At 69.1% G+C, this 57,671-nt stretch carries 37 protein-coding genes and 1 pseudogene (1 of these 38 running past the window's edge); 20 read left to right on the forward strand and 18 right to left on the reverse strand.

All coding sequences use genetic code 11. From position 1 onward, the window contains the following. The 5 genes from ACH4K4_RS36180 to ACH4K4_RS36200 all read right to left on the reverse strand — a co-directional run. A partial coding sequence (locus ACH4K4_RS36180) for a condensation domain-containing protein (RefSeq protein WP_398173702.1) occupies positions 1-1,402 on the reverse strand: 1,402 nt, incomplete at its 3' end. 98 nt (positions 1,403-1,500) lie between these two features. Next, on the reverse strand, positions 1,501-1,788 hold the full coding sequence (locus tag ACH4K4_RS36185; RefSeq protein ID WP_398173704.1) for an acyl carrier protein: 288 nt from the start codon (positions 1,786-1,788) through the stop codon (positions 1,501-1,503). Next, complete coding sequence (locus ACH4K4_RS36190; RefSeq protein WP_398173706.1) at positions 1,785-3,512, reverse strand: acyl-CoA dehydrogenase; 1,728 nt, start codon at positions 3,510-3,512, stop codon at positions 1,785-1,787. The genes ACH4K4_RS36185 and ACH4K4_RS36190 overlap by 4 nt, the downstream gene beginning before the upstream one ends. Further along, entirely contained in the window at positions 3,509-5,257 is a 1,749-nt protein-coding gene (locus ACH4K4_RS36195) for an acyl-CoA dehydrogenase family protein (protein ID WP_398173708.1), read from the reverse strand. The genes ACH4K4_RS36190 and ACH4K4_RS36195 overlap by 4 nt, the downstream gene beginning before the upstream one ends. Continuing rightward, on the reverse strand, positions 5,257-7,014 hold the full coding sequence (locus ACH4K4_RS36200; protein WP_398173711.1) for a fatty acyl-AMP ligase: 1,758 nt from the start codon (positions 7,012-7,014) through the stop codon (positions 5,257-5,259). Before ACH4K4_RS36200 ends, ACH4K4_RS36195 begins: the two co-directional genes overlap by 1 nt. Positions 7,015-7,354: 340 nt before the next feature. Here ACH4K4_RS36200 and ACH4K4_RS36205 point away from each other — a divergent pair, with 340 nt between their 5' ends. Continuing rightward, positions 7,355-8,323: a TauD/TfdA family dioxygenase gene (locus ACH4K4_RS36205; RefSeq protein WP_398173714.1), complete on the forward strand. Its 969-nt coding sequence runs from the start codon at positions 7,355-7,357 to the stop codon at positions 8,321-8,323. 64 nt (positions 8,324-8,387) lie between these two features. Here ACH4K4_RS36205 and ACH4K4_RS36210 read toward each other — a convergent pair whose 3' ends face one another. Then, positions 8,388-9,296 (reverse strand): kinase, encoded by a 909-nt coding sequence (locus tag ACH4K4_RS36210; protein ID WP_398173717.1) that lies wholly within the window; start codon positions 9,294-9,296, stop codon positions 8,388-8,390. Between the two features lie 8 nt (positions 9,297-9,304). Further along, positions 9,305-12,445: an amino acid adenylation domain-containing protein gene (locus ACH4K4_RS36215; protein ID WP_398173720.1), complete on the reverse strand. Its 3,141-nt coding sequence runs from the start codon at positions 12,443-12,445 to the stop codon at positions 9,305-9,307. A gap of 508 nt (positions 12,446-12,953) precedes the next feature. Between ACH4K4_RS36215 and ACH4K4_RS36220 the strand changes: the two genes are divergently transcribed. From ACH4K4_RS36220 to ACH4K4_RS36260, 9 genes are all read left to right on the forward strand, one after another. Next, positions 12,954-13,991, forward strand: coding sequence for a cysteine synthase family protein (locus ACH4K4_RS36220; protein ID WP_398173723.1), 1,038 nt, complete (start codon positions 12,954-12,956; stop codon positions 13,989-13,991). Beyond that, the gene (gene argH / locus ACH4K4_RS36225) at positions 13,988-15,448 is read left to right on the forward strand and encodes an argininosuccinate lyase (protein WP_398173726.1); all 1,461 of its coding nucleotides are present in this window, start codon (positions 13,988-13,990) and stop codon (positions 15,446-15,448) included. The genes ACH4K4_RS36220 and argH overlap by 4 nt, the downstream gene beginning before the upstream one ends. Beyond that, a complete protein-coding gene (locus tag ACH4K4_RS36230; RefSeq protein ID WP_398173728.1) occupies positions 15,445-16,671 on the forward strand; it encodes an ATP-grasp domain-containing protein in 1,227 nt (408 codons plus the stop codon). Before argH ends, ACH4K4_RS36230 begins: the two co-directional genes overlap by 4 nt. Positions 16,672-17,103: 432 nt before the next feature. After that, positions 17,104-17,676, forward strand: a complete 573-nt coding sequence (locus ACH4K4_RS36235; protein ID WP_398173731.1) for a LuxR C-terminal-related transcriptional regulator — start codon at positions 17,104-17,106, stop codon at positions 17,674-17,676. Positions 17,677-17,849: 173 nt separating this feature from the next. Beyond that, complete coding sequence (locus tag ACH4K4_RS36240; RefSeq protein WP_360137191.1) at positions 17,850-17,963, forward strand: lasso RiPP family leader peptide-containing protein; 114 nt, start codon at positions 17,850-17,852, stop codon at positions 17,961-17,963. Between the two features lie 86 nt (positions 17,964-18,049). Further along, entirely contained in the window at positions 18,050-19,936 is a 1,887-nt protein-coding gene (locus ACH4K4_RS36245; protein ID WP_398173734.1) for an asparagine synthase-related protein, read from the forward strand. Then, positions 19,917-20,171 carry a lasso peptide biosynthesis PqqD family chaperone gene (locus tag ACH4K4_RS36250; RefSeq protein ID WP_398173737.1) on the forward strand — a complete coding sequence of 85 codons (255 nt, stop codon included), beginning with the start codon at positions 19,917-19,919 and terminating at the stop codon, positions 20,169-20,171. The genes ACH4K4_RS36245 and ACH4K4_RS36250 overlap by 20 nt, the downstream gene beginning before the upstream one ends. Next, positions 20,168-20,602, forward strand: coding sequence for a lasso peptide biosynthesis B2 protein (locus tag ACH4K4_RS36255; RefSeq protein WP_398173740.1), 435 nt, complete (start codon positions 20,168-20,170; stop codon positions 20,600-20,602). The genes ACH4K4_RS36250 and ACH4K4_RS36255 overlap by 4 nt, the downstream gene beginning before the upstream one ends. Continuing rightward, positions 20,589-21,434 carry a TauD/TfdA dioxygenase family protein gene (locus ACH4K4_RS36260; RefSeq protein ID WP_398173743.1) on the forward strand — a complete coding sequence of 282 codons (846 nt, stop codon included), beginning with the start codon at positions 20,589-20,591 and terminating at the stop codon, positions 21,432-21,434. The genes ACH4K4_RS36255 and ACH4K4_RS36260 overlap by 14 nt, the downstream gene beginning before the upstream one ends. Here ACH4K4_RS36260 and ACH4K4_RS36265 read toward each other — a convergent pair. From ACH4K4_RS36265 to ACH4K4_RS36315, 11 genes are all read right to left on the reverse strand, one after another. Then, positions 21,346-21,930: a HEAT repeat domain-containing protein gene (locus tag ACH4K4_RS36265; protein ID WP_398173746.1), complete on the reverse strand. Its 585-nt coding sequence runs from the start codon at positions 21,928-21,930 to the stop codon at positions 21,346-21,348. The two genes, ACH4K4_RS36260 and ACH4K4_RS36265, sit on opposite strands and share 89 nt — an antisense overlap. Before the next feature lie 15 nt (positions 21,931-21,945). Next, positions 21,946-22,086 carry a hypothetical protein gene (locus ACH4K4_RS36270; RefSeq protein ID WP_398173749.1) on the reverse strand — a complete coding sequence of 47 codons (141 nt, stop codon included), beginning with the start codon at positions 22,084-22,086 and terminating at the stop codon, positions 21,946-21,948. A gap of 167 nt (positions 22,087-22,253) precedes the next feature. Further along, positions 22,254-23,585, reverse strand: a complete 1,332-nt coding sequence (locus ACH4K4_RS36275) for a TIGR02679 family protein (protein WP_398173752.1) — start codon at positions 23,583-23,585, stop codon at positions 22,254-22,256. Further along, entirely contained in the window at positions 23,576-27,724 is a 4,149-nt protein-coding gene (locus ACH4K4_RS36280; protein ID WP_398173755.1) for a TIGR02680 family protein, read from the reverse strand. The genes ACH4K4_RS36275 and ACH4K4_RS36280 overlap by 10 nt, the downstream gene beginning before the upstream one ends. A gap of 68 nt (positions 27,725-27,792) precedes the next feature. Next, positions 27,793-29,013, reverse strand: coding sequence for a TIGR02678 family protein (locus ACH4K4_RS36285; RefSeq protein ID WP_398173758.1), 1,221 nt, complete (start codon positions 29,011-29,013; stop codon positions 27,793-27,795). Continuing rightward, positions 29,006-30,637: a TIGR02677 family protein gene (locus tag ACH4K4_RS36290; protein WP_398173761.1), complete on the reverse strand. Its 1,632-nt coding sequence runs from the start codon at positions 30,635-30,637 to the stop codon at positions 29,006-29,008. The genes ACH4K4_RS36285 and ACH4K4_RS36290 overlap by 8 nt, the downstream gene beginning before the upstream one ends. 112 nt (positions 30,638-30,749) lie before the next feature. Next, positions 30,750-32,099, reverse strand: a complete 1,350-nt coding sequence (locus ACH4K4_RS36295; protein ID WP_398173764.1) for an McrC family protein — start codon at positions 32,097-32,099, stop codon at positions 30,750-30,752. Positions 32,100-32,245: 146 nt separating this feature from the next. After that, positions 32,246-34,579 (reverse strand): McrB family protein, encoded by a 2,334-nt coding sequence (locus tag ACH4K4_RS36300; protein WP_398173767.1) that lies wholly within the window; start codon positions 34,577-34,579, stop codon positions 32,246-32,248. Between the two features lie 287 nt (positions 34,580-34,866). Next, positions 34,867-35,145: a hypothetical protein gene (locus ACH4K4_RS36305; RefSeq protein WP_398173770.1), complete on the reverse strand. Its 279-nt coding sequence runs from the start codon at positions 35,143-35,145 to the stop codon at positions 34,867-34,869. A gap of 1,121 nt (positions 35,146-36,266) precedes the next feature. Next, positions 36,267-39,344 carry an AAA domain-containing protein gene (locus ACH4K4_RS36310; protein WP_398173773.1) on the reverse strand — a complete coding sequence of 1,026 codons (3,078 nt, stop codon included), beginning with the start codon at positions 39,342-39,344 and terminating at the stop codon, positions 36,267-36,269. 336 nt (positions 39,345-39,680) lie between these two features. Continuing rightward, positions 39,681-40,403: a hypothetical protein gene (locus ACH4K4_RS36315; protein WP_398173776.1), complete on the reverse strand. Its 723-nt coding sequence runs from the start codon at positions 40,401-40,403 to the stop codon at positions 39,681-39,683. A gap of 83 nt (positions 40,404-40,486) precedes the next feature. Between ACH4K4_RS36315 and ACH4K4_RS36320 the strand changes: the two genes are divergently transcribed. The 10 genes and pseudogenes from ACH4K4_RS36320 to ACH4K4_RS36365 all read left to right on the forward strand — a co-directional run. Next, on the forward strand, positions 40,487-41,440 hold the full coding sequence (locus ACH4K4_RS36320) for a GIY-YIG nuclease family protein (protein WP_398173779.1): 954 nt from the start codon (positions 40,487-40,489) through the stop codon (positions 41,438-41,440). A gap of 76 nt (positions 41,441-41,516) precedes the next feature. Further along, positions 41,517-43,370: a DUF4357 domain-containing protein gene (locus ACH4K4_RS36325; protein ID WP_398173782.1), complete on the forward strand. Its 1,854-nt coding sequence runs from the start codon at positions 41,517-41,519 to the stop codon at positions 43,368-43,370. Positions 43,371-43,381: 11 nt separating this feature from the next. Further along, positions 43,382-44,698, forward strand: coding sequence for an McrC family protein (locus ACH4K4_RS36330; protein ID WP_398173785.1), 1,317 nt, complete (start codon positions 43,382-43,384; stop codon positions 44,696-44,698). Beyond that, positions 44,664-45,107, forward strand: a complete 444-nt coding sequence (locus tag ACH4K4_RS36335) for an SbcC/MukB-like Walker B domain-containing protein (protein ID WP_398173788.1) — start codon at positions 44,664-44,666, stop codon at positions 45,105-45,107. Before ACH4K4_RS36330 ends, ACH4K4_RS36335 begins: the two co-directional genes overlap by 35 nt. Before the next feature lie 99 nt (positions 45,108-45,206). Then, positions 45,207-45,482 (forward strand): hypothetical protein, encoded by a 276-nt coding sequence (locus tag ACH4K4_RS36340; RefSeq protein ID WP_398173791.1) that lies wholly within the window; start codon positions 45,207-45,209, stop codon positions 45,480-45,482. A 241-nt stretch (positions 45,483-45,723) separates the two neighbouring features. Then, positions 45,724-46,760 (forward strand): annotated as a pseudogene (locus ACH4K4_RS36345) (TIGR02679 family protein). A 92-nt stretch (positions 46,761-46,852) separates the two neighbouring features. After that, positions 46,853-47,923, forward strand: coding sequence for a serine/threonine-protein kinase (locus ACH4K4_RS36350; protein ID WP_398173794.1), 1,071 nt, complete (start codon positions 46,853-46,855; stop codon positions 47,921-47,923). Between the two features lie 74 nt (positions 47,924-47,997). Further along, positions 47,998-50,934: a helicase-related protein gene (locus ACH4K4_RS36355; protein WP_398173797.1), complete on the forward strand. Its 2,937-nt coding sequence runs from the start codon at positions 47,998-48,000 to the stop codon at positions 50,932-50,934. Then, positions 50,931-55,835 (forward strand): Eco57I restriction-modification methylase domain-containing protein, encoded by a 4,905-nt coding sequence (locus ACH4K4_RS36360; RefSeq protein WP_398173800.1) that lies wholly within the window; start codon positions 50,931-50,933, stop codon positions 55,833-55,835. Before ACH4K4_RS36355 ends, ACH4K4_RS36360 begins: the two co-directional genes overlap by 4 nt. A gap of 9 nt (positions 55,836-55,844) precedes the next feature. After that, on the forward strand, positions 55,845-57,671 hold the 5' portion of the coding sequence (locus tag ACH4K4_RS36365; RefSeq protein ID WP_398173803.1) for a DEAD/DEAH box helicase. Its footprint extends 4,779 nt past the window's final position; the window shows 1,827 of its 6,606 coding nt (coding positions 1-1,827); its start codon is at positions 55,845-55,847; its stop codon lies beyond the right edge, outside the window.

Genomic DNA, 57,671 nt, shown 5'->3' on the forward strand with positions numbered 1-57,671 from the left:
CCACACGCGCCGTATCATTGCGCGCCACCAACACCTCACGACGCTCGGCCTCACCCAGCAAAACAACCTCACCGACCCGCACCGACGGATCAGCGAGCAGCAAGCCGAGGAAACGTACGAAGCGGTCGTGGTGCGCCGCCATGGTGCTTTCGGAGTACAGGTGGGAATTGGCCTCGAATTCCACGCGGACGTTGTGGCCGTCGGCGGTGCCGTACACGTCGATCATCAGGTCGCGTACGGGGCCGGTGGCGAGCTGGTGGGTTTCGGCGCGCAGGCTGCCGAATTCCAGTTCGGTGTCGAAGGAGAAGACGTTGACCATGGGGCCGGCGAAGAGTTCCGTACCGCTGGCGAAACCGAGTCCGGCGTGCAGGTCTTCGCTGCGGTAGCGCTGGTGCCTGACCATCAGGCCGAGGTCGGCGGAGACCTGCGAGACCACGTCGGCGAAGGTCGCGTCCGGGCGTACGGGGACGCGCAGGGGGAGGTTGTTCACCGTCATCGCGGGGGTGGACAGCGCGACCCGGCTCATGCGGGCGGCCACGCCCATGCCCAGGACGACATCGTCCTGGGAGGTCAGGCGGCGTACGTACACGGCGGAGGCGGCGATCAGAAGGGCCGACCAGCGCACTCCGAGCGTGCGGGCCGCCTCCCGCAGCGTCGTCTCCTGGTCGTCGGTCAGGCGGACGGTACGGCGCAGCAGGCTCAGCGTCGGCTCGGCAGCCTGGCCGGTCAGGCTGCTCTGTCCGGTGACGCCGGCCAGCTTCTTCAGCCAGTACTCCTCGTCGCGGCCGCGGCGCGGCGATGCCGGGTACGCGGCGTCCTCGGTGACCAGCTCGCGCAGTGTGCCGAAGCCGCTCTCCGGCGGTTCGTCCCCGGCGACCAGGGACGAGTAGATCTCGGCGAGCCTGCGGCAGTAGACGACCTGGCCGTAGCCGTCCATGAGGATGTGGTGGAACCGGAGGTAGAAGAAGGACCGGTCACCGGGGAGGGTGTAGAGCACCTGGGCGCTCAGTTCGCGCGCTCCGGAGTCCGTACGGGGGTCCGCGCCGGGGTCGGCGGCCGTGGAGATGTCGGCCCGGATCTCCCGCAGCGCGAACTCCTCGGCGTCCGGGCGGTCGGTGAGGTCGACGACCCGGAGCCGCTCTTCCGTCCCGCCCGCCTCGTCCGCAGGGGAGACGATCTGCCAGGGGCGGCCGTCCTCTTCCACGAACCGTGTCCGCAGCACATCGGTCTCCGCGACCGCGAGGGCGACCGCCCGGCGGAAAGCCGGGACGTCGACGGCACCGTCGAACGCGTAGTAGACGCCGCAGTTGTACCGCGGATCGGCGTCCTTCAGCTGCTGGCCGACCCAGACGCCCCACTGCGCAGCCGACAAGGACAGACGCTCACCCTGGCTCGTAGCCACGGACCACACCACCCAAAAGACTTCGGCCCCGGGGGCCTTGTACGGTCGAAGAGGAAAAGACCGCCGTCGCCGCTGCGGCTCCGGCGGTCGGGCTCACATCAGTGGCCGGCTGCCGCCGACGGCTTGGCGAGCTCGTCGATCAGCGCCGCGCTGAGGGCGTCGATCGTCGGGTTGTCCCACATGACGGTCCCGTCGACGGCGATGCCGAGGTAGTCCTCCAGCTCGGCCGCGACGCTGAGCGCCGACACCGAGTCCAGGCCGTACTCCACCAGCGGGACGGTGGCGGAGATCTCCGTGGCGGGCCGCTTCACGTACAGGGCGATCTGCTGGGAGAGCCAGGCGCTCAGGGACTCGTGGGTGTGCGGATCCGTCGCGTGCTGTGTCATGTTCTTCCTTTCCCGGTGGTGTACGTCCGGTTGGCGATCCCGAACGAGCGGTCGTGGTCGTGGCGGTCGAGCAGTTCGGTCATCAGCCGCACTTGCACGTCCTCGGGCGCTTCGTCCGCCACCGCGCCCGGCTTCGCCCGGAGGCGGTGCAGCACGGCGATCAGCCACGCGGGGTCGGCGAGGAAGGCGTCGGGCCCGTCGCTGTTGTGCAGCCAGGTCTGGACGCAGGCCGCGGCCGTGAGCACCGTCACGTAGCGCACCACCAGGTCGTAGGCCGCCGGGTCCGCCATGAAGGAGAGTCCGGCGGGGGAAAGGGCGGCGCACACGTCGGTGAGGTCGGCGAGTTCGGCGGTGAAGTGGGCGACGAGGTCGTGTACCCGCCGGTCGGTGCCGTCCGGCAGTGCCTCAAGGGCGGTGGGCAGCGAGGCGACGAGGGCGTCGCCGCCCCGTCCGCTGACCGCGAGCCGGTCCATGCGCAGTGCGGGCAGGACCGCGTCCCGCCGGAACAGGGCGGGGTCGGCGGCCGCCGGCGCGGCCCACGACCGCTTGGCGAGCAGCGGGAGCTGGGGCAGTACGGACACCTGGCATACGGCCCGCGCGGCGTGCCCGAAGCCGACGGGCTTCAGGTCGCGGTGCAGCTTCTGGAAGATGGCGTTGGGGCCCTGCCGGAGGTAGGAGTGCGCGCCGAGCACCACGGACAACTGGTGCATGGCGTCCAGCAGGCGTTGCGAGATGCCGAACTTGACCGCCGACGCGTATACGCTCGTCTGCTGGGGCAGCAGGTGGAGGGCGCGGGCGCCGGCCGAGGCGAACGCCTCGCACATCAGCAGGTCGGTGAAAGCGCCGGAGAGCGCGGAGCGGATCCAGGGCAGGTCGGCCGCCGTCCTGCCGTACAGGTGGCGGGTCCGTACGTGCCGGAGGGTGGTGCGCAGTCCGGTGTCCAGTACGGCGGTCATCATGGCGGGTACCGCGGTGCGGGTGACCTGGAAGGACTTCAGGGCGGTCTCCAGGCCTTGGCCGGGCCTGCCGAGGATGTTCCCGGCGGGCAGCCGGCAGTCCGTGAACTCGACGCCGCCGAGCTGCACGCCGCGCATTCCCAGGCTCGGGAAACGCTGGAGGTAGCGGAGCGCGTCGGGGGGCAGGGACGCCTTGTCGACGTAGACCTGTGAGTGGCTGCGGCTGCCGGGTCCGGTGCCGGTGCGGGCGAACAGGACCAGGGCGTCGGCACGTTGGATGTTGGCGACCACTTCCTTGCGGCCGTTCAGCACGAGGTCCTCGCCGTCGGGCAGTGCCGCGAAGTCGGACCGCGCCACGTCGTTGCCGTGCGCCAGTTCGTGGTAGGCGCAGGCGACCTTCCGGTTGGCGAGGAGCTGTGCGGCCACCGTGCGGCACTGCTCCTCGTCGGCCGCGGCCCAGACGTTGACCGAGGAGATGAAGGAGCTGGTGCCGTAGCCGAGGCCGAGGGCCGGGTCGCGGCGGTAGACCGAGCGCATGATCTCGACGAGGTCGTCGACCCGTGCGAAGCGGCCGCCGTAGGCGTGCGGTACGAACTCGGCGTTGAGGCCGTACTCGTCGAGCGCCGCCTCGCCGTCGGCGAACGCCTCTGCCCGCTCGTCGGCGGCGAGGATCGCGTCGAAACCGAGGGGGTTGCCGGGGGCGTAGGGGTCGCCCAGGAGCCGTTCGAGGTCGTGGCCCCTGGCCGGTACGGCTTCGGAACGGGTCATCGGGTGCTCTCCGTGTCCTGGTCGAGCAGCGAGAAGGTGCCGTCCGGCTCGGCGGCGAGCAGCGCGGCGAGTTCGCCGTACGCCTGCTCGGTGTCGGTGCCGGGGTCCTCTCCGAGCTTGCGGAGCACGTGGCCCAGGCAGGCGCGCAGCCACAGGCCGTCGCGCCACAGCCGGTGGGTGCCGCCGGGCCGGAAGCGTTCCTGGTTGTGCACGGCGAGTTGCAGGCAGGCGGCCGCCGCGAACACCGCTTCGTAGCGTTCGGCGAGGCGGAAGGCGGCGGCCGGGACGTCCCGTGGCGCCGGGACGTACGGCGCCATGTCGGCGTGCAACCGGGCGGCGAGGGTTTCGATCCGCCGGGCCGCTTCCAGGACCGGGCCGGGCAGCAGTCCGGCTTCGACGAGTCCGGCGCAGCGCCGTACCGTGGCCGGCAGCGACTGGACGACGCTGCATCCCTTGGCGGCGACGAGCTTCAGCCGGGAGGGGTCGAGGTCCGCCACGGGTTCGGTGAGCGCGGCGGCGAGTGCCGTCCCCTGCTCGTCGGCGCGTGCTGCCGCGTATCCCCTGGCGAGGCTGCCGAACTGCTGGATCAGCGAGCTGCGGTTGACCGGGGTGCTGCCGTCGAAGATGCCGGCCACCCGGTGGTCGCGCTCCAGCTTGCCGAACATTCCGTGGGCGTACTCCTCGGTGAGGAACGCGCGCAGGCCGATCAGTTCGCCGAAGGAGTCGAGGGTTTCCTGTGCGGTGGCGGGGACGAACGCCTTGGCGACGGCGGATGTCACGACGAGTTCGCCGGGGAGCGCACCGGCCGCGCGGGCCGAGACCACGGCGACGGCCTCGTTCAGGAGCAGCGCGCCCAGGCCCTGGCCGAGGATCTGCCGGACTCTGGGCAGGTCGACGAGGGTACGTCCGTACAGCTCGCGCCGGGTGGCGAAGCCGGCGGCGAGGCGCAGCGCGTGGTCTCCGGCGCCGAGGGACAGCGCGGTGCACACGGTGCGGGTGAGCTGGAGGGCCTTGAGCACGGTCTCCAGTCCGGTGCCCTCCGCGCCGACGAGCGCGGACTGCGGGAGGAGGGCCCCGGTGAAGGAGATGCCGCTGATGTCCGCGCCGCGGATGCCGTGGGTGAGGACCTTGGGCAGGTACGTGTACTGGTCGGCGGCCAGGGCGGCCTTGTCCACCAGGAACACGCTGTAGCCCCGGGCGCCGCCGGCGGGGTCGGTGCGGGCCAGGACGCACAGCTGGTCGCCCCTGGTCGCGTTGTTGATGAGCCACTTCTCGCCGTCGAGCCGCCAGCCGTCCGCGGTGCGGGTGGCGGTGAGTTCGCCCGCGAGCAGGTCGCTGCCGTGGTGGCGTTCGGTCAGGGCCCAGGAGACGACGGCGCCGTCGCGGACGGCCGCCGCGGTCCGCGCGGTCTGCTCGGTGCTGCCGGCGACCCAGACGCAGACGGCGCCGAGCAGGGTCTTGGCGTGTGCCACCGCCACGGTGAGGTCGTGGCGTGCGACCGTGCGCAGGAGCGCCACGAGTTCGGCGACGTCGGCGAGCCGGCCGCCGTTGCGGGCGGGAACGTAGTACTGCTGCAAACCGAACGTGTCGAGGAGGGCGCAGCAGTCGTCGGGGAACGCCTCGTCACGGTCCAGCCGTGCGAGGGTGGCCGGGTGGAAAGGTCCGCCCTCGGCCGCGGCGACGGCGAGCAGCCGTTCCAGTTCCGCCTGGACGGACGTCTCCGGGAGCTGGGCGGCGGTCGTCATCACCCGTTGTCCCCGGTCTGCGTGGGCACGGCCAGGCGGGGGTCGCAGTCGGCGTGCTGCGGGGTGAGCCCGCCGGCGCGGAAGAGCTGCCGCATCGCGGTCCGCTGGATCTTGCCGCTGGTGGTGCGGCGTACCGCGCCCGGTCGCAGCAGGACGATGCCCGCGGCGTGCACGCCGAATTCGTGGGCGACGGTCCTGCGCATCGCCGTGGTGAGTTCGGCCAGGTCGCCCGCCTTGCCGGCGCGGACCTCGTGCGTGACGACGAGCGCCTCTTCCCCGTCGTCCAGCGGGACGGTGAACGCCGCGCCGGCCGCGCCGAGCGCGGGGTGCTGGTCGCGGAGTTCGTGTTCGATGTCCTGCGGGTACAGGTTGCGGCCGCGCATGATCAGGGTTTCCTTGATGCGGCCGGTGATGTACAGCTCGCCCTCGTGCAGCGTGCCGAGATCGCCGGTGCGCAGATAGCCGGTGTCGCCGTCGGTGGTCGCACCCGCGAAGGCTGCCTCGGTCGCCACCTCGTGCTGCCAGTAACCGCTGGACACGCTGGGGCCGCGCAGCCAGATCTCGCCCACCTGGCCCGCCGGGAGGGTGCGCCGGGTCTCCGGGTCCACGATGCGCGCCTCGAGTTCCCGTACCGCGCCGCAGCCGACGAGGTCGCGGCCCGCTTCACCGGCCGGCAGCGGCCGGAACGCGTGGCGCTCCAGCAGTTCGGTGTCGACGCGCTGGACCGGTGCGGCACGGCGGCCCGTGCCGGAGACGAAGACCGTCGCCTCGGCGAGGCCGTAGCAGGCGACGACGGCGTCCTCGCGCAGGCCCGCCGGGGCGAAGCGCTCGGCGAAGGAGCGCAGCGTCGCGGCCCGTACCGGCTCCGAGCCGCTGCAGGCGTACTGCCACCGGGAGAGGTCGATGCCCTGGCACTGGGCGTCGGTGATCCGGCTGACGCACAGGTCGTAGGCGAAGTTGGGGGCGGCGGAGAAGGTGACGTCGAAGGTGTCGACGAGCTGGAGCCACAGGTGGGGGCGCCGGATGAAGGTGGTGGGGCTCATCAGCACCGCGGAGTGGCCGAGGAGGACGCCCGGCAGCAGGATGCCCATCAGGCCCATGTCGTGGTACGTCGGTATCCAGCCGCCGTGCCGCCCCTTCGGGCCGACGGGGAACGCCTGGTGCAGCGCGCTGATGTTGTGCAGCAGGTTGCCGTGGCTGATCATCACGCCCTTGGGCTCGCTGGTGGAGCCCGAGGTGTACTGGAGCAGCGCCAAGGTGTCGTGGTCCATGTCCGGCAGCTTCCAGGCACCGGCGTCGCCGAAGTCCTCGTCGTCGCTGGCGGCGATGAGCGCGGCGTCGCCCAGTTGCTCGTCGCTCCACTCGCGTACCGCGGGGAGCGAGGCGGCGTCGGTGAGCACGGCGCGGACGCCGGCGTTCTTCGCGATGCTCGTCAGCCGCTCCCGCTGGTGCCGGTACTGGCCGGGCACCGGTACCGGCACGGCGATCATGCCGGCGTAGAGGCAGCCGAAGAACGCGGCCGCGAAGTCGAGGCCCTGCTCGAAGGGGAGCAGTACGCGCTCGCCGGGCAGGAAGCGGTCGCCCAGCCAGGCGCCGATCCGGCGGGCGTGCGTGTCGAGTTCGGCGTACGACCAGGTCCGGACGGAGTCCTCGGCGCCGGGGTCGCCGACGAAGAGCACCGCGTCGCTGTCGGGCGTCCGGGACACCAGTCCGCGCAGCACTTCTACGACATGGGCCGATGGCCTCAGATCAGTCATGGCTTGTGATGCCTCTCTCTGCTGCGCCGGCATTCAGGGCGCCCATCCCTCAGGAATCTCCGAACGCCAGGGAGCGATGAGCGGATTTCGCTTTGCCGGATCCCGGGCTCGACATGGGAAAGAACATCAGTTGGGAGCGGCGGACCGCCAGCTACCGGGCCGTTCCTAGTGGTTCACCTAAGGCGCGGACTAGCAGTACCCCTAGAGTCGGGCACGCCGCAGGTCCACCGGCCGAATTTCATTATCTCCGGAAGTAGCGTGCGGAAATCCGAGCAGAGAGCCAGAGAGCCGCAGTGCCGAAATCCGTGCTCGGTTACCCGGATACGAGAAGGAGTCCACCATGACGCCGTTCACCGCGCTTTCCGAGCCAGTGGTGGAGCCCCGGCGGCCGCCTCTCGTGCGGGTCGCGGGGGCGGACGGGGAAGCGCCGCTGGATTGGCTGGAGCGGCACGGGGACGCGTTGCGCGGCCAGGCCGCCGAGCACGGGTCCGTATTGGTGCGCGGTCTCCGGCTGCACGGGCAGGCCGACGCGGTGGCTGCCCTGCGGCGGCTGATGCCCGCCCCGTACGTCGAGTACGAGCCCTTCGCCCCCCGTACCGTGCACGCCGAGGGTGTCTACTCCTCGTCGGAGTGGCCGCCGGACCAGCCCATGTGCATGCACCACGAGGTCAGTTACGCGCTGGACGTGCCGTCGCTGCTGGCGTTCTGCTGCGTGACCCCGCCCGCGTCGGGCGGCGTCACCGCGCTCGCCGACTCGCGCCGTGTGCTGGCCGATCTGCCGGCTCCGCTGGTCGAGCGGTTCGAGCGGCTGGGCTGGGAGCTGCTGCGCAATTACCACGCCTTCGTCGGAGTGCCCTGGCAGAGCGCTTTCCCCGGTGGCGGTGACCGTGCCGCGGTGGAGGACTACTGCCGCCGCCAGGGCATCACGTTCGGCTGGGACGACGACGGCCTGCGCACCCGCCAGCTCCGGCCGGCCGTCGCCCGGCACCCGCTGACCGGGGAGCGGTGCTGGTTCAACCAGATCGCCTTCCTGAACGAGGAGACCATGGACCCCGCGGTCCGCGAGTACCTGGCCCTGGAGTTCGGCGAGGACGGGCTGCCGTTCACCACCCGCTACGGCGACGGCACGCCGATCGACCGGGCGACCGTGGACCTGATCAACGAGGTGTACGAGCGGCACACCGTCCGCTTCACGTGGGAGCGGGGCGACCTGCTGCTCGTGGACAACGTCCTGACGGCGCACAGCCGCGAGCCGTACCGGGGCGACCGCGAGATCGTCGTCGCGATGGGCGGCCCGGTCCGCCTGTGACGGCGGCGCGGTCACGCGAAAGCCCCCGGCGGCCGCCGGGGGCTTTCGCGTTCCGGTCCGGCCGTCAGTCGAAGCTGAGCGTGGAGTACATCGTCACGTTCCCGGCGAGCGCCTCGCAGGTCCTCGCGGCGACGGCGATCTTGTCGGGGGCGTCCGGTTCGGTGCTGTCGATCAGTACGCCGATCACGGTTCCGCTGTGCGCCACGACCACGCCCAGGGCCCCCAGGTCCTGGCACAGGGCCGTCATGGCGCCCAGCGTCCGCTTGGGGCGCAGCAGTTGGTTCAGCTCGGCGCTGCGGGTCGCCACCGCGCCGGCCGCGCCGAGATCGCGCGCGGCGACCGCCCCGGTCAGCCGGTCCAGGAGCCTGACGTACTCCCGCTGCTCGGCCGGGCCGAACGGCTTGGGGATCCGGTTGAACGCGACGGTGTCGACGGCACCGCCCTCGTCCAGGCCGACGATCGTCATCGTCGGCAGCGAGCCCAGCACGCGGCGCAGCCGCACGCTGCGGTGGTGGTAGGCCACGATCCCGGGGTGCAGGACCCCGTCGGTGGGCTCGATCCGGCTGAGGAACCCCTCGATGGTCCTGGGCGCCAGCTCGATGTCGAGCACGTTGCCGATCGCGCGGGCGGTGGCCACCAGGTCGGCCGACGAGCTGGCCAGCCCCTTGCCCTCGGGGAGGCCGCCTTCCAGCGTGAGCACCCCGCCGACCGGCTCGGGCGCCTCCTGCATCATCATCTGCGCGAGCCGGAGCGCCTTGCGCTTGGTGCGCGGCCGTACCTCCAGTTCGGTGGTGTGGTGGTTCGCCTGGAAGGTCGCCATGGTCCACCGGGCGATCGGCAGCGTGACCAGGAAGTCCCCGTCCTCCTCCGGCAGGACTCCCTGGAGCAGCTCGCCGAACGTGCCGAACGCGCTGCTCACCCCGACCGCGCCGCGGTAGTGAGGTAGGACCGCTCTGTCTGTCGTGATGGTCATATACGTTCTCAGCCGTCCTTGCCTGTGTCCGCGGCGGACGCCTCGGGAACGGCGGCTGCCACGATGTCCGCCGCTTGTTCGGCACGGGTGCGAATGAAGTAGTGTCCCCCGTCGCCCAGCTCGCGCAGGGTGACCCGGGCGGCCAGCCGCTTCCAGGCCGTGAACCGCTGCTCGTAGCCGGTCGTGGTGGGGTCGTCGGCGGCGATCACCGCTTCGACGGGCGTGGCCAGGGGCTCACCGGGCTGCTCGGCGGCGTCGACGAGGTAGCGGTTGGTGGAGATGACGTCGTGCCGGTAGGCGGCGCCCAGGACCTCGGCGCGCTCGGGCTTGAGGAAGTCGAGTTCGACGTAGGCGCTGTCCCGGCGCAGCAGGGCGGTGATCTCCTGGTCGCTCAGCCGGCCCACCTCCGTGCTCTCCGCCCACAGGGCGTCGGCGTCGTCCAGCAGGAGGGCGGCGGCGAAGACGCGGAGCGGCGCGTGTCCGCTGGCTTCCAGCAGCCGGGCGAGTTCCAGCGCGTGTGCCGTGCCCGCGCAGTGTCCCCAGAGCACGACCGGCCCGCGGATCGTCGTGACGATCTCGTGGTGGACGGCCTTGGCCACCTCGGTGACCTCCAGGAAGTCCTCGGTCACGGTGTCGCCGAGGTCGTGGCCCGGCAGCTCGACCGCGTACACCGCGATCCGCCGGCGTGCCAGGGCCTCGGCGAGCTGCCGGAAGTTGACCGCGTTGCCGCCGGCGTAGGGGACGGCGACGAGGGTGGCCACCGCGTCGGCGTCCGGTGGCGACAGGCGCTGCAGCAGGCCGCCTGCCAGGGGGGTGCCGGGCCCGGCCGGCGCGTCGACCAGGGCGGCCAGGTCGCCGAGGATTGGGTGGGTGACGAGCTGCTTGAGGGAGATCAGCCGGTTCAGGCCGACCACGAGGCGGACCGCGGCCAGCGACGTACCGCCCAGCTCGAAGAAGTTGTCCCGCCGGCCGATCCGCTCCAGCGGTACGCCGAGCGCCTCGGCCCAGCCGGTGGCCAGGCGCCGTTCGGTGGCGGTGACGGGTGCGGCGTAGGCGCCGCCGCCGTGGCCGAGGGTGCCGGCCAGCCGGGTGAGCATCCGCTTGTTCACCTTGCCGTTCTCGGTGAGCGGCAGCGGGTCCAGGCGGTGGAAGTACGTGGGGATCATGTAGTCGGGCAGCAGGGTGCCGAGGAAGTCGGTGATCTCCTCGGGGCGTAGCGACTCCTCCCCGTTGTAGAAGGCCACGAGGTTCTTGTCCCGCTCGCCCGCGCCCTCGATCACCACCGCCGCCTCCCGCACCTTGGGCATGGACAGCAGCTTGTTCTCGATCTCGCCGATCTCGATGCGGAAGCCCCGGATCTTGACCTGTTCGTCGCGCCGTCCGAGGAACTCGATGGTGCCTTCGGGCAGCCAGCGTCCGAAGTCGCCCGTGCGGTACATCCGTACGCCGGGCCGGTACGGGTCCTCGACGAACGCCTGCGCCGTGCGCTCCTCGTCGTTGATGTAGCCGCGACCGACGCACACGCCGGAGAAGGCGATCTCCCCGGGGGCGCCGAGGGGCGCCACCCGCAGGGTCTCGTCGAGGACGTAGGTGCGCACGTTGCGCAGGGACCGCCCGACGGACACGAAGTCCCGCTCCGGCGGGCCGCTGAGCACCTCGTGCATGGTGTCGTCGGAGACTTCGGTGGCGCCGTAGGCGTTGACCAGCTTGATGTCCGGGTAGAGCGCGAACCAGCGCCGTACGACCTCCAGTTTCAGCGCCTCGCCGGTCACCGAGACGATCCGCAGGTCGCCCAGCGGGCGGGGCTCGCCCGCGAGGTAGGTGATCATCACCTCCAGGTACGCGGGCACGACCTGGATCGCGTGGATGCCGCCGTCGGCGATGTGGCCCACGAAGCGGCCGACGTCGAGCTGGGCGTCGGTGTCCACGATGCGGGTGCTGCCACCGACCAGCAGCGGGGCGATCACCTGCCAGAGCGAGATGTCGAAGCACTGCGAGGCGGTCTGGGTGACGACGTCCCCCTCGCCGAGCCCCATGTCCTCGATCTTCATGTACAGGTGGTTGAGCATGCCCGCGTGCTCGCACATGGCGCCCTTGGGCTCGCCCGTGGAGCCGGAGGTGAAGTAGATGTACGCGAGCGCGTCCGGCGCGACGGGGACCCGGGGGTCGGCGCTGCTGTGGGCGTCGTCCTGGGTGTCCTCGAAGCGCAGCAGCGCGCAGGGGTGGGCGAGGCCGCTCGTCGCGGCCCGTGCGGCGGCGCCCTCGCCCTTGGTGATCACGAAGCGGCACTCCGCGCGGGTGAGCTGGGCGGCGATCCGCTCCGGCGGGAAGTCGGGGCGCAGCGGCAGGTAGGCGCCGCCCGCCTTGACGACGCCGAGCAGGGCGGCGATCCAGTCCAGCTCCCGGTCCATGGCCACGGCGACCGGAGCTTCGGGCTCCAGGCCCTGGCGCAGGAGGGCGTGGGCGACCCGGTTGGCCCGCTCGTTGAGTTCCCGGTAGGTCCAGCTCCGGTCGTGGTGCGCGGCGGCCCGGGCGTCCGGGTGCTGCCGGACGCGCTCCTCGAAGAGCTCGGCGAACAGCTTGCCGGGCAGGGGGATGTCCTCGCCCGCGTGCTCGTGGAGGTGGCGGTGCAGTTCTTCCTCGCCGAGCAGGGTCGCGGCGTTGTGGGGCGCGTCCGGGTCGGCTGCCAGCAGTTCCAGCGCCCTCAGGTGGTAGCCGGCGAAGCGTGCGGCGTGCTCGGCGTCGTACTCCTGCCGCTGGTAGCGCAGGCGCAGCACGAGTCCGCCGGCGGCCGCGGTGTAGGCCACGTCCAGCACGGTGGTGCCGGCGTCGGGGAGTGCGTCCCCGCCCCCGGAGCCGGTGGCGTCGTCGACGGCGGTGAGGTCGAGGACGATGCCGAGGGCGGGTGTCTCTCCCTTGGCGTGCTCACCGTCCCGGTCGTACCGGTTGCCGGCGGCGGCCGCCGCGGCGGCGAGCAGGCCCCGCCAGCTGCCGTGCGGGATGTCGACCGGCCACGGGGCGGCCGGCGCGGACGGTGCGGTGCCCGGTGCGCGGTAGCCCGTCAGTACGGTGCGTTCGCCGCCGACCGCTCCCAGCACCTTGGCGTGCACGGCGAGCAGCACCGTCGCCACGTCGTCGACCGCACGCACGCGCGCAACGAGTTCCGCGGGAACCGGAATTCGGTATTCTGCAATTCCCGTTTCACCGGAAGCATCTCCCGGTTGCTTCCAAGACCAGATTCTGGTCGGGCTCAACCGCGACGATTCTGTCATCGGACCCCCCGTTAGGCGTGGGAAACCATCTAGTGAGTGCCGGAACCAGACACGATGGCTTGATGAGACCCGGGCGCTTGGATTGCGCGGCCCGGCGTGTGACACGCGGTCACGACCCTGGGGGAAATGGAGCGCCACCGTCAACACACGACCGGCGATCACTAGCAACAACCCTAAAGCGACCGCACGACGGCCGGGGAAGTAGCGGAATCACGTAATCCGACAGCTCCGGAAACCGACCGGACGGTAACATGCCGACACCGTAGCCTTCGGCAACCACACGCATCCCGCCCCTAGCAACTTCCCTAAAGATTCCGCGCGATTCGCCTACATTTCAGCCGATCGCGGCTATTGCTCGGAACGCCGGGACGGCAGTGTTGTCCGTGTGACTACGGAGATTGATTCCATTAGCGACATCACGCATGCCCAGCTCCTCCCGCGCTATGTCCGCATCAGCGGCAACCTGTACGGCGCCGTGTTCACCCTCATGAAGATCGTCCCGGCCCGGCACATCCTGCGGGCCGCCCTGGCCCGGGGGGACCTCGGCCCGGACACCCTGATCGTGGAGACCACGTCGGGCACCTTCGGCCTGGCGCTCGCCATGGAAGCCGCACTCCTGGAACGCCGACTCGTCCTGGTCAGCGACCCCGTGATCGACGTGGGCCTGCACCGAAGACTCCGCGACCTCGGCGCCCGGGTGGAAATCTGCTCCGAGCCCGCCGAGGTGGGCGGCTTCCAGGAAGCCAGGCTGCGGCGGGTGGCCGAGATCAGGGCGTCGCACCCGGACACGTTCTGCCCCGAGCAGTACAGCAACCCCGACAACCCCCGCTCCTACGCGGTCGTCGCCGAGGAGATGCTCCGCAGGCTCGGCCGGGTCGACTGCGTCATCGGGCCGGTCGGCTCCGGCGGGTCGATGTGCGGCACCGTGCGGACCCTGCGGGAGCACAACCCGCAGGTGCGGGCGATCGGCGTCGACACCCACCAGAGCGTCCTCTTCGGCCACCCCGACGGCCCCCGCACGCTGCGCGGCCTCGGCAACAGCCTGATGCCGCCCAACCTCGACCACACGGTCTTCGACGAGGTGCACTGGTGCGGCGCCGGCGAGGCGCACGCCGCGACCCGCGCGCTGCACCGCGAACACGCCCTGTTCCAGGGCCCGACCAGCGGCGCCGCTTTCCAGGTGGCGCGCTGGTGGGCGGAGCGCAACCCGGACGCGCGGTGCGTGGTGATGCTGCCGGACGAGGGCCACCGCTACCAGGAGACGACCTACAACGACGCCTGGCTGGCCGAGCAGTCCCTGGCCGGCGCCGACCTGTCCGTCAAGCCCCGCGAGGTCGCCGCTCCCGAGCTGGCCGTCGGCACCTGGGACTGGTTCCCGTGGGCCCGGCGCAGCTTCGAGGATGTGATGGGGGAAGGCCGGTGAGCGGCACAGGACGCCTGACCTCCTCGCTCAACCCGCGCACCCGGCGCATCGTGTACGGCGAGACGGACATCGCCGGACTCGTCAGGGAACTCGACGAGACCACCACCGTCGACCAGGCCCACGTCGTCATGCTCGTACGGCAGGGCCTGCTCCCCCCGGAAAGCGGGAGCGCGCTGCTGCGGTACATCGGCCGGCTGCGGGAACAGCGCTACGCCCCGCTGCACGCGCTGCCCGCGCCGCGCGGGGTGTACCTGATGTACGAGACGCACCTGATCGACGTCCTCGGTGCGGAACTGGGCGGCAAACTGCACACGGGCCGCTCCCGCAACGACCTCAAGGCCACCGCCACGGCGATGCGCCTGCGGGAGACGGCACTGGAGCTCGGCAGCCAACTGCTGCGCCTCCAGGCCGTGCTGCTGTCACGGGCACGGGCGGCGGCCCACGAGGTCATGCCGGTCTACACCCACTTCCAGGCGGCGATGCCGGTCACCTACGGGCACTACCTGCTCGGGGTCGCGTCGGCCCTCGACCGCGACATCGCCGCGTTCCGGCACGCGACCGGCGCGCTGCGCCGCTGCCCGCTGGGGGCCGTCGCGGTGGCCGGCACCGACCTGCCCATCGACACCTCGCTGACCGCCGGGCTCCTCGGGTTCGACGCGCCGGTGGCGCACGCGCTGGACGCCGTCGCCTCCCGCGACGGCGCCCTGCGCATGACCGCGGCGGCTGCGGGCGCGGCCGTGACCCTCAGCAGGCTGGCCACCGACCTCCAGCTCTGGAGCACGGCCGAGTTCGGCATGATCAGGTTCGCCGACCGGCTCGTCGGCGGCAGCTCGGCGATGCCACAGAAACGTAACGCCTTTCTCCTGGAACACATCCGTGCCAAGGCCGGTACCGTGGTGGCTGCTTGGACAGGGGGAATGGGCATGACCAAGTCGACTCCGTTCACCAACTCGATCGAGGTGGGAACCGAGGCCATGGCCGCCGTGTGGCCGGGACTGCGCGCGGCGCTCGATTCGGTGCTGCTGGGCCAGGCCGTGGTCAGCGGCGCCCGGCTCGAACGGGAGCGTGCGACGCGGCGCGCCGAGGAAGGCTTCGTCACGGCGACGGCACTGGCCAACCGGCTGGTACGGGCGGGGGTCCCGTTCCGTACGGCCCACCACCTCGTGGGCGACGCGGTCCGCCGGGCCGTGGCGCGAGGGGACACCGAACTCACCGGCCTCGACCTGCCCGACGGGATCGACGCGCCGGGACCGGACGGCCTCCGCGTCTCCGCCGTGGTCTCCGACCACCGGGCGGGCGGCGGCCCGGGGGCCTTCGACGAGTCCTTCGGCCTGATCCGCCGCGAACTGTGCGAGCACGGCGCGTGGCTCCGGGCCTGGAACAGCCAACTCGATGCCGCCCGCCGCTCCTTGGTGATCGAGACCGACAAGGTGATCAGCCATGGGGGTGACCGGTGACCGCGGCGCGTCAACGCTGGTTCGCGGCCGTGGAGAGCAACACGACCGGAAGCGGGCGGAAGTTCTGCGCGGCGGCGCGCGCCCGCGGGCTGCGTCCGGTCGTGCTGGCCAAGGACCCGGCACGCTATCCGTACATCGCCGAGGACGGGCTGGACACGCTGGTCGTCGACACCTCCGACCTTGACGCGGTCCGCGACGCCTGCCGCGGCCTGTCGGACGGCGACGGTCTCGCCGGCGTCACGTCCAGCTCGGAGTACTTCGTGGGCACGGCGGCCGCGGTGGCGCACGGACTCGGCCTGCCCGCCCCCGACGCCGCGGCCATCGCGCGCTGTCGCGACAAGTCCGCGCAACGCGCCGCGCTCGCGGCGGCCGGTGTGCCGGTACCGGCCTTCCGGGCCGTGCGGGACGCCGACGGCGCGGTCCGGGCGGCCGAGGAGATCGGCTGCCCGGTGGTGCTCAAGCCGGTCAGCGGCTCGGGCTCCGTCGGGGTCCGGCTCTGCCACGACGCGACCGACGTGCACGCGTGGGCGACGGGGCTGCTGGGCGACTGGACGAACGAGCGCGGGGTGCCGGGCGGCGGCACGATCCTCGTCGAGGAGTACGTCGACGGGCCGGAGTTCTCCGTCGAGACGTTCGACGCCGAGGTCGTGGGCGTGGTCGGCAAGCACGTGGGCCGGCCGCCGTACTTCGTGGAGACGGGGCACGACGTCCCCGCCCCCCTGCCCGAGCAGCAGCTCTCCGCGCTCGGCGCCGGAGCGCGGGCCGCGATCATCGCGCTCGGCCTGACCTGGGGCGCCGCGCACACCGAGCTGCGGTCCGGCCCGCGCGGGCCGGTGGTGATCGAGGTCAACCCCCGCCTCGCCGGCGGGATGATTCCCGAACTGGTCCAACTCGCCATGGGCGTCGACCTGGTGGACGCCGTCGTGGCCAGGGCGTGCGGTCTCCCCTGCGCCCATAGGCCGGCCGCCGTGGCCCACGCCGCCATCCGCTTCCTCCTCACCCCCGGCGCCGGCACCGTCACGGCGGTGGACGGTGTGCGTGCGGCCCGCGGCCTGCCCGGCGTGCGGGAGGTACGCATCAACGTACGGCCCGACGACGTCGTGACCGTCCAGCATTCCTTCAAGGACCGGCTGGGTTTCGCCATCGCCACCGGATCCGACGCGGCGACCGCCGCGCGATGTGCGACGGCGGCCGCGGAGTGTATCCGTTTTGGACTCCGCTGACCGCTCCGGCTGTTTACCCCGCGGTCACTTGCATTATTGCAACCTTGTTTAATTGTGACGCACCTCACCGCAAAGAAGGACGATCGCCCTGGAAAACGATTGCACGGTCTTCCTTGAATGCGTAAAATACTGCAAAGAAAGAGTCAAAGGCTAAACCTTCCGCCCACTCGGGCACTTTCACCGGAATGGGGCCTTCCATTCGAAGCGGAACCGGAAGGCACGGGGAACATCGCAGTATCTCGATCGCAGATAATCTCGATCACGGAGAACTGGGGGCATTTCGTGGTTAAGGCGGCCAGCTGGAACGCGAACATCTGCGGGCCGAGCGGGGAGGACAACGAATTAGCGGCACCGCGCAAACGATTGACGCCGCAACTGCAAGCCGAATGCGAAGGCATCTTCGGATCACTGTTCGCCAGGTCCGGATTGCACATGGCCATCCTTGACCGCGACCTCACCGTAGTGGAAGCGAATTCTGAGCTGCTGGGCCTGCTCAACGGGTCGGCCAAACATCTGATTGGGCAGCATCTCAAAGAACTGCTGCACCCCAGCATCCAGCAGCGGGTGCTGCGCCTCTTCGGTCAGCTGGCCGAAGGGAGGTGCGGCCACATCGCCACCCACGCGGTGCTGCAACGCAACGCGAACTCCGCCTTCACCGGGAGGCTCACGGCGGTCACCGTGGAGTCCCCTCCGCAGACCGTCAGCACCATCGTCCTCCTGGTCTCGCCGGACGAGAACCCGACACCGGCCCTGAAGCCGCTCAAAAACCGGCTCAGCGGCCTCAACGTGAAGATCCTCGAAGGAATCGCCGCCGGCAACTCCACCACCCAGCTCGCCTCGCAGCTCTACCTGAGCAGGCAGGGCGTGGAGTATCACGTCAGCACCATGCTGCGTAAGTTCTCCGTGCCCAACCGCGCCGCGCTGGTCTCCAAGGCGTACTCGGCCGGGATGTTCAGCATCGGCAGCTGGCCGCCGAAGATTCTCGTGGAGGGCCTGCGCCAATAGTCTGGACCAACCCACCGCGATCCGGACGTCCCGGCGGTGCGGTACTGGGGATTCCCCCAGTACCGCACCGCCGTCGCGATTCGGCCATTGCCCTTTCCGGATCCGGCTGTTTAAGTTGCTTTCCGTGACGCAAGAGCGTCGCAATTCATCTCTCTACAGCAACTGGAGGTGTCATGGAAAGCGAGCTTGAGTACGAGGCTCCGCAGCTTGTCGAGCTGGGTGACTACGAGGACCTGACCAGGGGCGTCGGTTTCCCGCTGGCCGACTTCTTCATTCACTTCGACTAATCAGTGAAGCCCGGCAGTGCGGTGTGGCGCCACACCGCACTGCCGAAATCTTGCTACCAGGAGTTTCGCGAGAGAGGCCGGCGAGGGTGCAGAAAGAACTGTCCGGGTTTCTGGTGCTGCCCGATTGCGACGAAGCCGCAGCACAGTGCCCCACAAGCGGCGTCGACTCCGGGTTCCAGGTGCTCACGCACCCGTCAGGACGTCCGTGGCTGGTCGCCCCGAAGAAGCCCGGAAAGCTCGGCGAAGGTGACGGACTGATATCCGCTTCGGCCGGCACCACACGGCTCGTCGTCATCGGCTGGTCCACCATCGGCGAAAGCGAACTCGGCCGCTGGGCGGAGAAAGTGAATTCCCTGGCGGATATCGACCAGATCGCCGCCCGTTTGCACGGCAGCCAGCATCTCCTGGCGTCGGTCGACGGGGCCGTACGGTTCCAGGGCACCGTGTCCGGAGTCCGCGGCGCGTACTACGCCGTGCACCGCGGCGTCACCCTCGCTTCGGACCGCGCCGACGTGCTCGCCGCCGTCACCGGGGCCGACCCGGACGAGGCGAGCCTGGCGGTGCGGCTGCTCATCATGTCGTCCTCGGCGCTCGCCCGCCCGGTGTGGCGCGGCGTCGACATGCTCGCGACCGACTCGTACCTGAGGCTGGACACCGACGGCCGCGCGGCCGTCGTCCCGTGGTGGGCCCCGCCGCAGCCGGAACTCGGCCTCGAAGCGGGCGCGGCGCGGCTGCACACGGCCCTCGAACAGTCCGTCGCCGCCCGGGCCGGCCGTACCGCTTCCCTGGGGGCGGACCTCTCGGGCGGGCTGGACTCGACCCCCCTGTGCTTTCTCGCCGCGGACGCGGCGGCCGGCTCCGGCGGGCGGCTGACCACGCTGCGCATCGCGGTGGACGACCCCGCGCACGACGATCACGTCTGGGCGTCCCGGGCGGCGAGCGCGCTGGCGGACGGCGACGTCCGGCACCACGTGTTCACCACCAAGGACGTGCCCCGCATGTTCGCGGCCGTCGGCGAGCCGATCACCGGCGTGGACGAGCCCGTCCGCTGGATCCGCTCCATCGAGCGGCTGCGCTTCACCGCGAAGTGGCTGGCCGAGACCGGCGCCGAGGCACACCTGACGGGGCACGGCGGTGACGAGGTCCTCGTCGCCAAGCCCAACTACCTGCACGACCTGACGCGGCGCAGGCCCGTACTGGCCCGCCGGCACTTCGCCGCGCTGCGCGCCATGAAGCGCTGGTCCCTGGCCGCGGGCGTGCGGGAACTCGCCGACCGGAGTTCGTACCCGCAGTGGCTGCGGCAGCAGAGCACCCTGCTGTCCGAGGCGTTCCCCTCACCGCACACCCCGCCCTTCGGGTGGGAGTACCCCCTGCGCATGCCGCCGTGGGCGTCGGCCGAGGCGAACCGGGCGGCGGCCGCCCGGGTGCGCGAGGCCGCCGCTTCCGTACGGCCCTTCAGCCAGGACCGGGCCCCGCACCTGACGATCGACCTGGTGCGCCAGGTCGGTGCCGCGGTGCGGCAGGGCCAGATGGTGACGGGCTCGGTGGGCACCCCGCTGCACGCGCCGTACCTGGACGACCGGGTCGTCGAGGCGTGCCTGTCCGTGCGCAGCGAGGAACGCACCAGCCCCTGGACGTACAAGCCGCTGATGGCCGAGGCGATGAAGGACCGGATGCCGGCCGATTCGCTGCGCCGCGGCACCAAGGGGGAGTTCTCCGACGACCTGCAGCGCGGGCTGCACCGGCACCGGGACCAGCTGGCGACGCTCTTCGACGATCCGGTCGTCGGGCGCATGGGGCTGGTCGACGTCGAACAGCTCCGGCGGGCCGCGCTGTCGGCGTACCCGCCCGGGTTGCCGATGGCCGCCCTCGACACGTCCATGGCGGTCGAGAACTGGCTGCGGGCCCAGGAACGGACCAAGAACGAACTATGGCAGGAATGGGGAGAGGGCCATGCCGGTCGAACTGCGTGACGAGGTGTCCATCGCCACCTCGGACCTGGGGTCGGTGCTCCTGGACGAGCGGTCGGGGAAATACTGGCAGCTCAACAGGTCGGGAGCGCTGATCCTCGACGTCCTGCTCCAGGGCCGGTCCCTGGCGGACGCGGCCCAGGCCGTCGTCGAGCGTTACCGGGTGGACCGGGAGCGGGCGGACGCGGACGCGAAGGCGCTGCTGGAGCAGCTCAGGGCCGGTGGGCTGGTGTCATGAGCGCTCCCGTGACGATCAGGCCGGGGCGGCGGCGTACGTCCTGGTACCGCCTGCTGCTGCCCTGGTGCGCGGTGCTGGTGGCCAGGACGCTCGCGAACCGGCCGCCGGCCCGGATCCGCGGCGTCCTGGTCCGGCTGCGCGGGAACGCGCGCCCCTCGACGTACGAGGAGGCCGCGCGGGCACGCGCCGATGTGGTCACCGTGAGCACGTTCTGCGCGGGTGAGGGCTGTCTGCCGCGGGCCATCGCCACCGCCCTGCTGTGCCGGGCGCGCGGGTCGTGGCCGACCTGGTGCTCGGGCGTACGGGTGATGCCGTTCCTCGCGCACGCGTGGGTGGAGGTCGACGGCGAGCCCGTGGACGAGCCCCAGCCCGCGGGCTACCACCACGCCCTGATCCGCATCCCGCCGAAGGAGCGCAGTGCACACCAGTGAACTGACCCCCACTGGCTTCGGATCACGGGTGAACGGCCGACCGGATCGCCACACAGCACCCAACCTGACGGACCTGCTCCACCGCCACGGTGTCCTCCTGCTGCCAGGGCTCGCGCCCACGCCCGGCGAATTCGTGGAATTCGCCCGGCAGTTCGGCGAGCCGGAGCACGTGTTCCCGGAAGCGCACCAGGTCGCGGGCCACGCCGTGCTGCGGTTGCAATCGAACGTCGACGGCCTCGGCGCGAGCGCGGGCGGGCGCTACTGGCACGCCGACGGCGCCTTCGCCGAGCGACCGACCGCCGTGACGGCCTTGCTGTGCGTCGAGGCACCGGCGTCGGGCGGCGACACGCTCTTCGCCGACATGCGCGCGGCCCTCGCGTCCCTCCCGGACGAGGTACGCGCGCAAGCGGCAGGCCACCGCGGGTACTACCCGGCCAAAGAGATCGCCCGACGCGACATGGAACGCGCGCGCATGATGCGCACCGTGGTCATGACGGACGAGGAACAAGCGGCGAAGCTCGCCGAACTGCAAAACGTGCACCACCCGCTCGTACGCCGGCACCCCGTCACGGGCAAGCAGGCGCTCTACCTCAACGAACACTGGCTCGCCCGGGTGGAAGGGCTGACCGACGCCGACAGCGAACGGCTCCTCGCCACCCTCTACGAGGCGGCCACCCGCGAAAGCCACGTGTACCGCCACACGTGGACCGAGGGAGACGTCCTCGTCTGGGACAACGCCCTGGTCATGCACAAGGCGCTGCCCGCCGCGAACGGCACCCGCAAGGTGACGTACCGATGCACCATCGCCGACGGGTCCGCCCCTCCCGGATGACCGTTCCCAGTCCGCCCTGAACGCCAGGAGGAGGCCGTACGACCGCCCGCCGTACGGCCTTATGGCTTCCGGCTTCCGGCTTCCGGCTTCCGGCTTCCGGCTTCCGGCTTCCGGCTTCCGGCTTCCGGCTTCCGAGCGCGAACACGCCCAGAGCGGTGGCGATCAGCGATACGGAGACCGTGATCCGACCGTGAGCCCCAGCGCGACCGTCGCGGCGCATCTCGTACCGCCACACCTCGTCGAGGTCGTACTCGTAGGGCGTTCCGGGCGGCGCCGGAGGAAGGTGGCGATCCCCTTCCACACACCGCTCATCGTCGTGACGGGCCAGCCCGTACACGGCGGCGACCCGAACCGCGCGGATCTCATCGTCCAACAGCCCGGCCATGGCGTCAGCAAACGCCGGGTCACGGTCATGACCGTCGGCGACCGTCTGGCAGGCACGCTGCCGCACCTCTGCGTCCGGGTCGCTCATCAGCCCCAGCAACGCCTCCCGCACCGCGGGAGAAAAGGCCTACTGCCACATACTGAGGCCGAAGGCCACCGCGCCCCGCACCCGGGCGTCCGAATGGCCGGCGTATCGCAGCAGCACCTCGTCGACGCACGGCTCAACATGCTCACCGAGGCCGGTCAGCACCTCGGCGAGCACGGCCACGTCCGTCTCCTGCCCCGCCCACTCAACGAAAACTCATCAGTCGTCAACAGAGCAGGTGCCAAAGCGGCACCTTGTCCTGTGCCGAAGTGGGCTAAAGCGGGGAGATGTCAACAGGACAGGTCAAGATCTGGTCGACACCGCGCGGCAAGAGACCGCACCGAGGACAGTCAGTGCCAGCCTGTCGCCCCAAAAACCTGTCGACTCCCCAAAATGTGCACGCCGCCTCGGCCAACTGGCGCGAGATCGCCCAAGAGATCGTCAAGGACCGCTTCTTCTTCGATGCGAACATCCAGTTCGGCAAGCGACTGGGCTAGAGGCGGGTCCCAGGGCGCGTCGGTCGGCATTCCGGTCAAACCCAGCGAACTGACACCTGAAGCGACCGCGGCACGGTAATGGTCAGCCGTGAAGCGCCAGGGGTCCCACGGAACGCTCCGAAGCAATGTCGAGGCGATGCGCAGGCCGCCCCAGTCGAAGTCTCCGTGATACAGGAGAGTCGCTCCCTGGTCGCACACACGGCGCAGCAGGGTGAGCGCCGCGGTGGACGGCTGACCCTGGAGGCAAACCATGGGCGGGCCTTCCGGCCCGTACGCGTCCGCCGCTGCCGCGAGGACCGCTGGATTCTCGCACACGCGAATCCGCTGTGGACCAGCCCGCTTTCCGTCAGCTACCAGGGGCATCGGCTGCCGAACCAGCTGCCGCAGGGTCAGCACTGTGGGCTCCCCCCTATCGGCCATCCAGTCCAGGGCTGGTGTGCCACGAAGGTTGAGTGTGAGAACCGTCGATGACACGTCGTCTTTCAGGAGCCCCACCGAAGCCCACGCCTCTCGCTGTCGACGAGCCCCCTTTTCCTCCTCAATCCCGGTCAGCGCGTGTATTCCGGACCGTACAACGGTCGTCAGTGGCCTGCCGTCGTCCAGGGCATGGGCGTCTCCGAGGATCTGTGCCGCGAAAGCCGCGACGGAAACAGCGGGCTCAGCGGGCAGAGCGCTGAGCGCCTTGACGGCGTTCTCCAGGAGCGCATGCGCGGTTTCCGGAGTACGGGCGAGTCGTCGTATCTGGCCGTTGCCGGTAACCCGTGCCGTCCACTCGGCGAGGTCGGGTCCCAGCAGCCGCAGCGGCGAGTACGCCTGCTCCCAGGCTCGGGCCTCCCTGGCCTTCTGCTCGGCGATCAGGTCCACCCGGCCGGTCAGGGCTGTGACAGCGGCGGCGAGACCGTCCGGGCTCGCCCCGGAACGGCGCAACACCGCGTCCACGTCCTCCAGCCGGACGGTCAGTGAGCCGCCCTCGCGCGGGCCGCGTCCCAGCAGGCGTTCAGCCGCGCGCCTCTGGACGTCTGTGGGAGCAGTGAGCGTGACCGTGCCGGTGAGCGGCTTCTCGCGGGCCATACGGTAACGGGCACGTTGGACGAGCCAGGACAGCTCCGGGCGGCCCAGGAGGCGTCGCAGACGGTCCTCGTCGACACCTGCCGAGGACCGCTCGGCGAATTCGGCTATGTCCACAGCGACTCCTGGGCCTGTACGTGTACATCGACGGCCGACCACGCGTGGCCGTCCGCAACCGCCGTCGCCTCCGGCCCGGTGGCGTCCGGCTCCGGGCCACGCGTACGCTCGGTCCCGTCCCACTCCCAGCGGGTGACCAGGACCGCCGGGATCCCGTCGACTCGCGAGAGCTGCGCGATGGCGATGCCCGGAACCTGCGGATAGCAGGCCCACTCACGTTCACTGGTCATGACGACGTCAAGATCGAAGGCGTACAGGAGTCCGAGACACTTGGCCCGGGAGTCGTCGTCCACTCCGGCGAACGCCTCGTCGAGCGTGACCAGTCTGGGAGCGTACGGCGCCCGCGCGCTCGCGTAGTGCGAGGACGCCGCCGCGAACAGAGGCACGGACACGGAGAGTACGCGTTCCCCGCCCGAGGCCGGCCCGGTGGCGGAGACCCACTTGCCGTGCTGCTGTCGCTCGATGCCGAACTCGTGCCAGGCGCGGTAGTCAAGCGCGGCCGTCAGGTCCTCCAGCCAGCTGCCGGAACTGCCGTCGGCCTGCTGGCGGGCGATCTGCGCCTGAAGGAACTCCCCCACCGCCGCGCGGTCCTCGGGAGACCAGGCGTCCGCGGACTGCCGGAGCCGCTCACGGGCCTGCGCGAGCCCCTGCGGTGCCTTGCGGGAACCCCGCCACACCAGCCGTAGCCTCATACCGGTCGAGGTGGGCCGTTCCTCCAACTCCGCGTTCATGGCGCGGACCTGCCGTTCGGCGGCGCCGATCAGCTCTTGGAGCGTGCCGGCGACCTCGGTGATCAGATGGGTTTCGAGGACCTCACGCTCGTGCGCGGACAGAATGCGGGTCAGCTCCTCGACCTCCGCGGCGAGCGCCTCGGTGATCTCGGGGACGGCCCGCTGACGTCCCTGGTAGACGATGTCGACGCGCATCCCGTCCTCGCTCGGATACGCGGAAGCACTGTGGCCGTTGCGGGACAAGGCGTCCTGGAGCCTGCCGAACTCCTCGCTCAGCCGCTTCTGTACGCGCTCCCAGGCACCGTCCGAGTCGTCGACGCCGGAGAGTTCCGTCTCGACAACGCGGGCCAGGGCGATCGCGGGGGTGGCCGCCCAGGCTCCGGTATCCGCGTCGGGAACGGCGACACCCGGCAAGGCCACGTCCAGCAGCCCGGTCGAGGCGAAGCGGCGCAGCGCGGCGATGGCCCGCTCGCGGGCCGCGGTCGCCTCGGTCAGATCCTTGCCGAGCTGTTCAGTACGGCCCTCTGCGTGGCTGGCCCGCCGGTCGGCCTCGGCGCGGGCTGCCTGGGACGCCTTCAGGTCGTCCGTGCAGATCCGTGTCGCCTCGGCGGTCTCGGCGAGACGGCGCTCGAGTTCGGCGACGGCGGCGCCCACAGTGGACAAGAGGGTCTTGTGGTGCTCGTCGGCCGCGTCTGCGGCACGCGCGGCATCCCCTGCGCGCGTCGAGAATTCGGCCGCACGTGCCGCTGCCTGATCGGCTTCAGTCCTCTCGGCGTCGACGGACCGCCCAGCCTCGGTGCGCTCACGTAAGGCCGGCCAGAACGCGGCCAGCAGGGTGGCGAGTTCGGTAAGGGCTCGTTGTACGACTGCCAGGCCCTCCCGGTCTGCGGGGAGCCCGACGTCGGCGGCGGTGGCGGCGAGCTCCTCCGCCGCCGCGTCCGCGACGTGGACCGCATCGGCGAGTTCCCGTGTCCGTTCCTCGTGCCGCGCACGCGCCCGGTGCGCGGCGTCCGCGGCTGCCGCGACAAGCGCATGGGCGGTGCGCAGGGCGTCGTCGTCGGGGAAGGACGTCAGTTCGTCGTCCAGGGTGCGACGGAGCAGTTCGACGCCCCGCAGTTCGTCACCCGCCGTCTCCGTCTGTGTCCTCAGGGAGGTGAGTTCCCCGCGCAGTTCCCCGATGCGCGCCCGGCGAGCGGCTTCTCGCGCTCCTTCTCCGACGTATTCGGCGGCGGGCTTGGTCCAGCTGCCGGTCAGCACGCCGGACCGGAAACGGCCGTCGCCGGACACCCAGGTCCCCACGCCGCGGCCCTCGGGTGGTTCGCCGCCGCCTGGAACCAGACCGATCGCGGACAGCAGCCGCCGCACCACTGGCTCGCCGACAGCGGCCGCCGGCGCGTCGCCGTGGTCCACCGCCGGACGCAGCACGTCCACGAGACTCGCTCCGAAGACCGGTGCGTTCGGTTCCAGGAGGACGTCGTGGCTGTCCTCGGCCACCGCCGTACCGTCCGGCAGTACCCACGCGTCCAACAGCCCGGATGCCTCCAACGCGGCTTCCAGTCCGGCGCGTTCGTGGTCTGCGACGGCGTCCTGGAATTCGACGAGCCGCCACAGCGGCGCTCCCTCCAGCCGTTCCCGCACACCGGGCGTCCGGGTGTGGGGCGCCTGGGGAATCGTCTGTCCGCCGCTCTCCAGGGTAGTGAGCTCCCGCTCCAACAGCGCCTGGCGACTCTCCAGTTCCGCACGGTGCCGGCTCAGTCCCGCAGTACGGTCGGCGAGTTCGGCCGCCCGGGCGCGGTGCGCCCCGGACACAGCGGTACGGGCCGGATTGGGCCCGTCCAGGGTGACCACCCAGTCCTGGAGGCCGTCCAGCAGCCCTGGGAGATCCGGAGCCGGCAGTTCCCGGCAGGCGGTCAGATGGGCGCGAACCCTGTCGATCAGGGCCTGGCCCTGGCCTGCGGCGTGCTCCTCGGCCTCGGCCTGCCGCACACCGCTGTGCACGGCTTCCTCCTGTGTCTCGTCGGTCCGCCGGAGCGCCGCTCGGCGCTCGGCCTCCGCCCGGTCCGCGCGGTCTACGAGCCGCTCCACGTGTTCGACCGTACGGCGCCGACGGTCGGCCGACTCCCCGGTCGTACGACGCAGCTCGGCCTCGGGGATGCCGTCCGGCACGAGCGCGTCGGTGATGCTCGCTGCGGTGGCGGTCTCCTCGATCCGGGCCCGCAGCCCGGTCAAGGCGTGCTCAGCGGTGGCGAGCCTGTTCTCGGCGGCGGCCAGTCGGTCCACGACCCGGCGGTGGGCGGCTTCCGCCTGTCTGAGGTCGTCATCGGCTCGGGCCCGCTCGACGGCGGTCCGGGCGGTATCGGCCGCCGCCTGTTCGAGTGCCCTCGCGTCGCGCATCTCCGGTCCGGCCCGGAGCGCCGCTTCCTGCGCGGCGAGGCGGGTGATGCGCCCCTCCAGCTCCGCGGACCTCTCCTCGGCGGCCGCCCGGTCCTCCAGGGCGCGCTCACGGTCGGCGTGCGCGTGCGTCAGGTCTCGTTGCAACTGCTCGTACCGGGCGTGCTCGCTGCGTGGCAGCCGCGCCCGCCTGCGGGCGGCGACGCGCGCGTAGCGCCGGTAGTGGTCGAGGAAGGCGGTAGCCGCCTTCTCTGCCTCGCTCGCCGCCCGCAGTTCCTCCTTCTCCTCGTCCAGAGAGCGGAACGCCTCGGCCACGTCGGCGATCACCGCCTGATCCATGGGCGGGAGTGCCTCCGTGAGCGCGCGGGAGAGCGCCGCCTCGTTGGGCCGCTTGGACAGCTGCGGCTGGCGGAGTTGGATCAGCAGGTCCACCAGGGCACCGTAGCGCCGCTCGCCGAGGCCGAAGAGTGTCTCGTCGACCGCCCTGCGGTACGCCTTGGCCGTGTCGTAGACCATGCCGTGCGTGCCGATGGCCTCGGCGAGCCGGTCCCGGGACAGGGCGGTGCCCGTGGCGTCCAGGAGGCCCAGCCCCGGGCCGACGCGCTGGTCGGTGACCGCGAACCAGTGACGGGCGATGCCCCGCCCGCTCACCGCCTTCAGACCGCACAACAGGGTGCAGAAGTGTTCTTCTCCGGTGGTGTCGTCCCGGCGTCCGAACTCGATCCAGGTGTAACCGAGCCGTTCGGGATGCGGGTGTTCCCCACCGAGCAGCAGGTTCCACTCCATGCGTTTGCCGGGATCGCCGTCGGGTTCCACACGGCGGGCCGAGAGGTCGCCGTCGAGAAGGAACGGGAGGGTCAGGGCGAGCACCTTCGACTTGCCGGTGCCATTGTTGCCGCGCAGCAGCAGTCTGCCGTCGTGGAACCAGAACTCATCGACGTCGTAGTGGAAGAGATCGACAAGTCCGATACGAAGAGGGCGCCACCGGCCGGGGGCGGGGGCGGGCAGTGCGGTCACCGGCGGGCCTTTCGTCGTACGAGGATGAAGGTGAACGGGGGCGAGAGGGGAAAGGGGCAGCTGGTCGGTCACTGGTGTCTCCCTCGATCACGGCCGCGAGGCTCGTTCACCTGCGGTGTGCCGACCGCGTACCGCGCCAGGGCCGGGCGAGCCACGACCCCCTCGGCCGTCCGCGTCACCAGCCCGAGGGCAACGAGCCGTTCCACGGCCCACTCGACCAGCTCGGGCTCTGCTCCCGGCTCCTTGGCCGCCTTCGACCAGAAACCGCCGTATTCGACGGCCAGTTCGCGGACCGTCCGCTCCAGTTCCTCCCGTCCGACGCAGCCGTCGCGCGCGGCCAGGTGTCCGGCGAGCAGAAGGGTGATGTGGCCGTGCGTGCCTTGCTCCGGCATCCGAACGTCGGTGAGGTCGTCCAGCGGATCGACCATAGCGATGCCCTCGGCCCGCACCTCGGAGACGAGTCCGGTCAGTTCGGTGATGCGCGCGGTGATAAACCCGCGTTGCCGGGTGAGATAGGCCAGCTCGTCGTCGGTCAGCTCGTCGTAGTAGAGCACCGGGTCGTCGAGCAGGCGGCGGGTGAGCTTCCAGCGGATCGCCCGGAACCGAAGTTCGTCGCTGTCCAGGGCAGCCTCGGCGGTCAGTTCCGTCAGCCGGTCGTCAAGGCCCGTGGCGGTCACCATCGACGGGCCGCGGCGGGTTGCCAGCAGTCCGGCGAGAACCCGGCGCTGCACGTCGTAGAGCACGTCGCCCGCCCCGTTGACGTAGGCTTCCTCGTCGCCAGCCACCCGGCACAGCACTCCGAGCCTCAGTAACAGCCGCACCACGGCGGCGAGGTCTTGGCGCTCGTCCCGGCGCTCCAGTGTAAACGTGATGCCTGCGTCGGTCAGGTAGGGGTCGGCGGCGCCCAGCACCACCTGCTCGGCAAGCCGTCCCAGGGCGACCTGCGCCTCACCGCGTTCGAGTGACGCCAGGGTCAGGCAGAGCAGTACATAGCGGCGGCGGGTGAAAGGCAGGGCCGCACGGCTCGGCTCGCGAGCCGGGTGGGTGGCGTCGGTGAGGGTGCCCGGGTTCTTGCTCAGGCGGGCGGCCTCCGCGTCCACTCGTAGAGACCAGCCGACGTTGCGATCGAACCACTCGCGCAGTTCCGCCTCGTATCGGCGGAGCAGGCGGAACTCGTCTGCGTACGGGCCGCCCACGGTCAGCAGCGGTTCCTTCAGCAGGGCACGTGCCGCCTTCTGGATGTCGGCGGCCCGCTGGCCCTCCAGCACCTCGCCGAGCGGGTCAGCCATCGGTGTCCTCCTGGTCCTTCGGGTGCTCCGGCGGGGTACGGGGCGCGGGCCCGTCCTGGCGAATCTCGGCCAGGTCGACGATCTCCACAAGGTGGTCGGGACCCCGGAACGTGCCGGCCGGGGTTCGGATCTCGGCGCGCGTGCCGTCATCCAGGGCGGTCAGCCGGATCTCCATCGAACCGTCACCACTGGTGGCCACCGTCCGGGTCATACCGGGCCGCCACGTCGAGAGGGCATCGCCGAGTAACCGCAGGAACAGCGCGAAGGCAACTGGATCCAGCTCACCGAGCCGGGACAGTCTCGTCTCGCCGCCGGTCGCGAGCGCCGCGCGGGCCCGCGCCGTCTGCCGGACCTGCCGCGCGGCCAACTCGGCCAGCTGTCGGCGTGCCTCGGTACGGTCAGCTACCCGGCGGGGCTTACCACGGCGTTCATAGCTGCCGGTGCGACGCAACTGTGGGCTGATACGGACCGGTTCGGCCTCCTGCCACGAAGTGGCGGCGGGCACGGGATCGGCCGTGCGGGCCTCCAGAGTGTCGCCGTCCACGGTCAGGTGCCGCGCGGGATGCAGTCCGAAAGCCACCCGCCATAGGCGGTGCCGCGCCGCGTCGTCGGGGGCTTCGGCGAACCAGCGGGCCAGCACCCGGAAGTCCGCCGACCGATCCGACCGGCCGGCCCGCCGGTCGTTCAGCTGGCGCACGACGGACAGGAGCTGCGGAATCGATCCCAGCGCCCGTCTGCGCAACAGGCCGGCCTGTGACTCCCGACCCTCCTCCGACACGAACCAGTCGGCGAGCCCACGCCAGCGCACCTGCCAGCGCCGGTATGCCTCGTCCTCAGCCTGTTCCGCCTCGTCGGGCGCGGCGTCGACGGCCTCCCGAGCCGCCGCAAGGCGCAAGAGCGGCTGTACGTCTCCCTGGTCCGTGAGCGTCCCGATGAGGGCAGCAATCCGTCCGCCCAGCGTAATCAAGTCCTGGATGAACCGCTCCAGGTACTGGATCAGACGGTCCTTGTAAGCGAGAAAGGCGTCCACCTCGACGCCGTGGAGGTCGATGGTCCGTTGCAGGGAGCCCATGAAAGCGCGCGCGTTGTCCGCGAGGGCGATGAAGCGTTCCGTGAGCGCCACCAGGGTGAGGTGGGTTTTCGCCGGATCGGGTTCGTCCTGTGCGGCGATGACGACAAGGGCACGCAGTTGGCCGACGATGTCGTGCAGGGCCACGGCCTGCAGTTCGCCCCGCCGGCCGAGCGCCGCGTTGTATGTCCCGAGCGCGGCCTCGGCGGCCTCCCCGGCCTGGGTGAGCTGGTAGATGAAGCGTTTGCGGTAGAAGTCCTCAGGGGTGGTGACGCGAGCCGTGTCCGGGTCGGCGCGCAGGTTGCCCCAGTCCGCCAGGCTGTCCAGCGCCTTGGTGAGGGCCTCGATGTCCGAGGGCCGCTCGGGCGCGGCCAGCGCCGCGTACACGTCCTCCGGCCGCAGATGCACCGCGAAACGTTCCTTGGCCTCCGTGAACACGCGCATCACGCTGCGGTAGAGGGCGGTATTGGGAACGGTGAGGTGCGCGAAGGGACCGTAGTCGACCTTGCCGTCGTGGTCGGCGTATCCTTCGGAACCGGCTGTCGGGGGCGTCATGGCGCGTCCATGGTCCTCGCGGCCCGGACACGGGCGCGACCGAATGGCCGGATCCTGCGGGCCGTCGCTGCGGAGCTGTCCGGAATTCGCCCCTTGCATACGTATACACCGGTCATGTCACCGCCCTCGCTCGGGGCCTCGGAACCGCTGTCCGGGCCGCGGCAACCGTCCGGGCCAGCTCGTCGATCCTGGCGGCGAGTGCCGGATACGGCAGCGACAGGTCCAAGACGTGACGGTGGAGCGTGATCGCGCCCCCGGGGACGGGGACACGTATGTGGGTGCCGTCGGTGTCCCCGGCCGCGGACACGAGGTGCCCCTCGACCAGCCCGAAGCAGGTGCAGTATGCCAGCATCTGGTAAAGGTTCTCGCGTTTGATTCCCTCCTGGTACTTCGCGTCCACGACGATCGCGGGGTGGAGACCGCCGTCGGCTCCGGGGAGCCGGTGCACTAGGTCCGGCAGCAGGATGTGCTCGCCCTGGTCGTCTAGGTGATGGGTGCGCGGATGGGGCTGGCTACGCCCCCCAATGTGCCGTTCGAGGGCCGCGCCGAGAGCGCTCGCAAGGAAGTCCTCGAAGACCTTCTCCATGTTGAACAGCAGCCCGTCCACGCTGACGTGCCGCCCGTCTTCGTATTCGAACGAGGCGCCGCGCAGGACGATCTCCGCGAGCCGCAGTGCGGGAACGTAGCGGGCGTTGAGCCGGTTCGGCGTCCAGGAGGCGACAGGGGCGCCGGGCGGAGGCGCGGTGACGCCTTCGAGCCGGGCGTCGAACCGGCGCAGCTTGGTCCGCAGGGTCGACGGAACGTCCGGCAGGCGCGCGAGCCGACGCGCGGCGCCGAGCAGGAGCTGGTTTTCGGGGATGTCGGGCGTGTGCTCGTCGTATGTGATCTCCAGCGGCAGGGCAAGCCCGGGGCGGCGACGGAGCTGGGCGGCGGCGCGGAGCCGACCGCGCAGCATCATTGCGGTGTCCTCCCGGTCTCGGTATCCGGAGAGCAGTCCGGGACGCAGGGCCCGTTCGGCGGCGCGAGTGAAGAGGGCCGCGATCGTAGGGAACAGCTCGTTCCTGACGGAGGCGTCGACGGGGTCGGGCTGCCAGCGCAGTCGTCGCTCCTGGGCATGGGCCAGCAGGTACAGCAGTCTGTCGATCGTGATCTTGGGCGCGATGCGCAGCATGACGGTGCCGTCGCCCTGGCCGAGCCTGACGGCGCCGACGGTTCGCCTGGCCTGGACTTCCCAGAGGATTCCGTCGCGTCGGCCGCGGGCGGGACGGATGTCGACGAGTCTGCGGGCGTCGTCCTTGCTGAGTGTGTCGACCTGGGCGTCGGTGAGCGGCCAGGCGTGCCAGCCCGCCCCCTCCCTGACATCGACGGGCCGGAGGGCTCGTCTGCGCGTCGGCAGTCGTACGTCCGCCGTGCTGGTCGGTCGTAAGGGAGATGCCGGTGGCGCCGCGAGCGCGTGGCGCACGTCGCCCGGAGGCTGACGCGGGGCGGGCACCACCGGAGAACCGGAGCCGACCGAGGCCGATGGCGGCAGCCCGCCCGGTCGGCTGGCCGTTGCCCTCGCGACTGCGTGGCCAGCCCGTACGCCGTCGTCGGCGTCCTCGGCAGCGGTCACTCAGCGGCTCCCGGCGCCGCGAGGACGCCGTTCGTGGGCGCAGCTTGCGGTGTGCCATCCGCGCCGGCCGACGCGGATGCGCCTGAGTCCTCCGCCTCCCCTCCCGCTGCGGCCAGACCGGCTTCCTCCTGGAGCACGTCCAGGCCGTACTCGGCCTCCACATCCACGTCGTCGCCCCAGTGGAGCTCCGCGAGAAGCGGGAGGATCTGATGCCGCCAGACCCGCTCCAGTCCCTTCGGGTGGGTGTGTACGGCGGTCCGCATGAAGTAGGAAGGACCGATCCTGAAGTCCCGGTCGTCCAGCCGAAGTTGCTCGATGCGGGCGTTGAGGGTGTCGAGCAGTGTGGTGGAATCGGGCGGGAGCTGCTTGCGGTCCAGCCAGTCGGCCAGGAAGGAGTTCACCGGTTTCCGCGACGGGTGCAGTTCCATGAAGGAGAAGCGTCGGCGCATGGCCGCGTCCATGAGAGCGATGGAGCGGTCGGTGGTATTCATCGTGCCGATGATGACGAGGTTGCGAGGCAGCCGAAAGCGGCGGCCCTTGTCAGAGCCGTAGAGCAGGTGCACGAACTCCTTGCGGTATTCGAGCAGGAAGTACAGCTCCCCGAAGACCTTGGCGAGATGTCCGCGGTTGATCTCGTCGATGACCAGGACGAACGTCTCGCCCTTGCTCTTCTCCGCTTCCTCCGCGAGCGTCTTGAGCGGTCCGGGGATCAGGTCGAACACGATTCCCGAACCGGCGTCGGACAGCCCCCGGCCGTCCACGAGCCCGCCTGGGGAACGGTCGTGTCCGGCACGCGGACCACTCGCCCCCATGCCGTCCTCCGCCGCGAGGGGAACGGCGCGCGGCCGAAACCCTTCGAAGAAGTCCTCATAGGAGTAGGCCGGATGGAACTGCACCAGTCGGACGTTAGCCGAGCGTCCGCCAGTGAGATGGCGGGCCAGAGCGAGGGCCGTGTAGGTCTTGCCGGTACCGGGCGGACCGTAAAGAATCAACTGGGGCCGGTCGCGGAGGAGTTCGACGCAGTCCTGGAGCCACTCCGGATCCCGCATGGTCAGCTCGTCGGCCAGTTCCGCTGTGGCGTCCGGGAATTCGGCGTCGGCGACCGAGCCGCTCGGGGTCTGGCCGGGGTCCTCGTCGAGAAGTACTTCGAGGTCCGCGGTGAACTCGGACAGTTCCAGCAGGCCGGCGTTCGGATTGCCCAGAGGGCCGGCGAGCTGCTGGGGCAGGTCGTCCAGCGTGAGCGGATTGCCGAGGTTGGTCCACTCCACCGGCCGCTGCAGCACGGCCCCGTCGCCGGTGACCGTCTGCACCGGCGGCCCCTCCTTGACCTCACCGAGGTAGATCCGGTCGCCGTCGGTCGTGATGACGATGTCGTTCTCCCGCATCCGCGAGAGGAAGGCGTGGAAGGAGGCGGCAGTCTCGCTGCGGCGCGCCTGGCTCAGCTCGGTGTAGTACGTTTCGACGATCTCGCGGACCTCCTCCGGCTTTGTCTCCGGCCCGAGGGTGGGCAGACGGTCCGCCGCGAGGGTGCAGACGCCCTTGTCCCGCCACAGAGAACGGATCAGGGAGGACCCGGTAAGGTCCATGCCCCGGATCAACCAGGCGCGGCGGGGTGGTTCCGTCTTGGTTGGTGCGGCACCCTGCTGAGCCACCAGCTCGATGAGGCGCTCGGTCGGCAGCCTGCGGTTGAGGCGTGCCCGCACTGCCTGACCGCCGGAGGACGTGACGTCGTAGACACGGCTCTCCTTCAGCATGTCGCGCCACTCGTCGTATTCGCCGTCCGTCAGCTCAAGTTGTTCAGGTACCTCCCCGTCCTGCCCCAGGGCGAGATGCCAGCCACGCTCACGGCCGGCCTGGATCCAGGCCCGCAGAGGCTCCTCTTCCAGGCCGACGGCCGCCGCGAGGTCGCCGGTCGAGACCCACTGGCTGAGGTCGGGCAGCATTTCCAGCACTACCGCTGCCTGGTTGAAGGCCGCCCGCTCCGCGCTCCAGTACCCGTACCGCTCGACGGCCCGGGCGAAGAGCCCGTCCTTGTCTCCCTCGTACGCGGTGAACGCCTGGCGTCCCGGACCGGTCAGCCGCCACTTCCGTCCCGTCTTGCGCAGCCAGCCCGCCTTCACGAGGTTGATGCTGTCGTACTGCAACCTAGTCCGGGCGTTGATGGCGAGATCCGGGAACGCCTCGTCCCACTCCGCCTTCAGCGTAGGGTCGAACTCCTGCACCCGCTCCCACACCTCGGTGAACGCCAGCCCGTGCCCCGCCGGCAGCCGCGCCAACGCCTTCATCGCGGCGTGCACCGCCCGCGCGCTCAACTCCGTGACGGCACTCATGGCATCCCCCTCCTCGCGGGCTCCGACCACCCACGCGGCTCGCCGATCAGATCAACTCCAGGGCCCCCAACATAACCGCCGCCACTGACAACGCAGGTCCGGTGTCATTGCCGCCCCGGAGGAGCGGTGCGCTTCCGGACCCCACCGCCGCGCGCGCCGGTGTCGTCCCTCAGGTCTCCGCGGCGGGCACGGCAGCGCACCTGTCCCGATCGTCGCAGCAGCGCTGCCGCCCGATGCCCCCCTGGCACTGATCGCCCGCATCGAGGAGAAACAACGCAAGTAAGCGACTACCCCAAGTCGGACCTGTGCGGCATCGATTGGTATGCCTCGACATTCGCCCCGCTGCGGAACGGGGCCTGGTACGAATTCGCATCGACCGACGTCACCGCGCCCCAGCGCACGGCGTCTACGAACGCGGCCAGCGCGTTGGGGTCGTCGAACGCCTCCGTCCGCACCTTCTCCGGCAGCCCCTGGTCCGGGGCCACCGTGTGTACCACCTCAAGCTTCCAGACCACCGTCAGCTCCTGGCCGAGCCGGTCCTCGTCCAGCGACTGCAAGCTGACCACATGCGCCAGGCCGGGAACTCCCTCATCAGCGGTACTCCGTGGAAGCCCCTGCCGGCGCACATCAGACACCGCCCACATGGAGCCTCGCGCCTTCACCACCTGGCCGGGCTCTGGGATCGGCGGAAGCGCCGCCGTCCGCCCTGTGCCGCTCGCTGCCTCCTGCGGAAACTCCGTAGCGGTCGCCACCTGACGAGACTCCTTCATCGACACGTCACACTCAGCCGAGTGATCCCCTTCTCACTGGACTACGTCACAGGGAGACCTGAGACTTTCAGGGAGATCATCAACGCACCAGTATCCCCGACTGTTGCCGCGACCCGTGCGAAGTCCCCCAGATCGACATCGCGGCTGCAAGTGCCCTCATCAGTCACCCCATTCCACACTGCCCCAAAAAACACAGCCTGCTGGGAACGCGCCCGCCGCCCGCACGATCTGCGATTCCATCCAGGTGACGGCCCATCAGGACGAACGTCAAATGAGCGTCACAAGCGTCATTTCAGCGTCAAGATTTCGCCCGTAACGCCCACACCGCACCTCACGCGCACGCACAAAACCGCAGCTCAGGCTCCCTTACCCGCCCTCTCCAGGATCATCACGCACTCCACATGATGCGTAACCGGGAACAGGTCACAAAATCGGATCATCATAAAACCCCAGGTCAGGCAATACTTTCGGGCGACGCCACCGGCCCACGCCTTCTCTGAGCGTCAAACGAGCGTCATGCAATTCCGCCTGGCCAGCACCTCGGGACCGGCTGACTACAGACCTCACCTTGAATGTCGACGGGCACGAAGGGCTCACCGTTGCACCAAACAGCCGCTCGAGCACTGCACATAGTTAGGCGGGCACCTGAAAGTTGCTCTTTGAGACGGGTACGGCAACCTCTCCCCCTGTACCCCCCATTGTCAGACCGAACAGGACCCATTCACCAGATTGGCGGTCGCCGCCATACGCGTTCGCACCGGCAAGCCCTCCGTGGGAAGTGCAGCCTCTCGCACTGGCGCGCCGACGCAGTCGATCCAGCTACCAATTCGTCCCCCTGGGGCCGCCCGGCCAGCCTGAAAGTGCGGCCGGAAGCGTCTGGCGGAGGATGTCCCTCGCAGACTCGCGGTGAGCTTCCCCTACGGCAACCAGCGCGCCGCCTGTTCCCGGGTGATCCGGTCCGCGTCGACCCACCAGTGCCGGGCCTCCCTGTCCCACTGGGCCCTGAGCAGGCGCTTGGCCTCGTTCCTCTGCTCGTACGGGACGTCGAGGTACAGTCGGCCGTCCCGCACAAGGCCCGGGTACACCTTGCCGTCCTGCGCCTCGGCTCGCCGGGCAGGTCTCTCGGACGCTGGAGCGGTCTCTCTGGCGGGATGCCACAGCCCTCGTGCCGGGCGTTCCATGCGGGTGCGCTCCATCAGCCGCCGTACACGGTCGCAGGAGGCGGGGTCGGTGTAACGCATCATCAGGTCCGTCGGCCCGATGTTCGCGAGCAGGTTCTTCGAGCCGTGCCACAGGACCGAACCGTCCAGAATGAGAACCTTCTCGTGCATACGATCGCGGAACTCGACCCGGCAGCCGACGGCCTCCAGCTGCCCGACCAGCTCCCGGTGCCGCGCCATGCGGGAGGGTTCCTGCTGCTCTTCCGACGGGCGGGTGAAAACCGTGATCTGGAGTCCCTCAGCCGCCTTCGGGCCGAGCATCCGGGCCCACCGGCGGACGGGAGGTGCGTCCGTGAACGCCGAGTACAGCTCGATGCTGCGCTGTGCTCGCTCCACATCCCATGCCACCGCCCCCAAGACCTCGCTGTGCTCGAAGAACGCCGGTCGCGCCAGTTCCTCCTCCGACAGGGAGGCCAGCTGGTCCGCGTCGCGGATCGGGATCAGCTGGTCGGCGGAGATGGTCTGCGCGTGGGCTTCCAGATGGTCGATCATCGCCAGTGCCTCGCTGTGCGGGGCCAGGTGCTTGCGCAGGAAGGCGACGTCTGCCACGACGACCAGGTGTTCCTGGGCCCGGCTGAGAGCGACGTTCAGAAGGCGGCAGGTCTGCGAGGACAGTCCCGTTCCGCTGTAGAAGAAGCCGGGATCCTTGCCGGCGCCCGCCACCGTGTCGAGGAGCACTACGGGGCGTTGGCTGCCCTGGAACCGGTGGACGGTGTCGACCAAGCCGTCGTAGTCCTCCCCGAACCGGTGGGCCAGGCTGCTATTGAGGGCCTTGACCTGCTCCCGGTACGGGGAGATGACGGCGAGCCGGTCGGTCGCCCGTTCCCCCTCGGGGACCTCCTGCCACTTGCGTCCGGGCAGGATTCCCTCGTACTGGAGCCCTCGGACCAGTTCGTGGATGACCGCGGCGTGGACGGCGTTCGTCATGTGGGGCTTACGGCCGCCACCGGGGATTCGGCGGCCGGACGTGTCGATCAGGATCACCGGGGAGTCGATGAGCGGGGCGAAGGGCAGGCGGCTGGTGTTCCCGCGCCCGGTCCTGAGCGGCGCGTCCGGATACGCTACTTCGTTGACGACCGTGCAGATCGGCTCCCGCATTCGGTACTGGGTGTCGAGCGCCACCAGGCGAGGGTCCTGGCGCACCCGACCGGAAGGATCGACCAGTCCGGCGGCGTGGAAGGCGTCCCGCGCGGTCCACTCGCGGGAGTGGGTGCGCTCCTCCTCGCTCGCCTCCCGGTCACCGTCGCCCTTGGTCACGGCGGGCAACTGTCGGAAGTCTCCCGCCACGACCACCCGCTTGCGGGCGAGACCGGCAGCGAACCAGGCCGACGGCAGGTTGACCATCCCGGCCTCATCGAGCACCACGACGTCGACTTCGTCCAGCAGTTTCCTCGACTGGACGGCCTTGGCCACGGTCGCTCCGAGCACCCGGCAGTGGGAGCGAACCTCGTCCTGGACCTGCTTACGTTTCCGCCCGAGTTCGTTAAGTTGCTCCTGAAGCGAGGCAGCGGACTCGGCGACAATCTGTCTGGGCGGGATCCCTTCGACGGCGGCATAGGCCGCGGGGAGGGCTCGGCGGGCCTCGACCGCCTGCTTCTCGCCCGCCGTGCGGCGCAGGGCCGCGCGCGTCACGTCCGCCCTGGCCCGCTTCACCTCGTCCTCCTCGTGCGCCAGGGCGGTCCAGAGGTCGCTCAGTTTTGCCGTTCTGCGCTCCGCGAGGAATCCGGTCGGGGGCCCCACCTTCTCCATCTTCCGCCGCAGCTGCGCGGCCAGGGTGTCCGCGGTCGCGACCATCCTCGTCGCCGCGGCGTGGTCCTGGTCTGCCTCCGCCATCTCCTCGGTGCGGGTGGCCAGGTCCGACTCCAGGTCCCGGATCCGGTCGTGCAGGGCCAGCGCCGCCCTCGCGCCCTTGAGCTGGTCGGTCGCTGTGCTGATCTGTCGGTCAATGCTCTCCACGAGCAGGGCGGCAATTCGGGCCGGGTCGACCTGGTCTCCGTAGCGGCTGCGCAGCGACGGCAGAACGATGGCCCCTGCTCGCTGGACGATCCCTTCGGCGAAGCCCTGCTCGTGCTCCAGCAGAGAGCACATCCGCTCAAGGGCCTGGTCCACCGCGATGTTCGTGGGGGCCAGAAAGAGGACCTTCAGACCTTGGCGGAAGCTGCCCTCGACGATGTGACCGACGACGTCCGTCTTCCCGGTGCCGGGCGGTCCCCACAGGAACAGCACCTCACTGGCGAGGGCCTGTGCGACGGCGTCGCGCTGTCGTGGGTTCAGCTGGAGCCCCGCCCAGTTCGCTACCCACTGCCCCGGGTTCTCGGCACGGCAGGTGCGCGGAGTACCCCGGCCGACCAGCCAGCCCGCGTGGTCCGCGTCGACGGGGCTGTCCCGACCGCCGACCGCCTCCAGGCGCTCGGCCAGCGCGGCCCAGTTCGCGGAGTCGTCCTTGCGGATCTGGATGTTCGCGGGCGCCGCCCCGAGATCGGCCTTCGTCACGAGCCTGACGGTCCCGTCCGGAGCACGAGACGCCTCGGCCGGGTCCCACGCCTTCCGGGAGCGTGACGGCCGGGCGAGGACGGAAACACCGTCCAGGCTGTCGTGCCAGGTGCGGCACTCGAAGAGATACTCGCGTGTCCCCCCAGATTGCGAGAGAAGCCGCCCCTTAGAAAGAGCGACCTTCATGGCGCCCTCGGCGTCATTCCGGAGTTCGGCGAGGACCTCGGCGCGCACCGCCGTCAAAAGCTCCTCGACGGGATAAGGCCGCCCCGCCCCGGTCATGTACACCGCTCCCCCAACATCGCCCCACAGGTTGGAAGACCTTACGCGAGCCTGCCGATGTCGAACGGTGCACTCGACGACGATGGCCGGTCACTGACCTGTCGCTGGCCGGAATCATTCGTGATTCAGCCATTGCCGGTGGCGACCTCGGGAACCCTCGGCGAGGGCGGGACCGAGTAAACCCCGGAGATGGCGGCTCAGGTCTTCGGGATGCCGTGCTCCTCGGACGCTCTGGGGCTCGAAGCTGCCCTCCCAGTCGCGCGGCACATCCAGCTCGGCCGGTGCAGGGCGCTCTCGAACCCCCATCACTGACCCCAGGGCCGCATACCGGCGCCCCTACCGCCCCAGATCCCGCCGCCGCTCCCCCAAGCACTGCCCCCAAAGCGCCCAGGCCCGTCGCGCCTCGCTCAGCGACTCCCGGGCGAACTCCTCCTGCGCGAAACCGGATTTCGCGGCGTCCTTCACGACAGCCACCAAATGCGCGGCCACCCGGGAAATTCGCTCCGCGTGGGCGAGTTCAAGCCTCGGTGTGAGCTCCACCCCTCGGGCCGCGAGAGCCATGAGGTCATCGAACGCGTCACCGTCGTCGTACGCGGACGGAAGCGCGGGCAACTCGGCCTCGACGAGCGTACGGACACCCGGAGCCACCCCGTCGCTCTCGCCGTCGGCAGCACCGCCCGCATCCCGCCCGAGGACACGGTTCAGCAATCGCAGCAAAGGCGCCGACTCCCACACCCGCCCGGCAACAGCGTCGAGCATGTCCAGCTCGGCCGCAACCTGACCCACCGCCTCCTTCGCCGCCAACTCCCCTATCAGGTCGGCAGATCGCTGCCCCTGCTCCCCCGCCTCATCGATCAAGGCCGCGCACGCGTCGAGTTCGGCAAGTGCCCGCTCGGCCGTACGTATCGACGCCTCGACCATGCCCGCCGTATCCGTCTCGAAGCGGCCCACGGCCCTCCGCAACTCGCCTACCGAGATCGGCACCGCCGCAAGGAGATCCTCGATCCGGTGCCCAGCCCCCGGAAGCCCGCCTTCCATGAAACCCTTCAGCCCCCTCATATCGACGGCACCGCCTCAAAAGGCGCGGCCGAAAATGTACGCAACGTGAACACGGCAGGTCGCAAGAGTCACAGAATACGCACGTGGTCACACACGACACCGGGTTCGTCTACGTCTTGAGCAACCCAGCGATGCCTGGTCTGGTGAAGGTCGGCTTCACCAAGAACCTGCCGGAGCAGCGCGCCGACGAGCTCTACCGCGGGCACACAGGGGTTCCGCTCCCCTTCGAGGTCGCCTTCCGGGCACGCACCATGCGCTGGCCCGCCGTCGAGCGCCTGGTTCATGATCGCCTAGCGGGACGACGCATCTCGAAGCAGCGGGAGTTCTTCTCCGTAGCGGTCGACGAGGCAGTCGAAGCGGTCCGCGAGTGCGTCTTGGAGGCCGACGGCATTCACGCCTGGGCCACCGACGCGCGGCACCCCGTCGGTGGGCGGGACCGGGTCGTCCTCGCCCTGGAGGCCGACGACGTCTTCGTCCTGCTGAGTCAGCCTTCGCCGCTCGGCGGAGGAGGGTGGCAGCCGCTCGACCTCTGGCAGGCGCATTCCGACGGCGATCAGCTGGAGATCTACGCGACGGACAGCCCCTACGAGGTGGCCGGGTTCAGCGATGGCGACGCCGGGGGCGAGGACGACCCGGTGCCCTACCTGGACAGGGTTCGCGAGGTCGCCAATGGAGCACTCAACGGCAAGGAGCGTCTGGCCCCCGGTGACCGCCTCCTCTGGCTGCGCGACGGGGAACAGCCTGACGCGTGCCGAGGAGTCGTGTTCGAGGCACGGGACTACTGTCAGGTCGCCAGTCGTACCTGGAGTCCACGATGGACACCGGAAGGCTTCCCTCTGGTCTTGAACACCCTCGTGCGCGACCCCTCACCGGCCATGATCGCCACCGCCCAAGCCGCCTGCGATCTGCCTGGCCCCCGGACCTGGGCGCCGCGGCCCGAGAAGCGCGAGGAGCCTGTCTTCCCCCTGCCCGGTCCGGAGCGGTGGCTGCCCCAGCTCCAGCCCAGGAATCGGCGTCGGCGCCTGCGTCAGCGATGACACCGAATTGGCGGCGGCAAATATCCTCGTACTGCCAGTGAACGCGTCAGCCCGACCCGACCGAGCAAGGAGCCCCATGGACGGCGAGTACCCCGAATTCCGCCTCCGTCTGCCGCACGGCGGGCCCGAGGCGCGCGGGCGGCTCCTCCGGGAGAAGGGCACGAATGGCAGCCAGAAGTTCGTCGTGTACGCCGGCTCTCCTGCCCGCCCCGAGGTGGTGCCGTCCTTCCCGATTCGGATGCCGTCCTCGCATCGACTCCGCGAGCAGCTGATCCAGGACGGCGTGATTGACAAGTCGTCGACCTGGCCCGGCTGGCTGGAAACCACCGAGGACGTCACCTGCAACTCCTCGTCGGCCGCCGCCGAGATCCTGACCGGCCGCAGCTCCAACGGCTGGCTGGCGTGGAAGACCGAGGACGGCCGGCCACTGGCCGACTTTCTGGAGCAGGTCTGGTGGGGGCCCAGGCACACCTGGCTCGTGCGCGGGTCCAACGTCTTCGGGCTCGACCTCGTCCAGCGTCTGTGGCTGCCCGACGGAGTGGTCTCGCTCGCTGCCCGGGATCTACGCCAAGGCGTCGAGCAGGGCATCAGCAAGGACCGGCTTCGCACCCTCGTCGGCGAGGACTACGAGGCCACGGCCACGTATAATCAGCGAGTACAGCTCGTGGACGAGTTCCACGCCTTCCTCTCCCGGATCAAGCCCGGCGACACCGTGTGCACGCTCTCCGAAGGTCGGCTGTACGTGGGCGAGGTGGTCGGTGCGGCCATACAGGTGCAGTCGGAGGGCGAGCGGTCCAACCTCCGCAGGCCCGTGGAGTGGGGCAGCACGGGATACGCGTACGACGAGCTACCGGAAGAGCTCCAGCAGAAGCTGTCCATCCAGCATGAGCTCGTCGACCTGTCCACGGTTCAGCCGCTGATCGACGGGCTCGGTCTGAGCGATGAGGAACTCTCCGACGAGGCCGAGTCGGCCGACACCGAGTCCAGCGCCGAGCTTCGCGCCCTGGCCGCGCGCCGCGAGCTGGAACTGCCAGAACCGACGGAGCAGCTCGCCGACGAGCTTCTCGTCCACAAGGTCGACTGGCTGCGTGAAGTGCGTGATCTTCTGTGGGACGAGCGGCAGTTGGTGCTGTACGGACCACCGGGCACCGGCAAGACGTATCTCGCGCTCAAGCTGGCCGAGTTCCTCGGGGGCGGGCCTGAGCAGGTCAAGCTCGTGCAGTTCCATCCCTCGTACGCGTATGAGGACTTCTTCGAGGGGTTTCGGCCCCAGGAGGATCCGGAGACCCGGGACGTGGCCTTCCGGCTGACCGCCGGGCCGCTGCGCGAGCTGGCGGACCTCGCCTCCCGCGAAGGCAACCGTCACATCCCCCACTTCCTCGTCATCGACGAGATCAACCGCGCCAATCTGGCGAAGGTCTTCGGCGAGCTGTACTTCCTCCTGGAGTACCGCAACAAGTCGGTGCGCCTCACCTACTCCGGCGACGACTTCGCGCTGCCGCCCAACCTCTTCGTCATCGGGACGATGAACACCGCGGACCGGTCCATCGCCCTCGTGGACGCGGCGATGCGCCGGCGCTTCGCCTTCGTCGAGCTCTCGCCGCGCACCGAGCCGACCAGCGGACTGCTGCACCGCTGGCTGGAGCGCGAGGAGAGGGACGCCGAGCCCGCAGATCTGCTCGCCGCGCTCAATGCGCGCATCAATGACCCGGACTTCCGTGTCGGTCCTTCGTACCTGATGAAGAAGGGCGTCTACCGGGACGGCGGGCTTGAGCGCACCTGGCGTACGAAGATCCTGCCGCTGCTGGAGGAGTACCATTACGGAGAGAACGTGGACGTGGAGCGGCGCTACGGGCTCAAAGCTCTGCGCGCCTCGCTTCCGGCACGTGAGGTCCATGAGGTCACAGAGCCGGATTCCGGGTCCGTATGAACGCCGCCGCAGTGCCCGTCGAGGGCGACGGCCTCCCGGACGCAGGGCTTCCCCTGATCGAGCTCGTCGAACACGGTGGCTCCATCCCGCTCCGGCTCGATGGCGCCACCGGGCGTGCCCTGGCCGCTTCGGACGCCGTCGAGGCCGTGCCCGATCCCGACGTTCCCGGACTCTGGCAAGTGACGGCCGGACGCAAGGTCGGCGCGGCGACCGTGGCTGTCAGGGGCGAGGGCGCTGTGATGGTGCGGATTCTGCCCAAGGTGCCCGTCGCCCGGCTCCTCTTCCTCCTCGGGTACAGCCTCGACGCGAAAGGCTGGCGCGACGAGGACGTGCAGGTGTCGGGCGCCGAGGAGCTGCTTCCCGCCGTTGCCCGGCTGTTCGAGCGGCAAGCCGAGAAGGCGCTCCGTCAAGGGCTGCTCCAGGGCTATCGGACCGTCGAAGAGACCTCTGTGGTCGTACGAGGCCGCATTCGGCAGGGCGACCAGATCCGTCGGCACTATGGGCGGCAGCTGCCGGTGGAGATCGTCCACGACGAGTACACCGCGGACATCCCCGAGAACCAGCTTCTGCGTACCGCCTGCGAGCGGCTGCTGCGCCTGCCGAGTGGTGGTCTTCCGTCGGATGTCCGCGGCAGGCTGCTGCGCCTGCGGGTCCGGCTGGCCGACGTGACGGTCGTCGGGCGCGGGCATCCCCTGCCCGAGTGGCGGCCCAGCCGTCTCAATGTCCGTTACCGGCCCGCGCTGCGCCTTGCCGAACTCGTGCTTCAGGGTGCCTCGGTGGAACACCGGCCGGGTGGGGTCACGGTCAGCGGCTTCCTCTTCGACATGCCCAAAGTCTTCGAGGACTTCGTCACCGTCGCCCTCCGGGAGGCCCTGGTCGACGCGGACGGCTACTGCCGTCTGCAAGCGAGCCATCACCTGGACGAGCGAGCCAAGATCCGCATGGTGCCCGACTTCGTCCACTACACCGACGACGGCACACCGACCGCGGTCGCCGACGCCAAGTACAAGGTCGAGAAGCGCGGCGGCTTCCCGGACGCCGACCTGTACCAGATGCTCGCCTACTGCACGGCCCTCGGCCTGCCCGAAGGTCATCTCGTGTACGCCAAAGGCAACGCCCCGCACGCCACGCACCGCGTCCAGCGAGCCGGCACGACGATCCATCAGCACGCCCTCGAACTCGACCAGCCGCCCTCGGGCCTGCTCACTGAAGTCCGGGCGTTGGCGGGGCGCCTTGCCGCGCCTGCGTCCGTGTGGTTGGGAGGCTCGCGCCCGGAGCCCGACGAGGTTCCGGGTGCCATTCAGACGCTGTTGTTCGGCACGGAGTAGCTCGACCAGGATCCCCGGTAAGCGTGGTGGGCCGCTGCCGATCACCTCCGACGCGCTCACCGACTCCCAGCAGGTCGTCAACAAACTGCTCGACAAGGACACCTCCGGCCTCGGCCAGGCCGGCCTGGCCGAGCTCCGCTCCCACCTGCGCAGCCAGATCCGCGCGAGGGCAGCTGCGGACAAGAAGGGGAGCTACCAACAGGTGATCGCGGGGGTCCTGGACTATCGCGCCTGGCGCAAGTTCGAACTCCGGCTGTTCCGACCCGGCATGAGCGAGGAGGAGCAGAAGAAGGGAGAACTACTCACCAAGACCAACAGCGTGATGTCCGGCGGCAAGAAATCGGCCCCCATCCATTTGCCGCTCTTCGCAGCCGCCCACGCGCAGTACAGCTCCGCATACCCCACCTGACCGCGGCTGATCGCCCTCGACGAGGCTTTCGCCGGCATCGACGAGAAGTACCGCCCCGACCTGCTCGCCCTCGCGGCCAAGTTCGACCTCGACCTCTTCATGACGGGCTACGACCTGTGGATCACCTACCCTGACGTGCCGCAGATCTCCCACTACGACATGAAGCACGACGAGGCGGCCCACACCGTCTCCACCATGCTGCTGGTCTGGGACGGCGAACCGATCCTCGATGACCTCGAGTACCCCGGATCCGACGATCTTGCCGCCGAACTCCTTGGCCTCACGCCCCGCCGACACGTTCCCGCGGGGGCAGGACTGCTCGCGGACGTCTCCGAGGACGAGCCGATGAACGACAAAGTCGAGGAGACAGAATGACCAGGTCGACAAAGGCATACGAGCGCTACCGGGCCCCCGAGTTCCGCTGGCCCCTGGCTGCTGCCCGGCGCTCGCTCGAGCGCAACGGCGGCGAGGCCAAGGGCTCCATCGGCCTGGCCAACCCGACCTCGGCCGAACGCACTGCTGTCATCGGCATCACCGGTACGCACCAGTCGGCTGATGTCCGCCGCATCAGCCTCCCCCTCGAAGCGTTGGAGGAGAGCGTCCGTACGTCACGGGCATGTCGCTCCGCGACGTCCTGGAACGTATCGGCCCCGAGCTGCGCTTTCGGGCCGATGAGCGGACCGTACTCGATCGGGCCCGGCAGAGGATCGTTGCTGAGGGCGAGGCCAGCCCATTGCATGCCGAGCATGCCTGGTACCGGCAGTGGCTGGCCGGCCTCGCATCCGACGGCACGATCACCGCACTGATCAACAAGAAGGACACCCACCTCTTCAGCCAGGCCGTCCGCATCCTGGATGCACCTACACAACCGGCCAAGCGACACTCCACCGATCATGCTGCCCGTCTTGACCGACGCCACCACAGGGGACGCCAAGGCCCTCAACCCCGACCGCGGCTCTCTGCCGACACTGGTCCTGCGCGCCCTGGCCACGGCTCGCCGAGTCCCACTCGGATCAGGGGCCGAGACTCGGCGCGAGTTGTGGGACGCCTTCGACGTCATCGTCGACGACCTGGCCAGCCGTGTCCTCGTCCTGAACCTTCCCGCGACCGGCCAGGGGCTGGGCCAGTGGCTCACCGACGCCGCCCACTACGGCACTCCATTCCACATCACCCTCCACCAGCTCATGACCCTTCCGATCACCGTGAACCTGCCAACGGTGTACGTCTGCGAGAATCCGGCCGTGCTCCGTCGCGCCGCTGGTGAGCTCGGCGCCAGCGACCCGCCGCTGATCTGCACCGAGGGACGCCCCTCGACCGCCTTTCACCGACTCGCGCGGTTGGTCGTTGGAGCCGGTGGCACTTTGCTTTACCACGGGGACTTCAACTGGCATCGACATGACGAATCAGCTCCGTGTCCGCTATCACGCCAAACCCTGGCGAATGAGTGCTGCGGACTACCTCAGCGGCGTTCGCGCCGACAGCGAGCATGTCCGGCTGAGCGGAAGGCGGCAGCACACCTGCTGGGAGTCAGAGCTCGCCGAGGTAATGGAAAGGGAGAACCGTGCTGTCTACGAGGAGGCGGTCGCCGACACACTCTTGGCCGATTTTGGTCATATGAGTCACGGAGAAGATCCAGCGAGGCACAAGAGGTAGCCCGTGACGCTGATAACCTCAGCGTTGTTGACGTGTGACGCATCGCGTCCGGCGCATTCACCTTCATCTGCCCGGTCGCGGAACGGGGGACGATGGTGTTCGAGCCGCTGCGGGAGAACGACCCCCGAGAAATCGCGGGCTTCCGGTTGACCCAGCGTCTCGGCCAGGGCGCCATGGGCGTCGTTTACCTCGGATACCGCAGCCCCCGCCCCGTGGCGATCAAGGTAATCAAGCCGGCGCTGGCAGACCAGCCGTACTTCCGTCAGCGGTTCGCCCAGGAGCTGGAGGCGATCCGGCGTGTCGGCGGATTCCACACCGCGGCGCTCGTGGACGCCGCCCCGGACGCTGAGCAGCCCTGGATCGCCACCGAGTACGTCCACGCGCCCTCGCTCGATGTATTGCTGAACCAGCATGGCGCCGTGAGTGAGCTCGGGGCATGGTGGCTGGCCGCGAGTCTGTCCGATGCTCTGATTCACATCCACTCTGTCCGGCTTCTCCACCGCGACCTGAAGCCCAGCAACGTGCTGGTCACCACACAGGGCACTCGTGTGATCGACTTCGGCGTCTGCCATGTCGGAGGTGCGACCGGCCTGACATCCGGCGACACGCCGGTCGGCACCCTGGTGTACATGGCGCCGGAGCAGGCCATGGACTCCCGCAAGGCGAGCGAAGCCGCGGACGTGTACAGCCTGGGCGCGACGCTCGTGCATGCGGCGACTGGGCACCCCCCGTTTTACGCCGATATTCCGGTACAGCGGATACTGGACGTTCCTCCCGATCTCTCGGGCCTGCCCGAGAGCCTGCGAAGACTGATTGTCAGTGCCTTGTCCTACTCTCCGGAGGACCGGCCGACCGCCCACAGTGTGCTGGAGGCAGCCATGGACCGGTTGCTCGAGCACGCCGTGCCGGTCAGTAGTCCGCATTACCCGCCGCTGCCTGGCGCGTTCCTCACGGACGTCCTGCAGGTGGAAGGTGCGCCTCCGGTGCCGCCGGATCCTCCTGAGCCAGTGTCGGCTCAGGAGGGTCTTGCGGGTCCGGAGCTCGGGGACGAGGTCTCGCCCGCGGAACCTGCCGTCGCCGGCGCGTCCAGTGGAGGGGGGGTGTCATGGGCTGACCGTTGGCGCGGAAAGATCCGCGACGGGCGGTCTGACTTCGGCGGCTGATTCCGCCGGGCGCGCAGCGGGATAGGCAGTAGAGCACGACAAGGCAGTAGACAGTGATCGAAGGAGAGAAACCGGTGACCAGCTCCGCAGGCACAGCCAAGTTCGCCGCGGGCATGCAGGTCCGCGCACGGGACGAGGACTGGCTGGTCATCGAAGTGTCCGAGACCTCGCACGACGGTACACGCCTGGATGTCCGCGGTATCTCCCCGCTCGTACGCGACCAGCGAGCTGTGTTCTTCGCCCACGAATCCCTGGACCAGGTCACCCCTCTGCGACCCGAGGACACCGATCTCGTCGTCGACGATTCCCCGGAGTGCCGCCGCTCCCGGCTCTTCATCGACGCACTGATCCGCAAGACCCCGCTCCCCCTGTCCGAACAACGACTCGCCACCGTCGGCACACACCTCCTCGACAACCTCGCCTACCAGCGCGAGCCCGCCAGGGCGGCCCTGCGCGGCCTGCGCCCCCGACTGCTCATCGCCGACGCAGTCGGACTGGGCAAGACCCTGGAGATCGGGCTACTGCTTTCGGAGCTCATCCGCCGGGGCAGGGGCGAGCGCATCCTCGTCGTCACGCCCAAGCACATCCTGGAGCAGTTCCAGCACGAGCTGTGGACGCGTTTCGCGATCCCCCTCGTACGCCTGGACTCGACCGGCATCGAGCGCATCCGCCAGAACATCCCGGCCGGCCGCAACCCCTTCTCGTACTACAAGCGCGCGATCATCTCCATCGACACCTTGCGCTCTGACCGCTGGCGCAGCCACCTCATGCAGGTCACCTGGGACGCCGTCGTCATCGACGAGTCACACAAGCTGATCAACACCGGGACCAAGAACAACCGGCTCGCAGGGCTGCTCGCCCCGAGGACCGACGCACTGATCCTGGCCAGCGCCACACCACATAACGGTCAGCGTGAGTCGTTCGGTGAACTGCTGAGCCTGCTCGACCCGACCGCCATCCCTGACACCAGCGACTACGACGAGACACAGCTCGACCACCTGTACGTCCGTCGGCACAAGATGTCCCCCGACGTCTCGTCGGAGATCGGCCACAAGTGGGCCACCCGCAAGCCGCCCGTGGCCTTCGACTGTGTCGCGAGCCCTACGGAACAGAAGATCTTCGAGGAGCTGTACGACGTCTGGATCAGGCCGGAAGCAGGCCAGTCGGCCCCGGTGAGCGGCAAGGGCGCCCGGCTGTTCCCGTACACGCTCCTGAAAGCGTTCCTCTCCTCGCACAAAGCGTTGGCCGAGACGGTCGAGAACCGGATCGAGCGCATCGACGAGGACGTACGGAAACACCCGGAGAAGAGAGCGCAGCGGGCCGCAGAGCGCTCGGCGCTGGCACGGTTGAGCCAGCTCGTCGGCGAGGCCAGGGTGGAGGATGCGGCCAAGTTCCGCCGCCTGGTCGACGAGCTGAAGGACATGGGGATCGGGCCGGGGTCCGACACTCGCGTCGTCGTCTTCTCCGAGCGCCGGGCCACCTTGCAGATGCTCCATGAGGCCCTGCCCGGTCAGCTGGGCTTCGAGGCGAGCGAGGAGAACGGGCGCGGGGCGATCCGCCAGCTGCACGGCGGCCGACCCGACGACGAGCAGCAGCGGACCGTGAAGGACTTCGGCCTGGCGGACAGCGAGCTGCGCGTCCTGCTCACAGGTGACATCGCCTCTGAGGGCGTCAACCTGCACCGCCAGTGCCACCAGATGATCCACTACGACTTGCCCTGGTCTCTGATCACCATCGAGCAGCGCAACGGCCGTATCGACCGATACGGCCAGCAGACGTCCCCAGAGGTCCGCGCGTTGCTCCTGGTCCGCCAGGACGAGGACCCAGAGGTGCCCTCCGCGGACCGGCTGGTCTCCCGGCGGCTGCTGGAGCGCGAGGACGAGGTCCACCGCACGCTCGGTGAGGCCGCCTCCATCCTTGGGCTGCGTGACGAGGAGGCGGAGGAGACCGCGATTAAGTCGGGACTCGCGGACGGGAGGATGTTCGACGAGATCGTCCCCGCAGAGCCGATCGACCCCTTCAACCTCTTCATGGCCCACCACACCGTCGACGGATCGGGGGCCCACTACCGCGTACCGCAGTTGTTCGCCTCGACACGGGCCTTCGTCGAGGAGGCACTCGACGAGGTCTACGGCAACCCCGAGGAGAAGATCGGGAAGGCGTGGGACAAGGACTATCCCGAGATGCTCTCCTTCGCCCCGGACCGCGAACTGCAGCGGCGCCTCCTCGTCCTCCCGCAGACTTACCTGGACGAGCGCGGAGTGCTCGACAAGCTCAGAGTCACCTTCGATCCCGGGTTCGCTCAGCAGCGCCTGGACCGCGCCCGCGAGCGCAGCGGAGAGAGGACCAAGGGCGCGATCACGAAGCAGGAGCGGCGCGAGACTTCGGGCTGGCCCGACGTCAGTTACCTCACCGACCAGCATCCGGTGGTGGAGTGGCTCACCGACAAGGTCCTGGTCCGGCTCACCCGCAACGCCGCGCCCGTCATCACGGCCGAGGTCCCTGGGCCGGTGTTCCTGATGCAGGGCATGTACTCCAACGCCAAGGGCCACCCGACAGTCCTCGCCTGGTCCTGCGTGACCGGACTGGAGCACGGCAGCCCCGTGTTCGATGACGATCTGGTCGGTGTCCTGGAGCGCGCCGGCGTGAAGCCGAAGATGCTGAACCGGCCCTTCGCAGGAGACATCGATGCCCTGCGTGCCCTGGTGCCACGGGCGGTCGAGGCCACACGGCAGCACTTGCTCACACTACGTAGCAGCCAGGAAGAACCGCTGATCGAGCAACTGGCTGAGTATGAGAAGCGCTTGGCAGCCTGGCGCAAGGCGAGCCAGTCGACGTTCGAGCAGCTCACCCTCGGCATCCGACGCGAGCATGAGGAACAGCGGGTCGAGACCACCGCAATAGAGGTCGAGCAACTGATCGAGCAGCTCGCCACCCAGGGCGATTCCATGATCCGCGTGATCGGGGTCCTCGTCCCCGCCGCCGCAGCCAATGCCCAGAAGGATGCGTGACCACCGTGGCATTCGAAGCGATCATCAACCGCGGTGAGTACATCTCCACCCACTACCTCGCCGAGCTCTTCGCCAAGGACCTCGCTGACCTGCGCAAGCGCTGGACGGCAGCGGACCGGGCCGGAGCGCCCACCTCCCGCTCAGGCGTGAGGAACCTGGGCCGCGACTACTTCAAGGCCAAGGTCCGCATCACCGAGAAGGACGACTTTGGCGGATCCGAGCTGCGCAAGCTCAACGATGCTCTGCTCGCCGCGCTCGCATACATTCCCCGTGGAGATGAGCCTCCAAAGCGCGAGGACGACACCCACACCAGGGTCCAGCGGGGTGTCTTCGAGGTCATGCACAGCGACAAGCCCAGAGAAGTCCCCGTCGCTTTCGCTGTGAAGGGGCCTGGGGGTGTCGAGCTGATCGCGCTGGACGTCACCTGGAGCACAGATGCCGAACTCGTCGCCTCCGACGTCGAAGACGGCGGCGCGCAGCTGCTCGCGCCCATCGCCCTCGACGGCCGAAACGAGATCACCAGCGCGGCGGACGCCGTCACCTTCCTCTTCGGTAGTGAGGACGCCTACGCGCCCAGGTTCGTACTCCTGCTCGCCGGCGGTGCCGTGCTGCTCGCCGACCGCACCGCATGGCACGAGGGCCGATTCCTGGGCGTCAGCATCGACGCCGCGCTTGATCGCAACCTGGCCGCCGACGGCGGCGAACTTGAAGCCGTCTCGGCCCTGTTCGGCGCGGAGTCCCTGCTGACAGAAGGCGGAGCCGCTGGATTTCTGGACAGCCTCGTCGACAAGGGTCGCAAACACGCCGTCGGCGTCTCCAAAGAGCTGCGGGAGGGCCTGCGACAGTCCGTCGAACTGATCGCCCAGGAGATCCTGGACCGCATCCACGATCAGGATGGCGACCCCTCCGAGCTCGGCGACAGCACCGAACTCGCCAACCGGCTCACCCGCGAATCACTGCGCTACCTATATCGCATTCTGTTCCTGTTGTACGCGGAAGCCCGACCAGAACTGGGCATCCTGCCCAGCAAGGACGACGCCTACCAGGACGGCTACGGGCTCGGCCGACTTGGTGAACTCGTCTCGTACGACCTTCCGTACGAGGCTCAAGACGGCTTCCACTTCCACGAGTCGCTGGATCTGCTGTTCCGTCTCGTCGACCAGGGGCACCGCACCCTGGAAGAGCAGAAGCCGAGCGACACCGGATCGGACGCGGACGGCATCCGCTTCGAGTCCCTGCGCAGTGACCTGTTCCACGCCGATGCCACGCCGCTGATCGGATCGGTACGCATCGACGGCCAGCGCGTCGACACCCGGCTGCGCAACAAGGTGCTGTGGCGAGTGCTGAACCGCCTAATGCTCAGCCACGGCACCGGCAAAGGCTTCATCTCCTACGCCCAGCTCGGCATCAACCAACTCGGCGCGGTGTACGAGGGCCTGATGTCGTACACCGGCTTCTTCGCTTCCGAGGACCTGTACGAGGTAGCCAAGCCGGACTCGGACGGGCTGGCCGGCACATGGGTCGTCCCCCAGCGCGAAGCCGACAACTACGACGACGAGGTCTTCGTCAAGCGCCCCGACGAGATCACAGGCGTACCCAGGCGGGTCGAGCACAAGAAAGGCTCCTTCGTCTACCGCCTCTCCGGCCGCGAGCGACAGCGCTCCGCCTCGTACTACACCCCCGAGGTGCTCACCCGTAGCACGGTCAAACACGCACTGGCCGAGCTGCTCGACCAGGATGGCGAGATCACGCAGGCTCGCGACATCCTGGACCTGGTGGTGTGCGAGCCGGCCCTCGGTTCGGGAGCGTTCCTCAACGAGGCCATCAATCAGCTCGCTGCCGAGTACCTGCGCCGCCGCATGAATGAGCTCTCGGTGGAGCGCGGCCAGGACATGCAGCTGCCGCCGGACCAGTACGAGGCAGAGCTGCAAAAGGTCAAGGCGTACCTGGCCCTCCACAATTGCTACGGCGTGGACCTCAACCACACGGCGGTGGAGCTGGCCGAGGTATCTCTGTGGCTTAACGCGATGCACGAAGGTCTCAAGGCCCCCTGGTTCGGCCTGCACCTGCGGCGAGGCAACTCACTCATTGGCGCACGACATGCGGTATACGACGCCTCGACTCTGAAGCGAAAGGCATGGCTGACCACGGCGCCGACACATCGGCCCCTGCGAGAGAGCATCGATGGCACCACCCACCAGGCAGGTGAGGAGATTCACCATTTCCTGCTTCCAACTCGCGGGTGGGGGTCGGTTGCAGACGCCGAGCAGGCCAAGGAATTGGCCAGGGAGGAACGCGATCGCCTCACAGACTGGCGCAAGAAGGTCACGGGAACTCCGTCTATTTCTCAGACGAAGCGCCTACTGGCCTTGGCGACTCGCGCCGAACGGTTGTGGGAACTGGCGAGGCGCCGACTCGTGGTGTCAGAACGGGAAATCCGTCGCGATATCGCTGTGTGGGAAGTCGACGAGAACAGACCTCTCCCCAGATCGTCGGGGGCCGTGTCGCGCGAGCAAGTAGAAAGGGCACTTCTGCAGCCGGGGTCTCCGCGCGGACGACTGAAGCTCGTCATGGACGCATGGTGTGCGCTGTGGTATTGGCCGGTAAGCCAGCCGCACACTCCGAAACCGCCCGCACTCGATGAGTGGCTGAACTTCTGCGAGTCGGTGCTGGGCGTTCCTCCGGCCAAGGCCAAGGCCAAGTCGACAAAGCGCGGCGCTGGGGCGGGGCTGGACGATGAGCTTGGATTGTTCGCGGACACAGGCGACTTTGAGCAGCTTGCATTGGACGACGAGCTTGACCGCACACTGAGTCAGTGTATCGACATGCCTACCGTGGCAGTGCGTTTCCCTTGGCTCAGCGAGGTAGATGCAATTGCCCAACGGGAGGGTTTTTTCCACTGGGAACTCGAGTTTGCGCATGTCTTCGAGCGAGGAGGATTCGATCTGCAGGTGGGGAATCCTCCTTGGGTTGTCCTTGAGTGGAAAGATCACGTAGCGCTTGCCGAGCAAGACGCATGGTTCGGACTAAACGAGAAGACAACCAATGAGGTAAAGCTTGCTCGTCGAAAGAACCTGCTCTCCAGCGAGAATTCCCTTCGTTCTTACATGGCAGAGGTGAGCGCATGGTCAGGCATGTCTGAATTCCTCGGATCCCCCATTGAATACGCTGACGTCTCCGCGCTCAAGACAAACCTTTACGTCAATTTCATGGATAGGGTTTGGCACAACAGTGCACCCGCAGGAATTTCCGGCCTGATTCACCTAGAATCGCACTTCGGGGCGGTTCGGGGCGGTCGAGTACGGGAGCTTACATACTCCCGCTTGAGGCGGCATTTTCAGTTCCGGAATGAACTGAAGCTATTCGAGATTCTTAACACGCGAGAGTACGGCGTCAATATCTACGGCGCCAAGCGCGATGTCTCGTTCATCAACATTGCCGGACTTCTTCATCCGTCAACAGCTGACAACTCAATCACACATGACGGCTCTGGCGATATTCCCGGGCGCCGATTCGAATCGGGGGACTGGGACATTCGCCCCCACAAGCAGCGCGTGGTATTGGTGAATGAGTCTGTCCTATCTGCCTGGGTCAAGCTTGCCGATGGAACGGCCACGCCGCCCCGCCAATCCAGAATGCTTCGCCCATTGACAGTTCCGGATAACGGAGCCATTGAACTCCTTGCTTCCTTTTCAGAGCGGCTGGACAACCATCCCTTCGAGTGGACGTTTGGGCTTTACGAAAAGAAGGCCAAGGATAATCATGTAATTAGGAGTGTTACCCAGGTCCCCGACTCCCTGGGCAAAGCAATCCTGCAGGGGCCGCACCTCGGCCCTGCCAACCCATTTTTCAAGCAGGCTAATTTCGGCTGCAAGTCATACAAGGATTACTCCTCAGTAGACCTGGAGAGCCTTCCTGAGGTGGCAGCTCCTCGCACAAACTTCATCCCAGGGGTTTCCGAGGAGGAGTTTTCCGCCGCACATGAGGATTGGGCAGAAGGGCGCCCTGTCGATTATTTTCGGGTAGCATGGCGCCGCCGAGTCGATTCCGTAACTGAGCGCACATTGCAGGCGATCCTGATTCCACCCGGCACCAGTCACGTACATGGCGTCTATTCCCTTGCAATGCAAGGGAATAGAGAGACTGCCGCTATTGCCGGCCTCTGGGCCAGCATTCCTCTCGACTATCAAGTCAAGCTCATGGGTAAGGATGACCTTCAAACCGACCTGGTGAATCAGCTCCCTGCCCCACTGGATCACCCGCTCATCACACCACTGCTGTTGCGAACGCTGCGCTTGAACTGCCTAACGCGAGAATACTCTGACTTGTGGACCAATGTATTCTGTCCAGAATGGGCAGATGACCGATGGACCAATGCCGCAGTCGAGGGGCAATCAATCCAGAACGTCGCCCGCACCTGGACAACGAATGTTCCGCTTAGGTCCGATTACGAGCGCCGAATGGCGATGGTAGAGATTGATGCTCTCGTTGCCGTGATGCTCGGACTAAGCGCCCAGCAACTCTGCGCTCTCTATGAATCACAGTTCGGCACCCTGCGGAAGTACGAGTGGGAGATGTTCTTCGGACCTGATGGACACAAGATTGGGGCCTCTAAGGACAATCTAGGCGCGCGCCAAAGCGATGAGGAGATTACCTTTGCGCGCGCGTGGCGCAAGGCAGCGCTGTCAGGCGACCCAACGCCAGAAATTCCCGCAGGCTGGGTGAAGCCTGACCGTGAAGCCGAGATGACCCGGGCTCACGCGGTCTTCACCGCGCGGCTGCTTGCTGGCGAGTACGGAGATTATGCCGCGTACGCGGCCGAGCATGGGGATCACGGCAACCTCCTCGGCGCCGCCGAAGCCGCGCAGGTCCTTGCCGACGTTCCGGCAGAAAGCAGGTAAGACGCCGTCATGCTGCCCTCTCTGGTCGCCGAAGACCTTCGCCGTGCCCTCGCCACCTACCTGACGACGAGCTTTGCACTCGCCGATGACGACGTGCGCGACGAACTCGACGCGTTCCTCGAGCGGCCGGAGAGCCGGCTCTTCCGCGGGCCGTATCTGCGGGTGCGCACTCCCTTCCGGGAGGCTCCCTCCGGCTGGGAGGCCACGCTCGACTGGAGCCCGAAGGACTTCACGCCATACACACACCAGGCCGCGGCCTGGCAGCGGCTGTCCTCGAAGGGTGGGCGTCAGCCGGAACCAACCATCGTCACCACCGGCACCGGATCCGGTAAGACCGAGTCGTTCCTCGTACCGATCCTGGACCACTGCGCTCGTGCCCGCGCCGCAGGACAGCGGGGTGTCAAGGCCCTGCTGCTGTACCCGATGAACGCCCTGGCCGATGACCAGGCCCGCCGCATCGATGACTTCCTCGGTACCGAAGCGGCGCTGAAGGACGTCACGGCCGGCATCTACATCGGCGGTGCCTCCGGCCCGCGTTCAGCGTCGAACGAGGACGAGAACGAGCCGGGCTCGTACGGCCGCGACACCGGTGCGACGTCCCTCGCAGGCGATCCCACCATCAAGCACCTGATCACCGATCGGGAGGCGATCCGTGCCGACCCGCCGGACATCCTGCTCACCAACTACAAGATGCTGGACCTGCTGCTCCAGCGGATTCCGGATGCCCCGCTCTGGAAATCGGACTCCCTCTCCTTCGTCGTCCTCGACGAGTTCCACACCTATGACGGCGCCCAGGGCACCGACGTGGCGATGCTGTTGCGCCGCCTCGGCGCAGCCACGGGGGCAGCCCGTGAGGGACGTCTCCTCGGCGACATCACGCCCGTGGCGACGTCGGCGACGCTCGGCGGGGGAATGCCCAGCGACTCCTCGTCCCTGGCCCTGGATGGGCCTGAGAGATCCGATCGTGAGCTGCTTCGGGAGTTCGCGGAGAAGGTCTTCGGGACACCGTTTCCCGACGCCGCGCTCGTCGGCGAGAACCGTCTGCTGCCCGGAGAGGTCGTCACCGACCCCGACTTCCTGCTCCCCTCGCCGGCCCCTGCGGCTCTGGCGGCGCTGCCCGACCCCTTGGACGACGAGTCGGCGCTCGCAGACCTGGCCCGGCTCATGCTCGGCCAGCCCCTCAGCGATCCGGTTCAGATCGGCGCCAAGCTCAAGCAGCACATCCTGGTCAAGGCGATCCTCGACGTCGCCGGGAGCAACCCCGTCACCATCCCCGACATCGCCCGCGAGTTCGCCCAACGCGGTGGCGGACCGGCCTGGGATGAGGCAGCGCGCAGCGACCCTCGGCTTGTTGAGCTCGCCTTCGCCCGGATCCTCGCACTGATCTCCCATGCCCGCACACCGCACCCCGTGACGGGAAAGCCCGGTCCTTTCCTGCGGGTTGAGGCCCAGCTTTGGGTGCGTGAGGTCCGCCGCGTCATCCGCGCGGCGACCGCCGAGCCCCACTTCCGCTGGTACGACGATGACGGGCCGACCGGAGACTCCCGGCCGAACCCCGCCAACCTCGCGATCTATCAGCCGGCGGAGGTCGACAGCGCCGGGGAAGGCGGAGAGCGGACCGATGCGTCGCGTCGCCCTGTGGGGCCGCCCTACCGGCGGCATCTTCCTGCCGTGTACTGCCGTCATTGCGGGCGGTCCGGCTGGGCTGCGTTGTCTACGGAACTGGAGTGGCAGCAGCTCAAGACGAACACTCTGGAAATCTACAAGGCTTCGGCGCAGAAGAAGCGGGCCGTGCGCTGGATGCTGCGGGCTCGCCCGGACGAGTACCCCGTACTG

The organism is Streptomyces sp. NPDC017529 (assembly GCF_044329785.1).
Taxonomy (GTDB): domain Bacteria; phylum Actinomycetota; class Actinomycetes; order Streptomycetales; family Streptomycetaceae; genus Streptomyces.

What these genes read in the sequence shown, in the direction of transcription:
- ACH4K4_RS36195 (WP_398173708.1), bottom strand. Translation starts at nt 5,257, where the DNA reads ATGACGACCGCCGCCCAGCTCCCGGAGACGTCCGTCCAGGCGGAACTG.
- ACH4K4_RS36235 (WP_398173731.1), top strand. Translation starts at nt 17,104, where the DNA reads ATGGCCATCCTTGACCGCGACCTCACCGTAGTGGAAGCGAATTCTGAG.
- ACH4K4_RS36340 (WP_398173791.1), top strand. Translation starts at nt 45,207, where the DNA reads ATGACGGGCTACGACCTGTGGATCACCTACCCTGACGTGCCGCAGATC.
- ACH4K4_RS36300 (WP_398173767.1), bottom strand. Translation starts at nt 34,579, where the DNA reads ATGAGTGCCGTCACGGAGTTGAGCGCGCGGGCGGTGCACGCCGCGATG.
- ACH4K4_RS36310 (WP_398173773.1), bottom strand. Translation starts at nt 39,344, where the DNA reads ATGACCGGGGCGGGGCGGCCTTATCCCGTCGAGGAGCTTTTGACGGCG.
- ACH4K4_RS36190 (WP_398173706.1), bottom strand. Translation starts at nt 3,512, where the DNA reads ATGACCCGTTCCGAAGCCGTACCGGCCAGGGGCCACGACCTCGAACGG.
- ACH4K4_RS36255 (WP_398173740.1), top strand. Translation starts at nt 20,168, where the DNA reads ATGAGCGCTCCCGTGACGATCAGGCCGGGGCGGCGGCGTACGTCCTGG.
- ACH4K4_RS36290 (WP_398173761.1), bottom strand. Translation starts at nt 30,637, where the DNA reads ATGACGCCCCCGACAGCCGGTTCCGAAGGATACGCCGACCACGACGGC.
- ACH4K4_RS36350 (WP_398173794.1), top strand. Translation starts at nt 46,853, where the DNA reads ATGGTGTTCGAGCCGCTGCGGGAGAACGACCCCCGAGAAATCGCGGGC.
- ACH4K4_RS36315 (WP_398173776.1), bottom strand. Translation starts at nt 40,403, where the DNA reads ATGAGGGGGCTGAAGGGTTTCATGGAAGGCGGGCTTCCGGGGGCTGGG.
- ACH4K4_RS36285 (WP_398173758.1), bottom strand. Translation starts at nt 29,013, where the DNA reads ATGGCTGACCCGCTCGGCGAGGTGCTGGAGGGCCAGCGGGCCGCCGAC.
- ACH4K4_RS36200 (WP_398173711.1), bottom strand. Translation starts at nt 7,014, where the DNA reads ATGACTGATCTGAGGCCATCGGCCCATGTCGTAGAAGTGCTGCGCGGA.
- ACH4K4_RS36250 (WP_398173737.1), top strand. Translation starts at nt 19,917, where the DNA reads ATGCCGGTCGAACTGCGTGACGAGGTGTCCATCGCCACCTCGGACCTG.
- ACH4K4_RS36205 (WP_398173714.1), top strand. Translation starts at nt 7,355, where the DNA reads ATGACGCCGTTCACCGCGCTTTCCGAGCCAGTGGTGGAGCCCCGGCGG.
- ACH4K4_RS36185 (WP_398173704.1), bottom strand. Translation starts at nt 1,788, where the DNA reads ATGACACAGCACGCGACGGATCCGCACACCCACGAGTCCCTGAGCGCC.
- ACH4K4_RS36240 (WP_360137191.1), top strand. Translation starts at nt 17,850, where the DNA reads ATGGAAAGCGAGCTTGAGTACGAGGCTCCGCAGCTTGTCGAGCTGGGT.
- ACH4K4_RS36325 (WP_398173782.1), top strand. Translation starts at nt 41,517, where the DNA reads ATGGACGGCGAGTACCCCGAATTCCGCCTCCGTCTGCCGCACGGCGGG.
- ACH4K4_RS36210 (WP_398173717.1), bottom strand. Translation starts at nt 9,296, where the DNA reads ATGACCATCACGACAGACAGAGCGGTCCTACCTCACTACCGCGGCGCG.